Raw genomic sequence first — 52,190 nt, 5'->3', positions numbered from 1 at the left:
TGCCGCCCTCCTGCTCCTTCTTGATCAGGGCCATCTTGTCCTCGGGCGTGGCCTCGGCGAGGAAGTCGTCCACGCCGGCCTCCTCCGCGATCGCCCTGGCGGTCAGCGGGTTGTCGCCCGTGATCATGATGGTCTTGATGCCCATCCGGCGCAGCTCGTCGAACCGCTCGCGCATGCCCTCCTTCACCACGTCCTTCAGGTAGATCACCCCGAGGACGCGAGGAGCCTCGTCCCGGTTCTTCGCGGCCACCACCAGCGGCGTACCGCCGGCGGCGGAGATGCCGTCCACCAGCTGTGCCACGTCCGATCCGACCGAACCGCCGTTCTCGGTCACCCAGTTGGCGACCGAGCCGGCCGCGCCCTTGCGGACCTGGTTACCGTCCACGTCCACGCCCGACATGCGGGTCTGGGCCGTGAACGGGACCCAGGTCGCGTGGGCAAGCTCGCCCTGGGCGCGGGCCCGCAGGCCGTACTCGGTCTTGGCCAGGACCACGATCGAGCGGCCCTCCGGCGTCTCGTCCGCGAGGGATGACAGCTGCGCGGCGTCCGCCAGCTCGCCGATCTCGACGCCTTCGGCGGGCAGGAACTCGGCGGCCTGGCGGTTGCCCAGGGTGATGGTGCCGGTCTTGTCGAGCAGCAGGGTGTTGACGTCGCCGGCGGCCTCGACGGCGCGCCCGGACATCGCGAGCACGTTGCGCTGGACCAGCCGGTCCATGCCCGCGATGCCGATCGCGGACAGCAGCGCGCCGATGGTGGTCGGGATGAGCGCCACGATCAGGGCGACCAGCACGACCATCGACTGCGGGGCACCCGCGAACGTCGCCATCGGCTGCAGGGTCACGACCGCGACCAGGAAGACGATGGTCAGCGAGGCCAGCAGGATGTTCAGCGCGATCTCGTTCGGCGTCTTCTGCCGGGCCGCGCCCTCGACCAGGGCGATCATCCGGTCGATGAACGACTTGCCGGGCTCCGAGGCGATCTTCACCACGATCCGGTCGGACAGCACCTTCGTGCCGCCGGTGACGGCGGAGCGGTCGCCGCCGGACTCGCGGATGACCGGCGCGGACTCACCGGTGATCGCCGACTCGTCGACGCTCGCGACACCCTCGACGACGTCACCGTCGCCCGGGATGGTCTGCCCGGCCTCCACGACGACGTGGTCGCCGAGCTGGAGGGCCGTGCCCGGCACCTCCTCCTCGTCCTGGGTGGCCGGCCAGTTGGTGAGCCGACGGGCGACGCTCTCGGTCTTGGTCTTGCGCAGGGTGTCGGCCTGGGCCTTGCCGCGGCCCTCGGCGACGGCCTCCGCCAGGTTGGCGAAGATCGTCGTCAGCCACAGCCAGACCGTGATCGACCACGCGAAGACACTCGGGTTGGCGATCGCGGAGATCGTGGTGACCACCGAACCGACCTCGACCACGAACATCACCGGGTTCTTGACCATCACCCGGGGGTCGAGCTTCTTCACCGCGTCGGGGAGCGAGGTGACGATGAGCTTGGGGTCGAGAAGGCCGCTCTGGACCCGGTGGGGGGTCGTACTGTGGTCGACCGGTGCGGGGTTGTGGGTGGTGGACATCAGTGGAGACCTTCTGCGAGCGGCCCGAGGGCCAGGGCCGGGAAGTAGGTGAGGCCGACGACGATCAGCACGACACCGGACAGCAGCCCGACGAACAGCGGCTTGTGGGTGGGCAGGGTGCCCGGAGTGGCCGGCACCGGCTGCTGCTGGGCGAGTGAGCCCGCCAGCGCCAGCACGAACACCATCGGCAGGAACCGGCCGAGCACCATGCACAGGCCCAGCGCCGTGTCGTACCAGTCGGTGTTCACCGTGATACCGGCGAACGCCGAACCGTTGTTGTTGCTCGCGGAGGTGAACGCGTACAGCACCTCGGAGAAGCCGTGCGCACCGCTGTTGAGCATCCCGGCCCGCTCGCCCGGCAGGGCCATCGCCACACCCGTGCCGACCAGCACCAGCGCGGGCGTGGTGAGGATGTAGAGGGAGGCGAACTTCATCTCGCGGCCGCCGAGCTTCTTGCCCAGGTACTCGGGGGTACGCCCGACCATCAGACCGGCCACGAACACCGCCACGATCGCCAGGATCAGCATGCCGTACAGACCGGAACCGGTGCCGCCAGGTGCGATCTCACCGAGCATCATGTTGAAGATCGTGATACCGCCGCCGAAGGGCGTGAACGAGTCGTGGAAGGAGTTCACCGCACCGGTCGACGTCAGCGTCGTCGAGGCGGCGAACAGCGAACTGGCCGCGATGCCGAACCGCTGCTCCTTGCCCTCCATCGCGCCGCCGGCCGCCTGCAGAGCGGTGCCGTGGTGCTGCGACTCGGCGAGGGTCAGCAGAGCCACCGAGGCAACCCAGAAGATCGCCATGACGGAGACGATCGCGTAGCCCTGGCGGTTGTCACCGACCATCTTGCCGAAGGTGCGCGGCAGCGCGAACGGGATCACCAGCAGCAGGAAGATCTCCAGCCAGTCGGTGAAGCCGGTCGGGTTCTCGAACGGGTGCGCCGAGTTGGCGTTGAAGAAGCCGCCACCGTTGGTGCCCAGCTCCTTGATGACCTCCTGGGAGGCCACCGGCCCGCCCGGGATCTTCTGCACGTCACCCGCCAGGCCGGTGACCTCGTGGAAGCCGTGGAAGTTCTGCACCACGCCGTTGGCCACCAGGACGATGGCGAGCACGATCGAGAGCGGCAGCAGCAGGCGCAGCGTGATGCGCGTGAGGTCGACCCAGAAGTTGCCGACCCGGTCCGTCCTGTTCCGCATGAACCCGCGGATCAGCGTGGCCATGACGGCGATGCCGACGGCCGCGGAGACGAAGTTCTGCACCGCCAGGCCCGCCATCTGCACCAGGTGGCCCATCGCGGACTCGCCGCTGTAGGACTGCCAGTTGGTGTTGGTGACGAACGAGATCGCGGTGTTCCAGGCCTGGTGGGCCTCCATCTCCGGCACACCCAGGCTGAGCAGCAGGTGCGTCTGGAGGCGGATCAGGCCGTAGAGGAAGAGCACCGAGACGGCCGAGAAGGCCAGCACCGAGCGCAGGTACACCGGCCAGCGCTGGTCGGCGTCACCGTCGACGCCGATCAGCTTGTAGATGCCGCGCTCGACTCTGAGGTGCTTGGCGGTGGTGAGGAGCTTGGCGATGTAGTCGCCGAGGGGGCGGTAGCACAGGGCCAGCGCGCCGACGAGGGCGAGGGCCTGCATCCAGCCCGTGAGAGTGGATCCCATGTCAGAACTTCTCCGGGAAGATCAGCGCGACGACGAGGTAGCCGACGAGCGCGACGGCGACGATGAGACCTGCGAGGTTCTCGGCGCTCACAGCTTCTCCACCCCCTTCGCGACCAGAGCGATGACGGCGAACACGGCAACCGTGAGGCCGACGAACACGAGATCGAGCATGAGTTCCACCAGGTGGGGGATGTGGGGGACACCGCAGGGCACGACCCGGAGGTGTGTGCGGCACCGGCGGACGAACCGGCACAGGGCAGCAAACCAGCCGTACGGAACGCGTCGTCGTTCCCTGACGCGTTCCATACGGGTGGTTCGGAACTTTGACGCGGCTTTGACGGCAGCGTCACGCGGGCGAGACCAACGGTTGGCCGAAACGTTTCCCGCGGGCGGCGCGCCCTGGCCGGAAAGGTCGTGGTCAATCCTCTTCGCGAGGCTCGCGGCGGTGCAGAAACCGGCCATGGGCGGCTTCGGCATGGGTGACGACGTAGACGTCGATGTCGTCACCGGAGCCCTCGATGATGGTCTCGCCGGTGCCACGACCGAAGAGGCCCTTGAGACGGCTGCGGCGGGTGGCGCCGATGACGATCTGGCTGGCGTTGACCTGCCGGGCGAACGCCAGGACCGCCTGCGCCGGGTCACCAGCGGTCACCGTGTGCCAAACCCCGCCGAGACTCTCCACCAGCGCGCGCTGGCGGGCCAGCAGCTGCGGGGGTGCACTGGCCAAGCCGTCGTCGCGTGCGACGTGAACGGCCAGGAACTCGCCCCCGGCACCGCGGGAGGCGGTGCGCTTGGCCCGCCGGATCAGGGTGTCGCCCTCGGGGCCGCCGGACAGCGCGACCAGGACACGTTCCCGCGTGCCCCATGGCTGCTGGATGCCGTGGTCGTGGCGGTAGCGCAGGAGGGCCTCCTCGACACGGTCGGCCGCCCAGAGCAGGGCGAGCTCCCGCAGGGCGGTCAGGTTGCCGGCCCGGAAGAAGTTCGTGAGTGCCGTGTCGATCTTCTCGGGCGGGTAGACGTTGCCGTGCGCCATCCGCCTGCGCAGGGCCTCGGCGGACATGTCGACCAGCTCGATCTGGTCGGCGCGGCGCACCACATCGTCCGGGATCGTCTCGCGCTGCCGGATGCCGGTGATCTGCTCCACCACATCGTTCAGCGACTCCAGGTGCTGGATGTTGACCGTGGAGATGACGTCGATCCCGGCCTCCAGCAGTTCCTCGACGTCCTGCCAGCGCTTCTCGTGCCGGCACCCGGGGACGTTGGTGTGCGCCAGCTCGTCCACCAGGGCGACCTGGGGGTGGCGGGCGAGCACCGCGTCCAGGTCCATCTCGGTGAAGGAACAGCCCCGGTACGACAGGGTCCGGCGGGGTACGGTCTCCAGGCCCTCGGCCATCCGGCGGGTCAGCGGCCGACCGTAGTCCTCCATGAAGGCGATCACCACGTCCGTGCCGCGTGCAGCACGCCGTTGGCCCTCGGAGAGCATGTCGTACGTCTTGCCGACCCCGGGAGCGGCTCCGAGGTAGACCCGCAGCCGGCCGCGAGGCACCACCGCCGTCCTTCCCAGCCGCCCGGCGGAACCCGGTGCGGCTCGACAGCCTTCGCCTCCATGGTCGCCCTCACGCGTGCGGAGGCGCATCGGGATAACCGCCGCGGTACTCGCGCCCGGTGCGCGCCGCGGTGCACCCGGCGACGTGGGGATATGCCCTGACGCTTCCCGCTAATGTCCCGATAAGATGACCACAGGTGTGCCGGGAAGTCTGGTCGGCTCGGGGGACGACTGCGGCGATCGGGCGGCAGTGACCCCGCTCGTCGTGATGAGGTCTTCACCCCGATGCACGTAGTGGGGATCGTTCTCGTCCTGGTGGTTCTGGCCACCACCGTCGCCACCTTCGCCCGGCGCCTGCGCGTTCCCGCGCCCTCGCTGCTGGTCCTGGCGGGCATCGGGGTGGCGCTGATACCTGGCGTCCCCGCGCTGCACGTCCCGCCGCAGATCATCGGCATGGTGGTCCTGCCCCCGCTGCTGTACGCCTCCGCGGAGGAGCTGTCCCTCCGGGACCTGCGCACGGTGTGGCGCCCGGTGACGATCCTCTCCTTCGGGCTGGTCTTCGCCTCCGCCGCCGCCGTGGGCTTCACGGCCGTCGCCGTCGCCGGGCTGCCGCCCGCGATGGCTTTCGTCCTGGGCGCCGTGCTGTCCAGCACCGACCCGGTGGCCGTCACCGCGCTCGGGCGCCGGCTGGCGCTGCCGGGGCGCGTCCAAGTGCTGGTGCAGGCGGAGAGCCTGTTCAACGACGCCACCTCGTTGGTGCTGTTCAAGGTGGCCGTCGGCATCGCCGTGGCAGTCGGCGCCTCGGTGAGCGTGCCGGCGGCCGGCGGGGAGTTCCTGCTGCTCGGCGGCGGCGGAAGCCTGGTCGGCGCCGCCGCCGCAGGCCTGGTCTGGCTGGTGCGCCGCCGCACCACCGACCCGGTGCTGGAGACGGTGATAGCGCTGGTCACCCCGTACGCCGCCTACGTGCTGGCCGAGTCCGTGCACACCTCCGGGGTCACCTCGGTGGTCGTCGCGGGCGTGCTGCTCGGTCGTTCCGGCCACCGGCTCACCGACGCCCATATCCGCCTGCAGCTGGGCGCCGTCTACGCGGTCGTGGTGTTCCTGCTGGAGAGCGTCGTCTTCTCGATCGTCGGCCTGGAACTGCCCACCCTGGTTCGGGACCTGCCCGCCGGTACCGGCCTGTGGCCGCTGCAGGCCCTCGCGCTCGCCGCCGTCCTGATCGCGGTGCGCGTGCTGTCCACGCTGCCGCTGACACGTGCGGTCAAGCCCACTCAGGGGCGACTGTCCTGGCGGGTGGCCGGGGTGGTCACCTGGGCCGGCACCCGGGGCGTCATGCCCCTGGCGGCCGCCCTGTCCATCCCGCTGGTCGCCGACGATGGCACCAAGCTCGCGGGACGGCCCCTGGTCCTGGTGCTGACCACCGCCGTTGTCGTGTTCACCCTGGTCGTCCAGGGCCTCACCCTGGCCGCCGTCGTCAACCGCTCCGGCCTCGCCCTCGAACCCGAGCACACCGCCCGCGAGGAGGACGACGCCCGCGACGCCCTCAACCACGCCGCCCTCGACCACGTCGAGCACCTGGCCACGCTGGAGGTCATGCCCAAGACTGCCGTCGACCGCGTCCGCCGCAGCCTCACCGCCCGTCTCGACCGCACCCCCGAAACCCCCGACGGCACCACCGCCGACGCCGCATACCGGCAACTGCGTCACGAGGTCATCGCCGTCCAGAGCACCGAACTGCACCGCCTCTACGACGAGCACCGCATCAGCGACACCACCCGCCGCCGCCTCCAGCACGACCTCGACCGCGAGGAAGCCGCCCTCGGCACCCCCTGACCTGTCGGCCGTCCGCAGGGAGGCTCAGCGGAGTCGGTGAGCAGGCGCGCACTTGGGGAAGCAGCGTGATCCCGCGGTCAAGCCTCGTCCGGTTGCACCTTGGTGCACCGCTCGCCTGCAACATGCTGCACTCGAACCCTTCCCGCGTGTCGACCTGCGGGCCGGGCAGTCGGAGACCCGGATTCACCTGGGAGCACGTCCAGGTGAGCGACGAGGGCGTCCGGGCCCACGGCGAGGCCTACTGGGAGGACTGACGGACCAACCCCACACTGGCGCTGCTGCGCTGCCGGGCCGTCTGACGGGCGGCTTGACGGACAGCTGCCCCCGAAGACCGGGCCGGGTCTCCCGCGTCAGACCCCCGGACGCGGGCGCCCGGCCCACCGGTCGTACCGGCCCACCGGTACTACCGGGCGCGCCGAACGAGGGAGGCCCTATCACCGAAGTGAGAGGGCCTCCCTCGTCAGGGCGGTGCCCAGTCGGGCGAGGCCCTCGGTGATTCGGTGCGGGGGTTGGGTGGTGAAGGAGAGGCGGAGGGCGGTGGGGTCGGGGTGGTCGACGTAGAAGGGGGAGCCGGGGACGAAGGCCACGCCGTGGTGGACCGCCGCGCGGAGCAGGGTGTGGGCGTCCCAGCCGCCGGGAAGTTTGGCCCAGACGAACATGCCGCCGTCAGGGTCGGTCCATTCGCTGCCGGGCGGGAGGATCTCGGGGAGGGCGGCGAGCATGGTGTCGCGGCGGGGGCGGTAGGCGGCGCGCAGGGCGGCGAGTGCCGATTCCCGGTCGGTGGTGGCCAGGTAGTGGGCGGTGGCGGTCTGGTCGATGGTCGAGGTGTGGACGTCGGAGGTCTGCTTGGCGACGATCACCGCGCCGCGCAGGGCGGCAGGTGCGCGGAGCCAGCCCAGGCGCAGGCCGGGGGCCAGGGTCTTGGACAGGCTGCCGACCAGGGCGGTGCGGTCCTCGGCGCCGGGGTAGCCGGCCAGGGGTGACAACGGGCGTCCGCGGTAGCGGAGTTCGGCGTACGGGTCGTCCTCGATGAGCCAGAGGCCGATGGCGGCCGCGATCCGCGCCACGGCGTGGCGGCGTTCGTCGGTGAGGGTGCGGCCGGTCGGGTTCTGGAAGGTCGGCACCAGGTAGAGGAACTTGGGCCGGTGCCGGCGGGCCAGTTCGTCGAGTGCCGTCGGGTCGATGCCCTCGTCGTCCCCGGGGACCGGGACCACCCGGGCGCCGGCCAGCCGGAAGCACTGGATCGCCGCCAGGTAGCTGGGCTCCTCCACGAGGACGACGTCCCCGGGGTCCACCAGCGCGGCCGCCAGCAGGGCGAGCGCCTGCTGCGAGCCGGTGGTGACCAGGAGTTCGTCGGCGGTGGTCGGCAGGCCGCGGCCGGTCAGCAGCCGGGCCAGTTCGGCGCGCAGGCGGGGGTCGCCCTCGGTCGACGAGTACTGCAGGGCGCGGGCGGGCTCGTGGGTGAGCACCTGCTCGAACGCGGCGCGCAGGCCGGCGTGGTCGAACAGCTCGGCGTCGGGTAGCCCGCCGGCGAAGGAGATCACCTCGGGGCTGGCGGTGAGCGCCAGGATGTCGCGGATCGGGTTGTCGGCGATGCGGGCCAGCCGGGACACCGGGGTGGGAGGCGGCAGATGCACAGGGGACCTCGCGGCAGTAGGAGACCGGACCGGAGTCCGTCGGCGGGCGGTTCGGGGCCGGGTTCCATCCCACTGCGGCCGGCCCGGTGCCGCAATCGTCGGAAGGGCGGAGCGGGCCTCCGGAAGGTGCCTGAGCGCCGGTCGTCCGGAGGTGGCAACTGGCTTACGAATCAACCGAATTGACGATCACGGTTGGGTCGGAATGCCGATGTCCAGGAGCTCGTGCGGCCGCCTACGGTTCATCGGAACCCGGGTGTCAGCACTCGGCTCCCGATGGTCGAACCGGAGGACGGCATGGTTTCGCAGATCGACTTCTCTGACGTCAGAGCGCTCCAGCGCGCCAGCCCGATGAACACGGGGAAGTACCGGCCGTACCGACCGGTCGGGCTGGCCGACCGGAACTGGCCGGATCGGCAGCCGACCCGGGCGCCGCTGTGGTGCAGCGTCGATCTGCGGGACGGCAACCAGGCGTTGATGGAGCCGATGGCCCCGGAGCGGAAGCTGCGGATGTTCCGGCTGCTGGTCGGCCTGGGCTTCAAGGAGATCGAGGTCGGCTACCCGACCGCGTCCGCCGACGACTACGAGTTCATCCGCATGCTCGTGGCCGAGGACGAGATCCCCGAGGACGTGGTCATCCAGGTGATGGCGCCGATCCGGGGCGACTTCATCGAACGGACCGTCAAGGCGCTGCAGGGCGTTCCGCAGGCGTGTGTGCAGATCTTCAACCCGACCTCCACCACCCAGCGCCGCGTGGTGTTCGGCATGGACCAGGCGCAGACGCTCGGCATGGCCGTGCGCGGGGCGGAGGAGCTGCTCCGGCTGCGGGATTCGCTGCCGGGCACCCGGATCCACCTGCAGTACGCGCCGGAGTCCTTCACCCAGACCGAGCCGGATTTCGCGCTCGATGTCTGCAACGCGGTGCTGGAGCGCTGGCTGCCCGCCACCGGCGACCAGCTGCGGATCAACCTGCCGGCCACCGTCGAGGTGTTCCCGCCGCACGAGTTCGCCGACCGGATCGAGTACGTCAGCCGCGGGCTGGCGGGGCGCGAGCAGGGCGGCGGCCGGGTGCTGCTGTCGGTACACCCGCACAACGACCGGGGCAGCGGCGTGGCCGCCGCCGAGCTGGCGGTGCTGGCCGGCGCGGACCGGGTCGAGGGCTGTCTCTTCGGCCAGGGCGAGCGGACCGGGAACGTCTGCCTGGTCACCCTGGCGATGAACCTGTTCTCCCAGGGCGTGGACCCGATGCTCGACCTGCGCGACCTGGACGGCGTGCGCCAGGCGGCCGAGGAGTGCACCCGGATGCCGGTCGGCCCCCGCCACCCGTGGGTGGGCGACTTCGTCTACACCTCGTTCGCCGGCGGCCACCAGGACGCGATCAGCAAGGGGCTGCGGGCGCGCGCGGAGAGCGAGGACCCGTACTGGGACGTGCCGTACCTGCCCATCGATCCGATGGACGTCGGGCGGGACTACCGCGCGCTGATCCGGATCAACTCGCAGTCCGGGAAGGGGGGGATCGCCTACCTGCTGCGGAGCGCGTACGGGCTGGAGCTGCCCCGGCGGTTCCAGATCGAGCTGGCGTCGGTGCTGCAGCGGGAGGCCGAGGAGTCGGGCGGCGAGGTGGGCGCGGAGCGCCTGTGGGAGATCTTCCGGGGCGAGTTCACGGCCGCCGAGTTCACGGCCGCAGAGGACGCGGCCGTCGAGCCCGCCGAGTTCGGTGGGATCCGTTTCGGGACGGACCCGGAGGAGACCGCCCGGCGGGCGCTGGAACTGCTGGCCGTCCCGGCGACGGTCCGTGAGGTCAGCGTGCAGGCCGTCGAGGGCCGCGGCCACGTCGGCTACTGCGAGGTGGTGGTCGGGCGGCGCGGATTCTGGGGCGCCGGCATCGCGGACGAACCCGGCCGTGCGGTCGCGGAGGCGGCCCGGGCCGCGGCCGGCCGGGTGCCGCGGGGACTGCTCGCGCAGGCCGGCCACGGTCGGCAGCTGGACCTCGTCGGCGCGTAGGGCGCCGGCGATGTGACCGAGGGGTCGGCGGCGCCCCGGCGCCGGCCCCTCGCCGCGGCCGAGGACGGCTGCGGCGTTCGTAACCGTTCGACTGACATCCGGAGAGGAACCAAGAGGAACCATGCGGTCATTCACCGTCCACACCGGCACCGCCGTCCCGCTGCGGCGGAGCAACGTGGACACCGATCAGATCATCCCGGGCGAGTTCTGCAAGCGCATCGGCCGGACCGGCTACGCGGACGCGCTGTTCGCCGAATGGCGGGACAGCCCCGACTACATCCTGGCGCAGCCCCAGTACCTCGGCGCGAGCGTGCTGGTGGCCGGCCGGGACTTCGGGATCGGCTCCTCCCGGGAGCATGCGGTCTGGGCGCTGGTGGACCACGGCTTCCGGGCCGTGATCGCGCCCTCGTTCAGCGACATCTTCCGCGGCAACGCGCTCGGCAACGGTCTGCTCGCCGTGCAGGCGGCCCAGGAGACGGTCGAACGGCTGTGGGACCTGGTGGAGAGCGCCCCCGACACCCCGGTCCTGGTCGATCTGGAACGGAACGCGGTGACGGCGGGAGAGATCCGCTTCGGGTTCACGATCGAGGAGCACCTGAGGCAGCGGCTGCTCCTCGGGCTGGACGAGATCGGCAACACGCTGCGCTGGGAGGAGGAGATCGCCTCCTACGAGCAGCGCCGGCCCGGCTGGATGCCCAGGACCGTTCCGGCGCGGACGAGTTGACGACTTCCGTCAGTCGGTGCGGCGCGGCAGGAGGAACGCGACCGGCGCGGCCGCCAGCAGCAGGGCGGCGGCGGTCAGCACGACCGGGCGGGCGGCGAGGACCTCGGCGAGCGAACCGGCCAGCAGGTAACCGGCCGCGCCGCCCAGGGCGTTGGCGGAGGCCATCCAGGTGAACGCCTCGGTGCGCCCGCCGGCCGGGACGCTGCCGCCGAGGAGGGTGGCGCCCACGGTGGCCGCCGGGGCGATGGCCAGGCCGGCGACGAACATCAGCGGCACCAGCCCGGCGAAGCCGGAGGCCAGGGCGACGCCGGCGAACTCGGCGCCGCCGAGCGCCATGAGCAGGCCGTACTGGGTCCGCAGCGACCAGGACCAGGAAGCGGCGCCGTAGCCGAGCCCGCCCACGACGCTGCCGAGGGCCCAGGCGGTCAGCAGCACGCCCGTCCCGGCGGGGTTGTCCAGTTCGACCGCGCGGGCGGCGGCGCCGACCTCGACCATGCCGATGGCGAGCATCTGCAGCAGGGCGGTGGCGCTGATCACCCAGACCGTGCGGTTGGACCGCAGCGAGGCGCGCGGCTCGGCGGCCGCCGGCCGCTGGCCGCGGTCGGCGGCGCACGGGCGGGAGCTGAGGAAGAGGAAGGTGCCGGCCAGGGTGAACACGGCGCCGGCAAGGAGGGCGAACTCCGGCGCGGCCCAGGCGATGGCGGCGCCGACCAGGGCGGGGCCGGCCACGAAGGTGACCTCGGTGCTGATCGCGTCGAGGCTGTAGGCCGCCGCGCGGGTCTCGGCCTGGGCGAAGGTGTCCGACACGAGGGCGCGCAGGGTCGAGGAGATCGGCGGCTGCGCCGCGCCGGCCAGCAGCGCCCCGGCCCACACCCCGGCGGCCTGCCCGTACACGGCGGCGGTCACCAGCAGCACCACTCCCAGCGGCCCCAGCACGGCGCAGACCGTGAGCACCCGGGCTCCGTGCCGGTCGATCAGCCGGCCGAGCGCCGGGCTGGAGACCGCCGAGGCGAGGCCGAAGCCGGACACCACGGCGCCGGCGACGGCGAAGCTCTCCAGCCGCCGCTGGAGCAGGAGCAGCAGCGCCATCGCGTACATGCCCTGGGCCAGCCGGGCCACGAAGGCGCCGATCATCGCCCGGCGGACGCGCGGCTCGGCGAAGACGGCGGTGAAGTGCCGCAGTCCGTGCGACGGCTGGGAGTCGGCCGTGGCGACTTCGGTCGGACGGGACGTCTCGCGGGTGCTGCCGGCGCTCACTTGGCGGCCTCCGGGAATCCGTAGCAGATGAGGCGCACCGGCCGGCGTTCGGCGTCCGGCTCGGAGCCTTCCTCCAGGGCGTGGCGCTCGGTGCGGGCGACGTGCTCGCGGGTGACGTACTCCATCTGCTCACTCCAGCCCCGGAGTTCGGTGCTGGTCATCATGACCCGGCGGCTGGTGATCGTGCAGGCCTGCTGCCACTCGGGCGGCAGCGAGCCCAGGATGTCGGCGAAGGCCAGGGCCTGGTCGTGGTTGCGGCCGATCAGGAGGCGGATGGCCTGGTCCCGGGCCGCGTCGGCGGCCGGGGTGCCCTGCTCCATGCTGGCCTCGGCCCGGGTGTAGGCGAGCTTCCAGGGGCGTTCGCGCCGGTCGCCGCCGCCGGTGCCGGCCTCCTCGATCAGGCCGCTCTCGGCGAGTTGGTTGAGGTGGTACGAGCAGACCTTGGGGCTGAGGCCGAGCTGTTCCGCGCACTGGCTGGCGGTGAGGCTCTTCCGCTCCCGGAGCAGTTCCAGCAGGTCCAGCCGGGTGGGGTGGGCGAGTGCTCGCATGGCCTTGACGTCGGAAACCGTCCGCTTGTCTTCCGTTCCCATGTTCGGAAGAGTATCTCCGGAAGAGTTCTTCCGCAATTCCTCCGGCACCTCTTGCTCCGCTGCCAGCTCCTGCGGCGCGCTCACGCCGGCACCGCCTGGTCCACCGGCACCAGGCCGACCTGCCAGGCCAGCCGGGCGGCCTGGACCCGGGCGGACAGCCCGAGCTTGGCCAGCACCTTGGAGACGTGCGTCTTGACCGTGGTCTCGGAGACCTGCAGCCGGGTGCCGATCTGCCGGTTCGAGCAACCCGAGGCGATCAGCCGCAGCACCTCGACCTCGCGGTCGCTCAGCGGCTCCAGCTGGTGCGGGCGTTCACCGGTCGCCGTGGTCGGCAGCAGCTGGAAGCGGTGGAAGAGGTCCCGGGTCAGGCTCGGCGTCAGGAACGCCTGGTCCGCGGCGACCGTGCGCACGGCGTGGACCAGGTCGGCCGCGCTGCAGCCCGTGTGCAGACAGCCGTGCGCGCCGAGCCGGACGATGTCGGCGAGGACGCGGTCCGCGGAGACCTCGGTGACCACGAACCTGGGCAGCTGCTCGGCGGGGACCTCCTCGACGACCCGCCGCAGCACGTGCTGGCCGCGGCCCTTCCCCATCCGCAGGTCGAGGACCAGGACGTCCGGCTGGGTGTCCCGGACCACTGAGACGGTCGCGGGCCCGTTGGCGGCGTGTCCCACCACGCTCAGCTCCGGTTCCCGGCCGAGGAGTGATCTGGTCCCTTCCCTCGCCAGGTCGTCGTCGCCGGCCAGGACCACCCTGATCGTGCGCTGCGATGCTGCCGTGTCCGGTGCGGCGACCAGGAGCATGGCTTCCCCCTCGTTCATGTGCGGTGTGCGGTCGGTCGGTTGGTTGGTCGGACGTCACTCCCAGCCGGTGGTGTCGCCGGGGGTGGGGGTGGTGGTCGGGGCCGGGGTGGCGGCCGCCGCGACGGCGGAGGCCGGGGTGGCGTGGCCTGCGGCGCCGGCGGTGCCTGCGGCGACGAAGGGCGTCAGGGCGACGACGAGGACGGCGGCGACGGAGGCGATACGTGTACGGATCATGGTGGTGTCTCCCCAGGCGTCGATGGTGCGTGGATGGATCCCGAGGCGGTCCGGCTCTGCACGGTGGTGCGCGAACCCGGTTCGCCCCCTGGGATATTCGGGGCGCCCGCCGCTCTCGGTGTGCCTCCAGTCTTGTCGCTCGGCGTGCCCGTGTCAGCACCGCCCGATGTCCCAATCATGCGGTGGCATAGTCCGTCCACCTCCGCCCCGGGCGGCGAGCAGCCGCTCGAAGAAGGCGTCGACCAAAACGGCCTGACAGTCCATCAGGGCGGCGGCGGTGAGCCCGGCGTGCTCGACCAACACGCGCTCGCCGACCGAGCGGGCGGCGGCCTCGGCCGAAGCGAGCGTGGGGGCGGTGACGAACAGGCCCAGGGTGGCGACGCCCTGCTCCGCGGGATGGAGGGTGACGTGGTCGAGAGTCGCCTCGGCGGACACCGGGCCGAGCAGCCGGCGCCGGAGGCCGGAGGGGAACGCGAAGCCGTCCGGCAGGGCCAGGCGGACATGAATCAAGTACACCTGGCGAGCATTCACCCTCGCCCACCGGCGGCAGGGCGCGGACGGCTGTCCGTTTTATGCAGAGGCCGGAACCGGACACTGCCCCATAAAAGCCGTGAGCCTCCCCGGCGACGGGGATCGAACCGTGCCAACACTTGGCGGGTCCATCACCGTTGCCTACCATGCTGCGGACGAACTTCATGCTGCGGACGAACTAAAAGGGGGCGGAATGCTGAACGCTCTCGGGCTGGACCAGGCGTCCGAGCGGATCTACCGGGCCATGCTGGGCAACCCGCACGAGGACCTGAACGCCCTGCTCGACCGATTAGAGCTCCCCGAGGAGGAGGTCCGGGGCGCGCTCGACCGGCTCAGCGAGCTGGCCCTGGTGCGCCGGCGCCCCGACGACCCCTCGCGCTACCGGGTGGTCGACCCCGAGGTGGGCATCGAGGTCCTGATCGCCAGCCGGCGGGCCCACCTCGCCGAGGAGCAACAGCGCATCGAGCAGGCCAGGTTGGCCGCGATGGAGCTGATCCAGAGTGCCGCCCGGCAGCGCCGCCGCCCCGAGCAGCGGTTCGCGGAGCAACTCGGCCACCTGGACGAGATCCGGGACCGGATCAACATGCTCTGCCGCAACGTCACCCGCGAAGTGATGACCTTCGCCCCCGGCGGCGGGCAGAGCGCCGCCAACATGGAGGCCGCCAAGCCGCAGGACCGCGAACTCCTGGAGCGCGGCGTACGGATGCGGACCCTCTACCTCGACAGCGTCCGCAACAGCCCGGCCACCGTGGCGTACGCGAAGTGGCTCGCCGAACTGGGCGGCGAGGTCCGTACGGTGCCCGCCCTGCCCACCCGGCTGATGATCCTGGACCGCACCACCGCGGTGCTGCCCGTCGACACCGAGAACACCGGCAGCGGCGCGGCCCTGCTGACCGGCCAGGGCACCCTGGTCGCGCTCTGCGCCCTGTTCGACCTGGTCTGGGAACGCGCCGTACCGCTCTACTCGGCCGCCCCGCGGGAGCACGACGAGCACGGGCTCAGCCCGCAGGAGGCCGAGGCGCTGCGGCTGCTCGGGCAGGGGCACACCGACGAGACCATCGCCAAACGGCTGGGGGTCTCGGCCCGTACCGCACGGCGCATCGCCGCCGACCTGATGGAGACGCTGGGCGCCCGGAGCCGCTTCCAGGCCGGTGCCAAGGCCGTCGCCAACGGGTGGCTGACCGGCGAGGAGTGAAAGCGCCCCCCTTCGTGAGGGCGCCCTTCGGGAGAGCGCCCTTCGTACCAAGGGACGAGCACCGGTGCACCGCTCAGCCGATGCGGTTCGGTGACGCACCTTCATAGCCTGATGGAACTGCCGCCCGTAGAAAGGCTTTTCCATGTTGGCCAGTGTGGAGGACCGGAGTTCACCGGCCCTGATCCTCGGTTCCGAGACGCTCAGCGAGATCCTGGACCCCACGGGCCCCGGACGGGCCCTGCCCGGTGCCGCCTATACCTCCGAGCAGGTCTTCGGCTGGGAGCGCGCCCGGCTGTTCCAGCAGGGCTGGGTGGCCGTCGGCCGGGTGTCGGACCTCGCGGCCAAGGGCAGCCAGAGCGCCGTCGCGGTCGGTGGGCAGAACATCCTGCTGGTCGGCACCGGCGAGGGGGTCAACGCCTTCGTCAACGCCTGCCGGCACCGCGGGCACGAGTTGGTGGCGCAGGGCTGCAAGGTGCGCCGGGCCCAGGTGTGGTGCGCCTACCACGCCTGGGTGTACAAGCTCGACGGCGAGCTGCGCAGTGCCCCCCGCTTCGAGGAGCTCGCGGAGTCCGACCCGGTCGGCATGGGGCTGCTGCCGGTCCGGTCGGCGATGTGGAACGGCTGGCTGTTCGTCAACCTGTCCGGGGAGGCCCCGGACCTGGTGGAGACGCTGGGCAACCTCACCGAGGTGCTGGCCGCGTACCGGCTGGACACCCTCCAGGTCGGCGGCCGGGCCGAGTACGCCCTCGACGCCAACTGGAAGCTGCTGGTCGAGAACTACCTGGAGTGCTACCACTGCCCGAGCACGCACCCCGAGCTCAGCCGGGTGCAGCGCACGGTCAACGGTGAGGGCTTCGCCAGTACGGGCCTGTGGCTGGGCGGATCGCTCGACCTCAAGAACTCGGCCACCAGCATGTCGCTGGACGGAACCGGGCCGGACTGGACCTTCCCGCTGCTGGACGAGGACCGCGCCCGGCAGGTCTGCTACTACGCCGTGCTGCCCAACCTGTTCGTCACCGCGACGCACGACTACGTGGTGACCCACCGGATCGAGCCGCTGGCCGCCGGCCGCACCAAGGTGGTCTGCGAGTGGCTCTTCGACCCCGAGCTGCTCGGCCGGGAGGGCTTCGACCCGGGCTACGCGGTGGACTTCTGGCGCACCACCAACGACCAGGACTGGAAGGCCTGTTCGTCCACCCAGCGGGGCGTCTCCAACGACCGCTACATCGCCGGGCCGCTCGCCTCGCACGAGGAGGAACTGCGCACCTTTCTGCGCGCGCTGGCCCTCGCGTACCGCGACGACGCGCCGCTGCGCCCGGTCTGGACCGGAGGCCAGGCATGAGCCCCCGGGTCGAGGACGCCGACGTGGTCGTGGTGGGCGCCGGCCTCGCGGGCCTGGTGACGGCCTCGGGCCTGGCCGAGCGCGGGCACCACGTGCTGGTCCTGGAGGCCGGCGCCCGGGTCGGCGGACGCACCGACAGCCGGCCCGCCCACGGCCTGACGCTCGACCAGGGCGGCACCTACATCGGCCGGCTGCACACCGAGGTCGCCGCGCTGGCGGACCGGCTCGGCCTGCCCCGGGTCCGTACCGCCGCGGCCGGCGCGAGCCTGTTCGACTTCGGCGGCCGGCTGCTGCGCGACGACGGGCCGACGCCGCCCTACAGCGCGCTCGCCCTGGGTCTGGCCCTGGACCGGGTGGAGGAACTCGCCGAGCGGGTGGACCTGGACGAGCCGGGCCGCTCGCCCGACGCCGAGACGCAGGACCGCACCACCGTCCGGGACTGGCTGGCGGAGGAGTTCGACCACCCCGACTCCCGGCTGCTGATCGAGCAGATCGTCCGGGAGATGCTGGCCGCCGAGCCGGACGAGGTGTCGCTGCTCCACTTCCTGTTCTACGTCCGCTCCGGCGGCGGCCTGCCCTTCCTCACCGCCTTCGCCTCCGGCGCGCAGGAGGAGCGGTTCGCGGGCGGCGCCCGCGCCCTCAGCGACGGGCTGGCCGCCGGGCTCGGCGGGGCCGTCCGCCTTTCCACCCCCGTCCGCGGGATCAGCGCCCGGCCGGACGGGACGATCCGGGTCGCGGCGGACGGACTGCTGGTCGACTGCTCCCAGGTGGTCCTGGCCACCGGTCCGGGCCCGGAGGCGGCGATCGCCTTCGACGGCGTCGACGCCACCGGCTCGGCGCCGGTGCCGGTGGCGGGGACGGCGGTCAAGCTGCACCTGGTCTACCCGGAGCCGTTCTGGCAGCGCGAGGGGCTCAGCGGCTGGGTCACCGCCGACCGTGCCCCGCTGCGCTTCCTGGTCGACGACTCGGCCGGGCGGGGCGGCCTCGGCGTGCTGGTGGGCTTCCTCACCGGTGCGGAGGCGCGGCTGTGGCACCGGGGCGAGAGCAGCGCCGAATCCGTGCTGGCCCGGCTGGCCGAGTGGCTCGGACCGCAGGTTCGGGAACCGCTCGGCCTGTACGCCCGGGACTGGCAGCGGGAGCCGCTGGTCCAGGGCTGCTACGCGGCCGTACCGGCCCTCGGCGACTGGGTGCGCCGCGCCCGGGCCGCCGCGCCGGACCGCCGCTGGCCCCGGGTGCACCGGGTCGGCGCCGAGTACTCGCCGCACTTCTTCGGCCACCTGGAGGGCGCGGTGCGCTCCGCCCACGCCGTGGCCGCCGCCATCCACCGGGCCGAGCTGGTGCCCTCGGGATGTGCCCGATGAGCGGGCCGGACGGGCGCCCGCTGCGACACGCACTGCTGCTGCCCAACGCGGGCCACTACGCGGACCCGGCCAGGCTGGTCGAGTACGCCGTCCGAGCGGAGGAGTCCGGCTGGGACGGGCTGTTCCTCTGGGACCACCTGATGCTCCACCGCGAGCTGCGGCTCCCGGTCGCCGACACCTGGACCGCGGTCACCGCCGTCCTCGCCCGTACCCGACGCCTGGTCAGCGGCCCGCTGGTCACCCCGCTGGCCCGCCGACGCCCGTGGAAGGTGGCCCGGGAGAGCGCCACGCTCGACCGGCTCTCCGGGGGCCGGCTGGTGCTCGGGGTCGGGCTCGGCGCGGTCGGGGACCTGGACTTCGCCGCCTTCGGCGAGGAGGGCGGGCTGCGCGAGCGGGCCGCCCGGGTCGACGAGTCCCTGGAGGTCCTCGCCGGACTCTGGCGCGGGACCGAGTTCAGCCACCAGGGCCCGCACTACCGGGTCGACCGGGCCACCTTCCTGCCGACCCCGGTGGCCGACCCGCACGGCAGGGGGCCGCGGGTACCGGTCTGGGGTGCCGCCACCTGGCCGGCCGCCGGATCGGGCGCGCTGCGCCGGGCCGCCGCGCTCGACGGCGTGGTGCCCATGGTGCGCGCCGAGGGCGGCGGACTGCGCGGCCCCGAGGCGGACGAACTCGCGGCGATCCTGCGACGGATGGACGAGGTCGGTTCCCGGCCGGGACCGGCCGGACGCGAGGTCGCCGCAGTCGCCGTGGCCGCGCCCGGCGACCCGGACGCGGCCCGCGCGCAGTCGGCCGCTCTGGCCGCGGCCGGCGCGACCTGGCGCCTGGAGTCCTTCGACCCCTGGCGGCGGACTCCGCGGGACCTGGCCGAGTGGCTGGCCGCCGGTCCGCCCCGGACCGTCTGACTGACCGACTGAGTGACCGGCCGGCTGACGCCGGCGCCATCGCCCCTGCCCGTCGGGCCGTCGCCGGGCGAATGCGCCTTCCTGAACGATCGGACCCCCCTAGGAGTACTGATGCTCGACCTCTTCGCATCCTGGGTCGCCGAGCGGCCCGACGACCTCGCCGTGGACGACGGCGAGTTGCGCCTGACCTTCCGCCAACTCTCCGACGAGGCAGAGCGGTTGGCGACCGAGCTGAGTGGGCTCGGCGTCGGCCCGGAGGACACCGTCGGCGTCCACCTCCCGCGCTGCGCCGGCCTGGTGGCCGCGCTGCTCGGGATCTGGCGGGTCGGCGGTGCCTTCGTCCCGCTCGACCCGGCGCACCCCGACGAGCGACTGGCCGTCATCGCCGCCGACGCCCGGCCCACCGTACTGATCACCCGGGACGCGGCGACCAGCCGCCGGGCCGGACTGTCCTACGGGCACCTGCTCGATCTCTCCGCGCCCCGACCGGCGGGCCGACCCTCGGCCCGGCCCGCCGACGGCGACGCCCGTCCGCCCGCGGAGCGGCTCGCCTACGTGATCTACACCTCCGGCACCACCGGGGTGCCCAAGGGCGTGGAGATCGAGCACGGCAGCCTGCGCAACCTCGTCGAGGCCTTCGGCGCACTCGTCGACGCCGACGGCGCACCGCACGGCACCGTGCTCAACGTGATGGCGCCCGCCTTCGACGGCTGGGTCTGGTCCACCGCGCTGCCGCTCGCGCACGGCCTGGGCGTCGTCCTGCGCGACGGCGCCGCCCTGGCGATCACCCCGGACCCGGTCGCCACCGAGGCCCGGCTGGTCACCTGCACGCCGTCCCTGCTCAGCGCCGCCGGCGAGGCCCTGGAGGCGATCCCGGCCGTGGTGGTGGCCGGCGAGCCGTGCCCGCCCGCCCTGGTCGAGCGCTGGTCCGCCGGCCACCGGCTGGTCAACGCCTACGGTCCGACCGAGACCACCATCTGCGCCACCTGGGCCGACCCGGCCAGGGGGGACGACCCGACCACGATCGGCCGCCCGATCAGCGGTGGCACCGTCCTCGTCCTGGACGAGCGGCTGCGCCCCGTGCCCGACGGCGAGGCCGGTGAGCTCTGCGTGGGCGGTGCCCCGGTCGGCCGCGGCTACCGCAACCGGCCCGGCCAGACCGCCGACCGGTTCCGGCCCGATCCCTCGGGCGGGCCGGGCGCCCGCCTCTACCGCACCGGCGACCTGGTCCGCCGCCGCCCGGACGGGCAGCTGGAGTACCTGGGCCGGGCCGACCAGCAGGTCAAGATCCGCGGCTACCGGATCGAGCTGGGCGAGCTGGAGCAGGTCGCGCACGAGGTCGCCGGGGTCGAGCTGGCCGTCGCCTTCGTGCTGCCGGGCACCGACGGCGTCCCGGGGAGCGACACCCTCGGCCTGGCGGTCCGGGCCGACGGCACCGACGACGGCCGGCTGACCGAGCGGGTCCGCGCCGCCCTGGCCGACCGCCTGCCCGGCTACATGCAGCCCGGCACGGTCGCCCTGGTGCCGCAGGTCCCGCTCACCGCCACCGGCAAGGCGGACCGCGCGGCGCTGGTCCGACTGGTGGCGGACCAGGCCCAGCCGACCGCCCACACCCCGGGCGAGGCCACTTCGGGCCGGGCACCGGGCACCGAGCTGGAACGGCGACTGGTCGAACTGTGGCAGGAGGTCCTGGAGCGGCCGGTCACCGACGTGGACACCGACTTCTTCGAGCTGGGCGGCCACTCGCTGCTCGCCGCCAAGGTGCTGACCGCGGTCGCCAAGGAGACCGGCGTCCGGCTGGCCTACTTCGACTTCCTGATCCTGCCCACCGTGGCCGGGCTCGCCTCGGAGATCTCCGCCCGCGAACCCGTCCCGGCGTGAGCGCCCCGACCGGGTGGCGCTGCGTCCGCCTCCAGCCCCTTCGCAGTCTGGCCGTGCGCCGACTGCTCCACACCGTCCTGCGCTGCGGTGCCGTCCTGCGGCCCGCACCGGGCGAAGAGTACGGGAGAGAACAGCGTTGACGGAGACCCTGATCCAGCGTCCGGCGGTCCATCCGCCCCGTACGGCCGAGCGGGCCGCCCAGCCGTACGGCTACCGCTACCGCGCCCCCGTCGAGCCCGACTGGCGCCGCTTCCCCGGCTGGCGGGAGGTCACCGCGGCCGAGTGGGGCTCCGCGCAGTGGCAGCGGGCGCACTGCGTCAAGTCGGTGCGCCAGCTGCGCGAGGTGACGGGCGAGCTGCTGGACGAAGCCTTCTACGCCGACCTGGAGCGGGACCAGCGGGAGCGGGCCACGATGTCGCTGCTGATCCCGCCGCAAATGCTCAACACCATGGCCCCGCAGGTCGATTCGGCCGGCCCGGGCGGGCTGGCGGAGGCGTTCCGGGCCGATCCGGTGCGCCGCTACATGCTCCCGGTCTACTCCGACCGCCGCACCGACTGGCCCTCCCACCCGTACGCCGCCCGGGACTCTCTGCACGAGCAGGAGATGTGGGTGGTCGAGGGGCTGACCCACCGCTACCCGACCAAGGTCCTCGCCGAGGTGGTCCCGACCTGCCCGCAGTACTGCGGCCACTGCACCCGGATGGATCTGGTCGGCAACTCCACTCCCCAGGTGCAGAAGGCGAAGTTCCTGCTGCGGCCCGCCGACCGGCTGACCGCGATGCTCGACTACCTGCGCGCCACCCCGGGCGTGCGGGACGTGGTCGTCTCGGGCGGTGACGTCGCCAACCTGCCCTGGCCCCGGCTGGAGGCCTTCGTCTCGGCGCTGATCGAGATCCCGTCGATCCGGGACATCCGGCTGGCGTCCAAGGCGCTGATCGGCCTGCCCCAGTACTGGGCCTCGGACGAAGTGCGGGCCGGCGTCGAGCGGCTCGCCTGGCTGGCCCGTACCCACGAGGTCCAGCTCGCCCTGCACACCCACGCCAACGCCGCGCAGCAGATCACCCCGGGCGTCGCCGACGCCGCCCGGGGGCTGCTCGACGCCGGGCTGCGGGACGTGCGCAACCAGGGCGTGCTGATGAGCGGGGTCAACGACTCGGTGGACGCCCTGCTCGACCTCGGGTTCGCCCTGCTCGACGGCGCCGGAATCATGCCCTATTACTTCTACCTCTGCGACATGATTCCGTTCAGCGAGCACTGGCGGACCTCGGTGGCGCAGGCCCGGGAACTCCAGGAGGGAATTCTGGGATATCTTCCCGGATTCGCCACGCCGCGCATCGTCTGCGACGTCCCCTACGTCGGAAAGCGCTGGGTGCACCAGGCCGTCGAGTACGACCGGGCGCGCGGGATCTCGTACTGGACGAAGAACTACCGCACCGTGCTGGACGACGACCAGGCCGACAGCTACGAGTACTACGACCCGATCCACACCCTGCCCGAGGAGGGGCGGGAGTGGTGGCGCACCCATGCGTCCGCCCAGCCGGCGCACGCCTGAACCCGCTTCCGGCGGCCCGCGCTCCTGCTTCCGTCGGATCGGCGTCATCCGTACTTCCGACCGCGGATGCCCCCGGCGGCCGATGATCGACCGACTTCCCGCGGCCTAATGTCTGAACAACGCCCCGCGCCATCACGAGATTCTTCGATAGGGAGAGCGACAATGCGACCCGATGGAATTCCCCTGACACCGGGGCAGCTCCGAATCTGGTTCGCGGAGAATTTCGAGGACGCGGCTCCGGCCTACAACGTCCCGGTCTCCTACCGGCTCACCGGCCCGCTCGACGAGGCGCGGCTGCGCCGGTCCCTGGACGCGGTCGCGGCCCGCCACGACGCGCTGCACGCCCGGTTCGGCCTGGACGACGGCGGCGAGGCCCGGCAGTGGACCGGCCCGGCCGCTCCGTTCAGGCTCGACGTCCGGGACCTGTCGGCCATGGGCCCGGCCGAGGCCTCGGCCGAAGTGGAGCGGGCGGTCGCCGAGTTCGCCTGGGCCCCGTTCGACCTGGAGCGTGGGCCGCTGGCCCGGGGCCTGCTGCTGCGCCTCGCACCGCAGGTGCACGTCCTCGCCCTGAACGTGCACCACATCGTCTTCGACGACTGGTCCACCGGCCTGCTGCTGCGCGACCTCGGCGCCGCCTACCGGGCCGACGGCGGGGACGGGCCGGCCCTCACCCCGGTCGCGCTGCCCTACGGCCGGCTGGTCCGGCAGGAGTGCGAACGCCACGAGGAGCTCGACACCGAGGCCCACCTGGCGTTCTGGCACGGCCGGCTGTCCGGCCTGCGGCCGATGGCACTGCCGACCGACCGCCCGCGCGCCGGACACCGCCGGGGCGCCGGCGCGGCCGTGCACTTCACCATCCCGGCCGCGACTGCGGCCGGTCTGCGCCGGCTCGCCCGGGAGCGGCGCTCCACCCCGTACATGGTGCTGCTCACCGCACTGCACTCGCTGCTGGCCCGCTGGAGCGGCGGCCCGGACGTCGCCGTCGCCTCCCCGGTGGCGACCCGTTCGCTGCCCGGCAGCGAGGACACCGTCTGCTACCTGGTGAACACCCTGGTGCTGCGCGCCCGGGTGGAGCCGACCACCCCGTTCGGGACGCTGCTCGACGAGGTGCGACGCACCGTCCTGCTCTCCCTGTCGCACCAGGACGTGCCCTTCGACGAGGTGGTGCGCACGCTGCGGCCGAACCGGACCCCGGACGGCAACCCGCTCTTCCAGGTCGCGCTCAACTACCAGAACGCGGTGGGCTCCCCGCTCGACCTACCGGGGATCACGACCGTGCCCCACCTGGTGCCGCGCGCCACCGCCAAGTGCGACCTGCTGCTCGACGTCGCCGACGACGGCGAGGCGATGGCCGCCTTCTTCGAGTACGACTCCGGGCTGTTCGACGAGGACACCGTCCGGCCGCTGGCCGCGGCCTTCACCGGCTGGCTGGACCAGGTGGCGGCGGCGCCGGACACCCCGGCCGGCCGGCTCGCCCTGGCGCCCGAGGCCGGCCCGCGCCTGCTCACGCCGCTGGCCCCGCTGCCGGTGGCCACCGGCGAGGACACCCGGCCCTTCCCGCTCACCGCCTCCCAGCGGCTGATGTGGCTCGCCCACCAGCTGCGGCCCGAATCCCCGGAGCACGCCTGCCCGTTCGCGCTGGAGTTCACCGGCCCGCTGGACCGCTCGGCCCTGCTCGCCGCCCTGGGCCGGGTGGTGGCCCGGCACGAGGTGCTGCGGGCCCGGGTGGTCACCGAGCGGGACGGCGAGCCGCGTTGGGTGCTCGGCCGACCGCCCGCGCTCGTCCCGGCCTACGCCGACCTGCGCGCGGCCGACGGGACGGAGCGGGCCCTTCGGGACCTGCTGGCCGCCGAGCTGGCCCGCCCGTTCGACCTCGAGGCCGGCCCGCTGCTGCGGGTACTGCTGGCACGCACCGGTGAGGACCGGCACGTGCTGCTGGTGAACGTGGCCCACGTGGCCTTCGACGGGCAGTCCGCCGAGATCCTCCGGGAGGAGATCCTGCGGCTCTACCAGGCCGCCCTCGGCCTGCCCGTCGAGGAACTGGAGCCGGCCCCGTCCTTCCGCCGGCACGTGCTGGAGCGCCTGCGCGACGAACCCGCCCCCGACGAGGCCCGGCTGACCCACTGGCGCACCTACCTGGCCGACACCACGGCGCCCCGGCTGCCCGCCGACCTGCGGGCCCCCGAAGTCCGCACCGGCGCCGGGTCCGTCCACACCTTCGCCCTCGACGCCGGCACCTCCGCCGCCCTGCGGGCGTTGGCCGCCCGCGCCCGTACCACGCCGTACGTGCTGCTGCTGGCCGCCTTCCAGGCACTGCTGTCCCGCTGGACCGGCGACGCCACCGTCCTGGTCGGGACGCCGGTCGCCGACCGGATGCGGGTCGACGGGGACGCCGTGGTCGGCTTCCACGTGGAGACCCTGGTCCGCCGGGCGGAGTTCGCCGCCGACCCGCGCTTCGACGAGCTGCTCGGCACCGTCCACGCCGACGTGATCGAGGCGCACCGGTACACCCACGGCCGGATGGCCGGCGAACGCCCCGGCCAGGGCTGCTCCTTCGACGCCGTGGTCGCCGAGCTGCAGCGCCGGGGCGAACTGCCCGGCGGCGAGCTCTTCAACGTGCTGTTCGACGTCCGGCACACCGGCCCGGGGGAGACCGAGGCCGGCGGGCTCGCCGTCCGCACCGTCGAGCTGCCCCGGCTCTCCGCCTCGACCGCGCTCACGGTGGACCTCGACATCGACGCCGGGGGCTTGGTCTCGGGCACCGTCGAGTACGCCACCGAGCTGTTCACCCCGCGGGCGGCCGGCCTCTTCGCCGACCGGTTCGCGGCCGTGCTCCGCCAGATCGCCGCCGACCCGTCGGTCCGCGTCGGCGAGCTGGACCTGCTGCTCCCGGGCGAGCCGGGCGGCGCCCGGCCCTGGCCGGCCGAGGGCACCGGGGCCCGGCCCCGCTACGTCCCGGTGCACCGGCAGGTGCTCGACCAGGCCGCCCGCACCCCGCAGGCCGTCGCCCTGGTCTGCGGCGACGACCAGCTCGGCTACGGCGAACTGGCCGAGCGGGTGGAGCGGCTGGCCCACCGGCTGATCGCCCACGGGGTGGCCGCGGAGACGCCGGTCGCCCTGCATCTGCCGCGCGGCTGCGAGATGGTCGTCGCGATGCTCGCCGTCGCCTGCGCGGGCGGGGCGTTCCTGACCGTGGACCCGGCGCTGCCGCTCGACCGCAAGAGCGTGCTGCTCGACGACGTGGACGCCCGGCTCGTCATCACCGCCGGCCCGGCGGCCCGTTCGCTGCCCGAGCGCCCGGGCCTGGTCCTGGTGGATCCGGCCGAGCCGGCCGCCGACGGGGACGCGGCCCTGCGGCTGCCCGAGGCGGACGCCGAGCAACTCGCCTACCTCATCCACACCTCTGGCACCACCGGCCGCCCCAAGGCAGTGATGGGCCTGCACGGGCCGCTCGCCGCACACTGCGAGGCGATGGCCGAGGGGTACGGGATCACCGCGGACGACCGCGTGCTGCAGTTCGCCAACCTCTCCTTCGACGCCGCCCTGGAGCAACTCCTGCCCGGCCTCACCCGGGGCGCCACGGTCGTGCTGCGACCGGACGACCTGTGGCTCCCGGAGGAGTTCGGCGACATCCTGCGCCAGTACGGCGTCACCGTCGCCGAGCTGCCCCCGGCCTACTGGGCCGCCGTGGTGAGCCGGCTGCCGGAGTACGGGGACGGTCCGACCAGCGGCATCCCGCCGCGGCTGCGGCTGCTCATCCTCGGCGGCGACGCCGTCTCCGGTGAGGTGGCCGCCCGCTGGCTGACCGCCGCGCCGGGCACCCGCCTGGTCAATACCTACGGCCCGACCGAGACCACGGTGACCGCGACCGCCCTGGAGGTCACGCCCGCCGAGAGCGGCCCCGGCATGGTGGCCATCGGCGGCCCGCGTGACGGCATCCGGGCGTTGGTCCTCGACCCGTCGATGCGCCCGGTGCCGCCGGACACCGCCGGCGAGCTGTACCTCGGCGGCAACGGGGTGACCCGGGGCTACCTGGAGCGGCCCGGGCTGACCGCCGACCGCTTCGTCCCCGACCCGGTGCTGCCCGGTGAGCGCCTCTACCGCAGCGGCGACCTGGTCCGGCTGCGCGGCGATGGCGTGCTGGAGTTCCTCGGCCGGGCCGACGACCAGGTCAAGATCCGCGGCTTCCGGGTGGAGCTCGGCGAAGTCTCGGCCCGACTGCTGGAGCACCCGCTGATCGAACTGGCCGCCGTCCTGGACCACCCGGTGCCCGGCGGCGACGACCGGCTGCTCGCCGCGTACGTCGTCCCGGTCGGCGGGCAGTCCGTGGACCCGGTGGAACTGCACCGGTTCTGCGCCGAGCTGCTGCCGGAGTACATGGTCCCGGCGCTGTTCGTGCCGATGCCGCAGCTGCCGACCACCAGCGGCGGCAAGGTCGACCGCCGGGCGCTGCCCGACCCGTTCACCGCCGGCGTCCGCGGCACCGTCCACGTCGCCCCCCGGGACGAGCTGGAGGAACTGGTCGCCGAGGTCTTCGGCACCGTCCTCGGCCTCACCGGCGTCGGCGCCTTCGACGACTTCTTCCACCTGGGCGGGCACTCGCTGCGCGCCACCCAGGCCATCACCCGGCTGCGCGAGGCCTTCGAGACGGACCTGACCCTCAGCCAGTTCTACGCCGCCCGGACCGTGGCAGGCGTGGCCGCGGTGCTGCTCGACAGCCTGCTGGACGAGGAGGGCGAGCCGGCCCCGGTCGGTGAGCCGGCCGGCCACGCCAACTGATCCTCCGTCACCATCCCGTTGGCGCTGCGCCGCCGCGGAACCTTCGAGAAAGGCGATTCCCGCCATGACCACGGACACGGTGATCCCCGGAGCGGTGACCGAGTCGGCACCACCGCCCCCGAGCGGGGCCGCCCCCGACCGGCGCGCCCTGGTCCAGGCCCGGCTGGCCCGAGCCGCAGGCCGACTGCGCCGGGCCCCGGCCGAGGACCGGCTGCCGGCCGCGGGCCCCGGACCGGTCCCGCTGGCCGCCGGGCAGGCCCGGCTATGGTTCCTGGACCGGATGTCGCCCGGCACCCCCGAGTACAACGTGCCCCTGGCCGTACGGCTGAGCGGCCCGCTGGACGTGGCAGCGCTGCGCTCGGCCCTCGACTGGGTGCTCGTGCGGCACGAGGCGCTGCGCACCACGGTCGCCACCGGCCCGGACGGCACACCGGTCCAGCAGGTCGCCGAGCCGGCTCCGGTGGACTTCCGGGTACTCGACGTGACCGAGCAGACGCTGCCCGAGGCCCTGCGGACCGAGGCCGAGCTGCCGTTCGACCTGACCGGCGGCCCGCTGCTGCGCGCCCGGCTGCTCCGGCTCGGCCCGTCCGAACAGGTCCTGCTGATCACCGTCCACCACCTGGTCTTCGACGGCTGGTCCTCCGGGCTGCTCTTCCGCGACCTCACCACCGCGTACACCGCGTTCCTCCCCGGAGGCGGCGGCGCCGGCTCGCTCCCCGCCGGAGCGGCCGCGCCGGCCTTCCGCGACTTCGCCGCCCGGCAGGCCGAGCACCTCGCCGGGGACGGCGACGCGGCCGGACTCGCGTACTGGAAGGAGCGGCTGGCCGAGGTGCCCGAGCTGGAGCTGCCGGGCGACTTCCCCCGCCCCGGCCGCCGGGACTGGCACGGCACCACCGTCCACCACCTGCTCGGGGAGCGCTCCGCCGTGGCGGTGCGCCGCCTCGCCCAGGACGCCGGGACCACGCCGTTCACCGTACTGCTGACGGCCTTCGCGGTACTGATGGGCCGCCGCACCGGGCAGCGCGACTTCGCCGTCGGCGTCCCGGTCGCCGGGCGAACCCGCAGTGACCTGGAATCGGTCATCGGCTTCTTCGTCAACACCGTGCCGGTCCGGATGGACCTCACCGGCCGGCCCTCGTTCGCGGAGCTGCTGCGCCGTACGGCGCAGCAGCTCCTCGCCGACCTCGCGCACCAGGACGTCCCCTTCGACCGCCTGGTGGAGGCGCTGCGGCCCGACCGCACCCAGGGCGGACTGCCGCTGTTCCAGGTCATGTTCGCCACCGAGCCGGCCGACGAGCCGCTCACGCTCGGCGCCTGCCGGGGCGAGGAGCTGGCCGTGCCGGTGACCTTCGCCAAGAGCGACCTGGACGCGGGCTTCCAGGAGGTCGGCGAGGACTTCCGGCTCAGCCTCACCGGGCCGGCCGACCTGCTCACCCCGGACAGCACCCGGCGGATGCTCGGGCACTTCGTCCGCCTGGTCGAGGGCCTGGTCGCCGACCCGGCCGCCCCGGTGGACCTGATCGACCTGCTCGACGAGCAGGAGCGGGCCGAGATCCTGGCGCTGGCCGACCGCGGCCCGGTCCCGTACCCCGACCAGGCCTCCCTGGTCGAGCTCTTCGCCGAGCAGGCCGCCCGCACCCCCGACGCGACCGCCGTGCGCCACCCGGGCGAGCTGCCCGGCGGCACCGGACGGACCGAGACCCTGACCTACCGTGAGCTGGACGCGGCGGCGAACCGGCTGGCGCACCTGCTGGCCGAACGCGGCGTCACCCCCGGCGGCCGGGTCGCGGTCTGCCTGCCGCGCGGCGCCCGACTGGTCACCGCCCTGCTCGCGGTGCTCAAGACCGGCGCCTGCTACGTCCCGCTCGACCCGGAGCACCCGGTGGAGCGCCGGCGCGCCATCGCCCGGGACGCCGGGGTGACCCTGATCGCCACCACCACCGAGCTGGCCGCCGAACTGGCCGGACCGGCCGACGACCCGACCCCGCCGGCCCTCCTGCTGGACGGCGCGGACGGCCGGACCGACGAGCACCCCGACACCGCGCCCGCGGTCCTCCTCCCGCCGGACGCGACCGCCTGCGTCTTCTACACCTCGGGCTCCACCGGCACCCCCAAGGGCGTCCTGGTGCCGCACCGCGCCGTGGTCCGGCTGGTGCGCGACAACGGCTACCTGACCTTTCACCCGCAGGACCGGGTCGCCCAGGTCTCCAACGCCGCCTTCGACGCGGCCACCCTGGAGATCTGGGGTGCGCTGCTGGCCGGTGCGGAACTGGTCGGACTGCCCAAGGAGACCGTCCTGTCGGCCGAGGCCCTGGCCGACGCGATCCGCGTCCACGGCCTCACCGTCATGGTGCTCACCACCGCCCTGCTCAACGCCGCCGCCCGCGAACGGCCGGACGCCTTCAGCCCCCTGCGGGTCCTGCTGTTCGGCGGCGAGGCCGCCGACCCCGCCGTCGTCCGGATCCTCCTGGACAACCCGCCCGGACAGCTGCTCAACGTCTACGGGCCCACCGAGACCACCTCGCTCACCACCACCTTCAACGTCACCCCGGCCGCGCTGGACGCTCGCAGGCAGCAGGTGCCGATCGGCCGGCCCATCGACAACAGCAGCGCGTACGTCCTGGACGAGCACCAGCGCCTGGTGCCGTTCGGCACCCCCGGCGAGCTCTACCTGGGCGGTACGGGCCTGGCCGACGGCTACCTCGGCCGGCCCGGGCTGACCGCCGACCGCTTCCTGCCCAACCCCTTCGGCACCGACGGCGAGCGGCTCTACCGCACCGGCGACCGGGTCCGGCTCACCGGCGACGGCGAGCTGGAGTTCCTGGGCCGCACCGACCACCAGGTGAAGATCCGCGGCTTCCGGATCGAACTGGGCGAGGTCGAGACCGCCCTCGCCGCCCACCCGGACGTCTCGGCCGCCGTGGTCACGGTGGACGGCGAAGGGGCCGGGCGCCGACTGCTCGGCTACCTGGTTCCGGCGGGCGAACCGGAGACCGGCTTCGCCGACCGGGTCCGGACCGAGCTGCGCCGCCGTCTGCCCGGCTACATGGTCCCCGCCGCGCTGATCGTCCTGGACGCGCTGCCGATCACCCCCAACGGCAAGGTCGACCGGGCCGCGCTGCCCCGACCCGCCCTGCTCCCGCTCGACGAGTCCGGCCACGTCGCCCCGCGCGACCTGCTGGAGAACACCATCGCCGAACTCTGGGGCCGGCTGCTGCGCCTGGAGCGGGTCGGTGTGCACGACGACTTCTTCGACCTGGGCGGGCACTCCCTGCTCGCCACCCGGGTGATCGCAGGGCTGCACCAGCTGCTGGACGTCGAACTGCCGCTGCGCTCTTTCTTCGCCCTGCCCACCGTGGCCGGCCTGGCGGAGGCGGTCCGCTCCCTCGGCGACAGCGCCGAGCGGGCCGGCGACGGCCTGGTCCCGGTGCCCCGCACCCGCCCGCTACCGCTGTCGCCCGCGCAGGAGCGGCTCTGGCTGCTCAGCCAGATGTCCGCCGTCACCGGCGAGTACAACGTGCCGATGGCGCTGCGGCTGACCGGCCCGCTGGACCGGACCGCGCTGCGCGCCGCGCTCGACCGGCTGGTGGAGCGGCACGAGGTGCTCCGCAGCCGGATCGCGGCCGGCCCCGACGGGATCCCGCACCAGCAGCCCGACCCGGCCGACTGCGGCGCGACCCTCGACGAGCGCATCGCCACACCGGACTTCGACCGGCGGGCCGCCATCGCCGCCGAGGTGAGCCGCGACTTCGACCTCACCGTCGAGCACCCGCTGCGCGCGATCCTGTGGCAGCTCTCCACCGACGAGCACATCCTGCTGCTGGTCGCCCACCACGTCGCCATGGACGGCTGGTCGATGGACCTGCTCCGCCGCGAGTTCGGCGTCTGCTACACGGCGGCGCTCGCCGACAGCCGGCCCGAGCTGCCCGAACTGCGGCTGCAGTACGCGGACTTCGCGGTCTGGCAGCGCGACCGGCTGGACGAGAGCGGCGCCGGCGCCGAGCTGGAGTTCTGGCGCGAGCGGTTGGCCGGCGCCACCGCCACCGAGCTGCCCGGCGACCACCCGCGGCCGCCGGTGCGCTCCGGCCGGGGCGACGCGATCGGCTTCACGCTGCCGGAGGGCTCGGTGCGCCGCCTGCGCGCGCTCGGCCAGGCCAACGGCACCACCCTGTTCGGCGTGCTGCTGGCCGGCATCCAGGCGCTGTTCCACCGCCTGACCGGCGACGAGGACATCGTGCTCGGCACCACGGTGGCCGGCCGCGACAAGCCGCAGCTGGAGAACGTCGTCGGCTGCTTCGTCAACTCGGTCGTGCTGCGCAGCGACCTGGCCGGCTCGCCCACCTTCTCCCAGCTGTTGGAGCGCACCCGGGCCCGTACCCTGGAGGCGTTCGCGCACCAGGACCTGCCGTTCGACCAGCTGGTCAGCGCGCTGCGGCCGGTCCGCGACCCGAGCCGCACCCCGCTGTTCCAGGTCATGTTCAGCTTCCGGGCCAGCGACCAGGGCGAGGAGGAGCTGGCCGGGCTGGCCTCGGAGGAGCTGGACTTCCCGCTGGAGACCACCAAGTTCGACCTGGTGATCAACGTGACCGACCAGGGCGACCGGCTGGAGGGTGTGGTCGAGTACGCCACCGAGCTCTACCAGCCGGAGACCATCCGGCAGTTCGCGAGCTCGCTGGGAGTCCTGCTGGACGCGGTCGCCGCCGAGCCCGGGCAGCGGATCTGCGACCTGCCGATCGTGACCGCCGAGGACCTGGCCACCATGGCCGAGTGGGGCCGCTCCAGCCAGCTGCTGTCCACCGGCCCCCGCACGGTCCACCAGCTGGTGGAGGAACAGACCGACCGGACGCCCGAGGCGGTCGCGGTCCGCCACCGCGACGGCGAACTGACCTTCCTCCAGCTCGACGAGCGGGCCAACCGGCTCGCCCACGCGCTGCTCGAGGGCCGGCTCGGCGCCGCGCCGCTGGTCCCCGAGACGCCGGTCGCGCTGCTCCTCGACCGCGGCCCCGACCTGCTGGTCGCGATGCTGGCCGTGCTCAAGGCCGGCGGCTACTTCATCCCACTGGACCCGGACTACCCGGCGTCCCGGCTGGCCCGGATGATCGGCACTGCGGCGCCCGGCCTCGTCCTCACCCGCGCCGCACTGCTCGGCTCGGTCCCGGCCGCGGACGCGGACCGGCCGATCCCGGCGGTGCCGGTCGACGACCGCGAGCAGGTCCTGGCCGACTGCCCGAACCACCGCCCGAACCGCCCGGCGGACCCGCGCGCCCTGGTGTACGCCATCTTCACCTCGGGCTCCACCGGCACCCCCAAGGGCGTCGCGATCGAGCACCTCGGCGCGGTCCACTACCTGACCTGGGCGGCCGACCACTACCCGCGCGGTGGGGCCCGGGGCACCCTGGTGCACTCCTCGGTCAGCTTCGACCTCACCATGTCGAGCCTGCTCGAACCCCTGATCTCCGGCCGTGGCCTGACCCTGCTGCCGGCCGACGCGAAACTGCCCGAGCTCGCCGAGGCCCTCTCCGGCGACATCGACTACGACTACATCCGGCTCACCCCCTCACACCTGCGCCACCTGGTGGCGCACTGGATGGAGACCGGGAGCCGACCCGCGGCCGCGGGTTGGGTGGTCGGCGGGGAGGTGCTCGACCCGCGCCTGGTCGCCCAGGTGCACGGGCTGCGGCCCGATTCCGTGGTGGTCAACCACTACGGGCCGACCGAGACCGTGATCGGCCGGGTGGTGCACCCGATGGCCGACGGCGACCCGATCGACCAGGAGCAGCCGCTGCCGCTCGGCCGGCCGCTCGGTGAGACCCGGCTCCAGGTCCTGGACAGCCGGCTGCGGCCGGTGCCGATCGGCACGGTCGGCGAGCTCTTCATCGGCGGCGAGGGTGTCGCCCGCGGCTACCTCGCCTCGCCGGCGCTCACCGCCGAGCGCTTCCTGCCCGATCCGACCGGTGCGCCGGCCGACCGGATGTACCGCACCGGAGACCTGGTCCGCTGGCGTTCCGACGGCCGGCTCGACTTCCTCGGCCGGGCCGACCAGCAGGTCAAGCTCCGCGGCTTCCGGATCGAGCCCAGTGAGATCGAGTCCAGGCTGACCGAGCACCCCTCCGTGGGCCGCGCCCTGGTCCTGGTCCAAGGCGAGCAGCTCGTCGCGTACCTCACGCCCGCCCCCGGCGAGCAGGTGGCCAATGTCTCGCTGCTGCGCCGGTTCTGCGCCGAGCAGCTGCCGGAGTTCATGGTGCCCAGCCACTGCGTGGTGCTCGACGCCTTCCCGCTCAGCCCCAACGGCAAGGTCGACCGGGCGAAGCTGCCCGTCCCGACCGCCGACCGGCCCGAGCTGGAGCAGAGCTACCAGGTGCCACGCACCCCCGCCGAGCAGCTGATGGCCCAGCTGTGGAGCGAGGTGCTCGGGGTCGAGCGGATCGGTATCGAGGACAACTTCTTCGATCTGGGCGGCACCTCGGTCGACGTCATCCGGCTCGCCGGCTCCTGCGCCAAGGCCGGGATCAGGCTGCTGGCCAAGGACGTCTTCGAACACCAGACCGTCCGTACCCAGGCCCTGACGGTCGCCCAGCCGGAGCGGCAGTCCGCCGGCGTCCTCGGACTCGACGCGGTCTTCGGCTCGGGCGGGACCGGTACCACCCGTACGGTGGTGGCGCTGCGGACCGAGGGCACCGGCCGACCGCTGTTCTGCGTCCACCCGAGCGGCGGCAGCGTCGGCTGGTACGTTCCGCTCACCCGAGTGCTGTCCGCGGACCACCCGCTCTACGCCTTCCAGCCGCTCGGCATGGACGGGGTGACGCCGCCCTTCGAGACCATGGCCGACATGGCCGCCGGCTACATCGCCGACATGCGGGCGATCCAGCCGCACGGCCCGTACGCGATCCTCGGCTGGTCGCTCGGCGGCACGATCGCCTACGAGATGGGCCGGCAGCTGGAACTGGCGGGCGAGGAGGCCCGACTGGTCCTGCTGGAGCCCACTCTGCCCGGCGTGGCCCGGACCATCGAGCTGCACCGGCCGGCCGTTCGCAGCTACCTTCAGGGCGCCGTGATGATCGAGCGGATCCTCGCCGTCCCGGAGCACGACCCGGCGCGCGAGCGGCTGCGCTCGGAGCTGGTCACCAGCCTTGAAGCGGCCGGCTACTCGCCCGAGGAGATCAGCCTGGGCGACGCCCTGCCCATGCGGGCCTGCGGCCAGATGCTCGCGGCGTTCGCCGAGTACCGACCCGAACCGCTGCGGTCCGAACTGGTGACGACCCGCCTGGTGATCTCCGATGAGTGCCGCGACGCCAGCGAGGAGAAGCCCTCCGGCACCTCGCACTTCTCCTGCGAGACCTACCTGGACGGCTGGCGGGACCTGGTCGCCACCGACCACGGGCGGCCGCAGGAGGCCCTGCGGACCTCCACCGTCGGAGGCCGGCACGCCACCATGCTCGCCGCCGAACAGCTGCCCGCCGTCGTGGAGTTCTGCCTGCGGGCAGTCCAGGACGACGACCCGAACGTCTGATCCGGCCCGAATTTTTCGCCACTTCGTATGTGCCGATTCGCACGCGCCATTTCGTACGCACCACTTCGTACTCGCCACTTCGTACTCGCCAAGGAGTAACCATGTCCGCACAGGCCCACGCGTCCGACGCCTTCAAGGTCGTCGTCAACACCGAGGAGCAGTACTCGATCTGGCCCGCCGACCGGCCGAACCCGCCCGGCTGGCAGGAGGAGGGCACCCAGGGCAGCCGGGAGGCCTGCCTGGCCCACATCGACTCCGTCTGGACCGACCTGCGCCCGCTCAGCCTGCGCCGCCGCATGGCCGCCGCGGCCGTCTGACCCACCGCTGAGGAGAACTGCCGAGATGACACCGACGGCCACCGCCGTCGCCCCCGCCGCCGAACGCCCCCGGGCGTTCGGCGGCCCCGGGGGCCAGGCGGACACCGAGACCATCATGGGCGTTCTGCGTGACCTCGCCCTGAGCACGCCCGACGCGCCGGCCCTGGTCGACCCGGACGGCACCCTCAGCTATGCCGAACTCTGGCTCCTGGTAGACGAGTTTGCCGCCACCATGCGGAACTACCGGATCTCCCGGGGGGACCGGGTCGGCGTGGTGGTCGACCGCTCGCGCCAGACCGTGATCTGCCTGCTCGCGCTGGCCCGGGCGGGTGCGGCCTACGTGCCGCTCGACGGTGCGCAACCGGCCGACCGGCTGGCCCGGATGGTTCGCGCCAGTGGCGTGCGCACCGTGCTCGGGCACTCCCGGTCCTTCGAGTCGTTCCCGGCCGGGCTCGCCGAGTACATCCACATCGACCTGGCCTTGCTCGGTCCGGCCCCGCTGGGGTGCCCGACCCCGCCACGGCCGGACGATCTGGTCTACGTCATCCACACCTCGGGTTCCACCGGGGACCCGAAGGGCGTCATGGTCCCGCACCGGGCGCTGGTCACCGCGGCCAGGTCGCTGATCGGGCTGTGCCGGGTCGGCCCGGGCGACCGGGTGCTCAGCTTCGCCTCGCTGAGCTGGGACACCAGCGGCGAGGAGATCTACTCGGCGCTGCTGTCCGGCGCGACCCTGGTCATCGATCCGGCTGCCACCAGCGGTTCCGTCCCGGCCCTGCTGTCGGCGGTCAAGCGGCACGGGATCACCGTCATCGACCTGCCGACGGGCTTCTGGAACGAGGTCGTCGCCTTCCTCGACGACTGCCTCGACGACGAGGACGGCGGTGGCCCGCCCGCCGGTGATCCGCTGCCGGAGAGCCTGCGGCTCGTGATCATCGGCGGCGAGGAGGTCCGCCCCGCCCAAGTCCGGCGCTGGTCTGAGCTGGTCCCGGACCGGATCCGGCTCCTCAACACCTACGGACAGACCGAGACCGTCCTGGTCACCCACGCCGCCGAGATCGGCGGCGCGGCCGGCCGCGCGCTGCGGGCCGACGACCGGGTGCCGATCGGCCGCCCGCTGCCGCACGTCCGCCAGCTGCTTCTCCCGGTGGCCGACGGCGGCCCCTACGAGCTGCTGGTGGGCGGGCCCACCCTGGCGCTCGGCTACGCGGCCAAGCCGGAGACGACCGCCGAGCGGTTCGTCCTCGGCGCCGACGGACCGGAGCGCTACTACCGCACCGGCGACCTGGTCGAGCGGGACCCGGACGGCAGGCTGGCCTTCCTCGGCCGGACCGACCGCCAGGTGAAGGTCCGCGGTCACCGGGTCGAGCCGGAGGAGGTCGAGCGCGCCCTGCACGGCCATCCGGAGGTCCGCGAGGCCGCCGTCGTACCGGTCACCGGACCGGACGGAGGAGTCCGCCTCCTCGCCGCCGTCGTACCCCACCCGCCGTCGGCCGAGGGCGGGGCGGACGCCGCCCGCATCCTCGACTGGCTCGCCGGCCGGCTGCCCGCCTACCTGCGCCCGAGCCGGATCACCGTACTTCCCTTCCTCCCCCTGCTTCCGAACGGAAAGGTCGACCGACAGATGATCGCCACCGGAACCCCGTCCGCCCCCGCCCGCCCCTCGGTCGAGACGATCACCGCCGCACTCGCCGAGCTGTGCTCCGCGATCCTGAACACCGACTGCGGCGCCGACGACGACTTCTTCGACGCCGGCGGCGACTCGCTGCTCGCGACCCGGTTGATCTCGAAGGTATACCGGCGGTTCGACACCGAGCTCACCTACCTCGACGTCTTCGAGCACCGCACCCCGGCGGAGCTCGCGCAGCTGATCCACCGGAAGACCAGCTGATCCAGCTCACCCGGCTGACCGGGAGACGGTCCGGGGCGGGCCACCTGCCGGGTGCCCGCCCCTCGTCCCGGTCCCTCGTTCCCGGCCCCCCACAAGGAGGCGAAGTGCAGCCCAACCCCGCACCGTTGCGGGTCCTCGTTTCCGGCACCTCGTCGGACGCCCACACCTGGAACCTGATCTTCCTGCAGCTGACGCTGGAGGAAGCCGGCCACCGCGTCGACAACCTGGGCCCGTGCGTGCCCGACCGACTGCTGGTCGACACCTGTCTGGAGCGCCGCCCCGACGTCCTGCTGCTGAGTTCCGTCAACGGCCACGGCCACAGCGACATCGCACGCGCCGTCGCCGCGCTGCGCCGCGAGCCCCGGCTGGCCGCGACGTCCGTGCTGGCCGGCGGCCTGCTCGGCACCGACGGCGGCCCCAACTCCCGCTACGCGCCGACCCTGCTGGCGGCCGGCGTGGACGCCGTGCTCGAACCGGACCAACTGGCCGAACTGCACCGGTGGCTGTCCGAGCGGGCTGCCCGCAGAGCCCTGTACGAGGCGGCGGCGTGACGCCGACCGGAGCCCTCCCCGTCACCGCCTCCTTCGTGGCCCGTCTGCGGGTCGCCCGGACCCGCGGCGAGGTGATGGTGCAACCCCGGATGGGCTTCGCCGACCCCGTACGCATGCGGGAAGGACTGCTGGCCGTCCGGGCCGCCGACGCCCCGACGGTCGGGACGCTCACCTTGGACAGCTACACCCGGACGGGGGACACCGAGGCCGCCGCCCGAGCCCTTCGCGACGGCACGCCGCTCAACGGCTATCCGCTGTGCAACCACCCGCTCGCCACCACCACCGCCGTGCTGGCGGGCCTGTCCGGTCCGTCCGGTCTCCCGGTACAGGTGCGGCACGGCTCGGCCCGCCCGGTCGCGATCGTGGAGCGCCTGCTCGCCCTCGGACTGGATGCCACCGAGGGCGGCCCGGTCTCGTACTGCCTGCCCTACGGCCGGGTGCCGCTGCGGACGGCGGTCGACGAGTGGTCGCGGGCCGCCGACCTGCTCGCCGCGGCCGCGACCCCACAGCGGCCCACCCACGTCGAGAGCTTCGGCGGCTGCCTGCTCGGCCAACTGTGCCCGCCCTCCCTCCTGGTGGCGGTCTCCGTCATGGAGGCGCTCTTCCTGCGGCAGCACGGCGTCCCCAGCGTCTCGCTCAGCTACGCGCAGCAGACCCACCCCGGCCAGGACCTGGAGGCACTGGTCGCCCTGCGGCGGCTGGCCGGCGAACACCTCCCGGACACCGACACCCACCTGGTGCTCTACACCTACATGGGCGTCTTCCCGCGGACACCCGGCGGAGCCGAGGCCCTGCTCGCCGAGAGCGCCCGGCTCGCCGTGCACGGCGGAGCCGACCGGCTGATCGTCAAGACCACCGCGGAGTCCCGGCGCATCCCCACCATCGCCGACAACGTGCACGCCCTGGAGCTGGCGGCAGGCGCCGTACGGGCGGCGCAGGAGGAGCGGGGCCGGGGCGAACGTCCCTGGGAGCGAACGGAGTCGGGCCTCTACGACGAGGCCCGGCTGCTGGTCGAGGCCGTCCGCTCGCTCCACCCGGATGTCGGCCGAGCCCTCCGGGAGGCCTTTCGGCTCGGGCTGCTGGACCTGCCGTACTGCCTCCACCCCGACACCGTCGGTCGCGCCTCCAGTCGCCTCGACGCCGACGGGCGGCTGCAGTGGGCCACCGTCGGCGCCATGCCGCTACCGCGCCCCGCCGCCACGGTGACCCGCCCCACCGCCGCCGAGCTCTCCACGATGCTCAACTACGTCGCGACCCGCTTCGACGGGCGCCACGGCGACCGGGGGTGAACCCCGCGGAGCCCCAGCGTCGACCACGGCTGCGAGGGGTCCGGGGAACCATCCGCCGGGCCGTCGCCGGTGTCCGTCGAGCCGGCTCCCGCAGCCTGGACAAGACCCACCTCGCCACGAAGGCCTGATCGACCCGAATGGGCAACAGGGTCGACAGCCCGGCCGAACGCGGGGAACCCGGGCCACAGACCTCACGACGTCACGGTCGCTCAGTGGACTCGGAATCCTCCGAGCTGCGTGGCTCGACGTGGAAGTCGAATGCGACGGTCCCGGGATCGACGGCCGTGACACCGCCGTCGACGGTGAGCACCGCCCCGTTGACGAAGGACGCGGCGGGTGAGAGCAACCAGGCGATGGCCTCCGCGACCTCGTGCGGCTCGCCGGGGCGGCGCGCGGGAACGAGCCGGGTCGCCGCTTCGTACGCCGCCTCGATGCCGCCTTCCCCCAGGTCCGCCTCGTCGGCGAAGCGCGCCATCCGTCGGTCGGCCATATCGGTACGCACCCAGCTGGGGCACACGGTATTGGCACGCAGCCCGTACTGCCCGTAGTCGACGGCCAGGGAACGGCAGAGCTGGAGCAGGGCGGCCTTGGACGTCGCGTATGCGGCGTTGCCCATTCCGTTGCGCAGCGCGGACACCGAGGCGACGGCGACCACCGAGCCATGTGTCTCCAACAAGTGCGGGAGCGCGGCGCGCTGAAGAAGGAAAGGGCCGGTGAGATTGGTCCGCATCACGGCCTCCCAGTCCTCGATCGACAGGTCGCCGACACCTCCGCTGCGCCCGGTGCCGGCGTTGAGCACAAGCCCGTCCAGCCGGCCGTACGCGGCCAGGGTCGCGTCCACGAGACCGCGAACGGCCCCGGGGTCGCCGATGTCGGCGGGGTGATCGAGGGCTCCGGACTCCTCTGCGAGACGACGCAGCGGCTCGGGCCGACGCCCGGAGACGACCACGTGATGCCCGGCCGCCCGCAGCAGCCGCGCGGTTGCGGCACCGATGCCCGTCCCCCCGCCGGTGACGAGGACAACTCGCTGGTCCGCCATCGCCGTTCAGCCCTCCAGAGTGAAGCCGACAGTCTGAATGATCATGCGTATACGTTCTATCGTCGGACGGTGCTGCCCGCCGAGTCGGACGAGCCGGCGGGCAACTCCGTGCTCGCGCCTGGACGGGGGGAGGTTCCGGGTGCTACTCGCCGGATCCCGCCCCCGCACGTGCAGCGGCTGCCACTCGTGCGGGGCGTCGGGTCATACCGGGAGCGGGTCGGGCCGGCTGTGCCGGCGGGTGAAGTCCTTTACGAGGGGGGAGTGGTAAGCCTTGGCGACCTGGACCAGAAAGGCCGTCTCGGTCGCGAGGTCGTCGCCGCCGAAGACGAAGATGCCGGCGGGCGGCGGCGAGGGCGGTGCGGGGTCGGCGGGTTGGCCGGGTCTGCTCACCCGCAGCACGCAGGCCATGACGGCCGCGTCGACCTGGGACGACGGCGCTCCGGCCCTCGCGACGTGCTCCTCGGCGGCCTGCATCAGCTCCGGGGGAGTGCTGTCGCGCAGCACCAGGATGGCGTCGCGGATCTCGATGACCTTGCGGTAGGCGAGCAGGTTGTAGGAGCCGCGGGGCCGGACGACCTCGCGGATCCGTGCCCGCGGGCCGCTCAGCGCCACGTGTGGGACGGCGGCGATCAGGGCGTGCCACAGGGGCCACAGCTGCCAGACGGTGGCGACGTCGCGCGTCTTGCGGCGCAGCCCGAGGAGGGCGGGCGTGGCGAGTGCAGCGGATCGCAGCACGCCGTGCAGACCCATCAACAGAGGCAGCAGTGCGACGATCCAGGCGGCCCGGGTGGGCAGATAGACCAGGTAACCCAGCCAGAACAATCCCGCACAGGCGGTTCCCCCGCTGAACAGTTGCAGACAGATTCGCAGCGGCCGGTTGTCGCTGCGCTGGCCGTAGCGCCAACACACCACGACACACGCGACGTTGGCCGCCAGCTGCACGCTGATCAGCAGCAGCCAGTACGCGGTGGAGGGAAACGGGCCTCCCAGCGGCGGGATGGTGTGACCGGTGTGGGCCGGGGCGATGGCGTCCAGTCCGAGCAGGACGATGACGATGAGCACGGTCACGCCGTGGAGTAGGACTCTCAGACGCGGATAGCCGGTGGTGAACGTGACGAAGTCCAGTACCGCAGCTGCGGAGATGACGCCGATCAGGTTCCTCGACACGTCGGCGGGTTCGGCCGAGCCGGTGAGCTGGTGCAGGAAGCTGAGCACCGGGGCGAGGTTCAGGGTCATCGCAGCGGCGGCTGTGGCGATCGCGAGCCAAAGGTTGCGTTGCCATCGCGACCGGACTGCGGACGGTGCCCGTAACAGGGTGGTGAACCAAAGGGCGGCGACGCTCGCGTTCTCTAACCAGACTCCATAGCATTTCAGTTCAGCGAGCATGCTGAATACCGACTCCCATTGCGGCTTCCAGCTTGCCCATCGCGCCGAGCGGCTGCTCGGGGGCGGACTCGTCAGCCGTGGTGCGGATCAGACTGGCGAGCATCTCGGCTTCCTGCTCGTGGCGCGTCGTGTAGTTGGTGCGGGCCAGGAGGCGCCGGAGCATGTTGGGGCCCAGATCGCTGAACATCTCGTTCAGGTCGGTGGGTTCGGCCAGGCTGAGGGAGTTGTGGTCGAGGAGCATGTGGCCGATCTCGTGCAGCACGATGTGCTCTTGATGCGGCTGAGAGGTGTTGCGCTCCACGAAGATGAAGTCGCTGGTGCTGGTCGCCAGCCACAGCCCGCACGCTCCGATCGCCCCCGCCTCGGACGGCAGGGGCATGAGATGTAACGGCCGGTTGCGCTGTTCGGCCAGCTGGTGGCAGAGCGCCTCTGCGGAGAATGGTCTGGGAAGGCTGAGCTGGTTCACGACCGACTGGCAGTGACGACGCAGGTTTCGGTACAACATCTGCACTATCTGCAATCCCCCAGGGCAGGTTGTGACGGCGCAGCGTCGAAAGGCGTGCGTCTGGCAGGGCGACATGGGAGCACTCCGTTCACAGTGGGTCTCTCCGTAGACGGACAGCCCGGTTGTGTGTCGGGGAGGTATCAGGCGCGCCTAAGGAAGGTCCCGGCGAGGCGGACGGTCGGTGAGCGATCGGGCCGCGCGGGTGGCTCCAGCCGGATCAGTCGGTCGTGCCGGACCCCTGGGCGCCGGGCTGTCTGTTGGTCGCGGCACCCCCGTCGGCATCCTCGACCGGTGAGAGGCGTTCGAGCTTGCGGGCCTCATTGACCATCACCAGCAGGGCGTCAAGGGTCTGTGCGGACAGCCCGTCGGCTCTCAGCGCGATGCTGCGCACCCGTGCGTCGCGCAGGGCGATGGCCACCTTGAGCTGGGCGTCAACCCGCTCGGCGACCTCCGAACTCAGGAAGTACTCCGGCGGCACCCCGAAGAACTCGGCGAGGACGTCAAGCTGTTCCAACGTCACGTTGCGCTTCTTGCCGGTGGCCAGCTCCCAGAGATAGGTGCCGGAGATGGCGCCGCCGGTCACCTCGCGGATCTCCTTGGCGAGCCTGGTGTAACCGGGCCGCTTCCGCTCATCCGGGTACATGGTCTCGATCAGTCCCTGCAGGCGCTGGTCGAAGCCCTGGACGAGTGGCCGGCCGAGAGGAGCATCCGCACTGGTCATGTGTTGCCTCTCAGCTCTAGGAGTTCCCCCCGGGACGGTCGCGTGCCGGAGTTCCCAACCATACCCCGCCCGGTGGGCACTTATCCGCCATAGTTGATGGGATTTGTCAACTATGGCGTACGTTCGCTCGTTCCGGTTTGCGTCGCTGTCGTGGACGGACGCCTGGGGGCGAGCGGCGCCGGGTGAGTTGCGTCCGGTCGCGGAGCCCATGTGGCGACGGCCGGCGTGACCGTCGCCGACCGCCTGGTCCACGTCACCCGTTCGGGCCGGATGCGCGCCTGCGCCGCTCTCGCCGAGGAGGTCCCGGCTGGAAGTGCCCCCGCCCAAGCGTCCGAGCGTGCCGGGACGCGCGGGCCGATGTCCGCGAAAGTTGACAGGAGCGGTGCGGCACTGTTTGGCGCCCTGTCCGTTTCAGCGGATGCGTTGACAGGTTCTTGTCCGCTGGGTAGCGTCCCAATCGGCCTTTGCGCGAGGTTCCCCGAGGCGGGACGGGTGGCTGGACACGGCTTCGACCGGTAGGGGCCGGCGGCTCGCGCGGGCCTGTCCTGACCACCCGTGGTCCACCTGCCTCGGCGGTTGCACCGCTGAATCGCGGCTCTTCGGTCACGCGCGGTGGGGTTCGTCGTGGATTCGACTGCCCGGTAGTCAGAAATCGATCTCTACAGGCATCACGGGGGGTTCTGGTGCAGTTGACAGAGGATCAGTTAGAGAAGTACGGCCGGGATGGATTTCTCGTCCTCCCGGGAGTCTTGACCGATCACGAGCTCGGTGCGATCCGCTCGGCCTTCGCGGAGGACGCGGCCGCCGACGGGCCGCATCGCATCACCGAGGACGACGGCACCACCATCCGGGCCATCTACGCGTCGCACACCCGTCATCCGCTTTTCCGGGATCTCGTCAGCTCAGAACGGCTGTTGGGCCCGGCGACGCAACTGGTGTCCCAGGACCTGTACGTCTACCAGTTCAAGATCAACGCGAAGCAGCCGTTCGGCGGTGAGGCCTGGGCCTGGCACCAGGACTACCCGGTCTGGCGTGACTTCGACCGGATGCCGGCACCGCAGGCGGTCAATGTCGCGGTCTTCGTCGACGAGGTGACCGAGTTCAACGGACCGGTGGTCTTCCTCCGGGGCTCGCACCGGCTGGGATCCGCGGATCGGGTGCACCGGGGCGACAGCCGGTCGGAGATGCACGTCGATCCGCACGACTACGCGGTGCCCGCCGACGAACTCGCCGGGCTCGCCGAGACGCACGAGATGACCAGCCCGAAGGGGCCGGCCGGCACGGTCGTCTTCTTCCACCCGGAGATCGTGCACGGTTCCGCGCCCAATATCTCGCCCTTCCCCCGCAACCTGCTGATCGCCACATACAACGCGTCGGAGAACGCGCCGCGGCCCGCGGTGGAACCCCGCCCGGAGTACCTGGTCGGCCGGGACACGACGCCGCTGGTACCGCACTCGCGGGAGCTGCACCCCGCCCTGGCCCTGGAGGCCCGCTCATGACCGGACGCCTCGCCGCCGCGGCGGTCCTCGAGGAGTTCGGGAAGCCGGTGGGGCTGCGGCGGCTGCCCGTGCCCGATCCCGGCGAGGGCGAGGTGTTGGTCGATGTCCGGTACGGCGGAATCTGCGGGACCGACCTGCATCTGCAGCAAGGCCATCTGCGGATTCCGACGCCCTTGACGCTCGGACACGAGGGGCTGGGAACCATCCGGTCCCTCGGGTCCCCGCTGCACGACGCGCGCGGCGCGGAGCTGCACCCCGGGGACCGGGTCATGTGGGCGTCGTCGATCGCCTGCGGTCGGTGCGTGCCGTGTCGGCAGCACCGCGAGCCCACGCTGTGCGAGGCCCGTCGCACGTACGGGGTCAACCGCCCGCTGGACGAGGGCTCCGGTCTCTCCGGCGCCTGGGCGGAGTCCATCCTGCTGCGCAAGGACACCGTGATGGTGAAGCTTCCGTGGGGGATGGACGAGCTGGCCGCCATGTCGCTCGCCTGTGCGGGGCCGACCCTGGTCCACGCGCTGTACGAGCGGCGTCCGGTCCGCTTGGGCGAGACGGTCATCGTCCAGGGGAGCGGCCCGGTCGGACTCGCGGCGGCGGCTCTCGCACAGTTGGCCGGCGCAGCGCGGGTGATCCTGCTCGGCGGGCCGAGGCAGCGGCTCGAACTCGCCGCGCGGTGCGGCATCGGCGACCACCATGTCGACATCGTGGACGACGACGATCCGACTCGCGCCCTTGACGAGGCTCGTGGGCTCACGCCGGACGGCGGGGGAGCGGACCTGGTGATCGAGTGCGTCGGAGCCCCGAAGGCGGTGGCCCAGGGCTTGACGCTGGCCCGGCGCGGCGGCTCCTATCTCGTCATCGGGCAGTACACGGACAGCGGCGACACCTCGCTGAACCCGCACCAGATCGTCTACCGGCAGCTGGACATCGTGGGATCGTGGGCGTTCACGGGAGCGCATCTGGTGGAGTACGTCGGGCTGCTGCCCGCGCTCACCCAGCGTTTCGACCTCGCGAGCCTGGTGACCGCCTTCCCGCTGGCCGAGGTGGAGTCCGCCATGGCAGCGGTGGCGGTCGGCGCCGTGACCAAGGCCGTACTCGACACGGCCCACCCCACCCTCCACTGACCCAATTCCCGCCCAGGACGCCATCGGCGATGGATCGAGGGGACGAATGCACGGCACCCTGTTCGGAGACACCGAACTATTCGACGACGCCTACATGCAGGATCCGTACAGTGTCTACGCACGGTTGCGGAAGGTCGGCCCGGTACACCGGGCGAAGACGCCCAACGGGCTGCCGGTCTGGGTCGTCACCGACTACGACGAGGTACGCGCGGCCCTCGGTGACGAACGTCTGGCGAAGGACGCCGACCGGATGCGGGCGGTGGTCGATCGCAAGTCGACCGCGGTCAACGGCCGTTCGTCGGCCCCGGAGACGCTGGCGGCCAACATGCTGAACAGCGACGGGCTTGACCACGCCCGACTCCGCAAGCTCGTCGTCAAGGCGTTTACGGCGCGACGCGTCGAACAACTGCGACCTCGGATCGAGCAGGTCACCGAGGAGCTCCTGGACGAAATCGACGGAAAGTCAGGGGATGATCGCGCGGTCGATCTGATCGGCGACTTCGCCTTCCCCGTCCCCATCGTCGTCATCTGTGAGCTGCTCGGGATCCCGCTGGCCGACCGGGACACCTTCCGTGAGTGGTCCAGGGCGCTGGTGGGCGCCGGCCCGCGCGAGGGGGTGCGGCATGCCTCGATGGCGATGGGCGGCTACCTGATGCAGGTCGTGGCGGCCAAGCGCGCCCAGCCGGCCGACGACCTGCTCTCCGACCTGATCCAGGTCAGCGACGACGGCGATCGGTTGGACCGGTTGGAGCTGGTCTCGATGGCGATGCTGCTGCTCGTCGCCGGACACGAGACCACGGTCAACCTGATCGGCAACGGGCTGCTGGCCCTGCTGCGGCATCCCGAGCAGCTCGCCGCCCTGCGTGCGGACCAGGAGCTGATCCGCGGCGCGGTGGAGGAGCTCCTGCGGTTCGACGGGCCGGCCCCGATGGCCACCATGCGCTTCACGGCCGAGGACGTGCGGATCGGCGACGTGGACATCCCCGCCGGTGAGGTGGTCTTCCTCGGCCTCGCCTCGGCCAACCGCGACGGCCGGCGGTTCGACGACCCCGATGAGCTCGACCTCACCCGCCCTCTGGGCGGACACCTCGGCTTCGGCCATGGCATCCACCATTGCGTCGGAGCCCCTTTGGCGCGGCTGGAGGCACAGGTGACCCTGAGCCGATTCCTGCGACGGTTCCCTGCGGCCCGGCTCGCCGCCGACCCCGCCGAGCTGCGGTGGCGCTCCAGCGTGATCATGCGCGGGCTCGAGAGCCTTCCCGTACTGCTCGGTTGATCCGGCCGGGCGACGTTCATATCCCACAACAGACTGTAGAGCGAGGAATGCCCCATGACCGTGGACACCGCTGACCCGAACCTGATCCATGTCAAGAAGATCGTCTGCGACCGGCTCGAACTCGACGAGGACGAGGTCACGTTGACGAGTCTTTTCCGTGAGGATCACGACGCCGACTCGCTGCAGAGCATCGAGATTCTCGCCGCCCTGGAGGCCGAGTTCGAGGTCGAGATCGAGCAGACCCAGCTCACGCGAATGATCAACCTGCAGGGCGTCTACCAGGTCGTGGCCGAGGCCCTGGGCTGGCACTGAACCCGAACGGGTGATCTCGAGGCCGCTCGCCTGACGAGGGCGGGCGGAGGAACCGGGGGAGCGCTGCCGCGTTGCGGGTCGGCGAGCGGTCCGTGGGGCGGTGGCGGCGCCGGTGTCGAGAGCGGGGCGAGGCCGGGCTCGCTCCTGTCGAGGGGGTCGCCGGGCCGGCCGAAGCTCAGCGCAGCGCGGATCGCACGGCTGGAGCGGGAGTTGGAGCGCGGACCGCTGATCCACGGCTGGGCCGACCGGCGGTGGACCCTCGCGCGGATCAAGACGCCGATCGGCCGCCTGTTCCATGTGGGCTACACCGTGGAGGAACCTGGCAGCCGCTGAAGCGGCACGGTTGGTCCGGCAGCGGCCCGCCCAACGGGCGATCGACCGAGGACCAGTGGTCGGGATGGGGAAGAAGGAGACCTGGCCGCTGGTCAAAGCACCTGCCGGTCAGGGCACACATCCAGCTCGGCGGGTCGATCGCGCGCGTCCGGAACCACCTGCGCATGCACCTGGCCGAACCGCTGCGAGAGGTCGGCACCGACCACGCCGACCGGCTCGGCATCTTCCAACTGCCGAGCTGACCACCGGACTTGAGTCCTCAGGAAGGAATCGGGTCCGCTGGTGAAGCGCGACATCGGCAACCTCGCCGCGGCCGGCCTCGGTCAGATCACCCGGACCGTCGAACGCCAGCTCAAGCAGATCCAGGGCTGCCCCGCGTCATCGACGGCTGCCTGGCCGGTGCCGGCCTGATCACGACCGACCGACCGACATCACGAATTCGAGTCCAGTAACAACCGACCGTATCCACCGAGTACTTGAGGGAGGCTTGATGTCCACGGTCGCAACCGGGGCCGGGCCCGGAAAAGCAGCGCGACGAGTCGTGCTGACCGGCCTGGGCGTGGTGTCCAGTATCGGCATAGGCGCCGTCGAGTTCGCCGAGTCGCTACGGGCCGGCCGCAGCGGAGCCGGCCCGATCACCCAGTTCGACACGGAGGGCTTCGCGTACGCCAACGGCTGCGAGATCAAGGGGTTCGACCCCGAGCCCTGGATCTCCAACCTGGACCGGGAACAGCTGGGACGGGCGACCCAGTTCTCGGTGGCGGCGGCACGGATGGCCGTCGAGGACGCCGGGCTGACCCCCGACGCGCTCGCGCGGAAGCGCGGCCTGCTCTCCATCGGCACCACCGACGGCGAGTCGCACGACCTCGACCATCTGGTGGGCATGGAGCTGCGGGACGGTCCGGAGCACATGTCCCGGACCATCGCGGGACGCGTCGGGCCCATGCGGCTGTCCACGGCGATCGCCCAGGAGCTCGGCCTGGCGGACGTCGAGGCCACGACCATCGCGACCGCCTGCGCGGCGGGCAACTACGCGATAGGCAACGGATTCGATGCCGTCCGCTCGGGGGAAGCGGAGTTCGCCCTGTGCGGCGGTGCGGACGCCATCTGCCGCAAGACCTTCACCGGCTTCTACCGGCTGGGCACCATCGCGCCCGACTGCTGCCGGCCCTTCGACATCGACCGCAAGGGCATCCTCACCGGGGAGGGCGCCGGAATCCTGGTGCTGGAACCGCTGGAATCGGCGCTCGCCCGGGGTGCCCGGATCTACGCCGAGGTGCTGGGATACGGCCTCAACTGCGACGCCTACCACCAGGTGGCACCGAACCGCGAGAGCGTCACCCGCTGCATGGACCTGGCTCTCAAGGACGCCGGTGTCTCCCCGCGGGACGTCGATCTGATCTCCGCGCACGGAACCGGCACCAAGGCCAACGATGTCACCGAGACGAAGGCCATCCGCGATCTCTACGGTGAGGCTCCGCCGCGTACCGTCTCGCTGAAGTCGATGCTCGGGCACACCATGGGCGCCGCCAGCGCGCTGGCGGCCATCGGATGCGCGCTGGCGATCACCCATCGCTTCATCCCGCCCACCATCAACCACGTCACCACCGATCCGGAATGCCAGATCGACTGCGTTCCCAACCAGGCCGTCGAGGCCGATCTGCGCATCGTGCAGAACAACGGCATGGCGTTCGGTGGCAACAACGCCGTGGTGATTCTCGGCAGGTACCAGGACGAGGAGATCGCACGATGACAGCCGCACTTCCCGCAACCGGCAACCCGGTCATCTCCGGATGGTCGGCGGTCTCCCCCTTCGGCCTGGGCCGGGAAGTCTTCCGGGAGGGCCTTCGCGCCGGCTGGAAGACCGCGACCGACCTCGATGCCGGCCAGTGGGCCACGCCGGACGCGCAGGCCTGCCTGGTGCCGGACTTCTCGGTCCGGGAGCTGCTGGGCAGGAAGGGCACCCGGGACATGGACCGGGTGACCGGGCTGGCGGTCATCGCGGTCGGACGGCTGCTGGGTGGCGACGAGGGCTACCCGGCCGTCCCGACCGGGGAGGACACCGCCCTGGTCCTCGGCACGACGACCGGCAGTGCCGAGAGCATGATGGGCTACACCCGCACGTCGATGCAGAAGTCCAAGCCGTTCCTCGTCGACCCCGCGCTGATGCCGAACGCCGTGATGAACTGTGCGGCCGGGCAGTGCGCGATCCGGCACGGGCTCAAGGGGCCCAACACCACCATCGCCGGCGGGCAGTCGGCCGGGTTGTTCGCACTCAACTACGCGCGGAGGCTGCTGGCCTCGGGGCGCGCGGGCAAGGTCCTGTGCGGCGCTGCGGAGGAGTTCTCCCAGGCGCGCTCCTGGCTCGAGCATCACCGTCGTGGCCCTGAGCACGTCGGCACCGTCCTCGGCGAGGGCAGCGCGATGTTCCTTCTGGAGGACGGCCGCGCGGTCGCGCCCGACCGCCCGCCGCTCGCCGAGGTGCTCGGCGTGCACTCCCGGGTCCATCTGCGCGGGGACATCCGCTCGGCACTCGTGGCGTGTGTGTCGGGGGCCCTGGAGGTCACGGGTGTACAGCCCGAGGAGGTGTGGGCCGTCGTGCCGTCCGGGGCCCAGCGGCAGGCCGCGGAACAGGAGCGGGCGGCGCTGGATCAGCTCTTCCCGGACTCCGCGACCAGGCGGATCGAGGTGGCAGATCTGCTCGGCGACACCGGTGCGGCCGGTGCGGCCTTTCAGATCTCCGCAGCGCTGAGCACCGCTCAGGACCACCCGGACGCCGCGGGCAGGGTGGCCGTCATCACCTCCACGGACGTGGACGGCAGCGTCGCGTGCGCACTGATCCGGCTCCTCGGCGACCGATGACCGGCGGTCGGACAACGCGTGGCGAAGGAGAGCTCATGACAGCGGAGAAGCGCCGAATCGCTTTGGTGAGCGGCGGATCGCGTGGCATCGGCCGCGCCGTCGCGCTGAGGCTCGCGCAGGACGGGTTCGACATCAGTTTCTGTTTCCGGTCGAACTCCGGTGCGGCACAGGAAGTGACGGAGGAACTCGCCCGACTCGACGTCCGGACGATCGCCGAGCAGCTCGACGTGTCCGACGGAGAAGCCGTGCGGGCCTGGGTCTCGCGGACCGAGCGCGAGCTGGGACCCATCGACGTGGCCGTGGTCTCCGCCGGCATCACCCGTGACAAGCCGCTGATGATGATGGCCGACGAGGACTGGCGGCAGGTCCTGGACGTCAATCTCGACGGCACCTTTCAGGTCAATCGGGCCGTCGTGGTGCCGATGCTCAAGCGGAAGTCGGGGGCGGTCATCAACCTCTCCTCGGTATCCGGAATGTACGGAAACCCAACGCAGACGAACTATTCGGCCTCGAAGGCCGGCATCATCGGCTTCTCCAAAGCGCTGGCCAAGGAGGTCGGGCGCTTCGGCGTACGAGTCAATGTGGTGGCCCCGGGGCTGATCGAGACCGACATGACCGAGGTGCTGGACGACAAGGCCCGGCAGAAGCTTCTGCAAGCCATTCCGCTCAAGCGATTCGGCCGCGCGGACGAGGTCGCCGACCTGGTCGCATATCTCGCTTCCGACACTGCGGCCTACATCACCGGAAGCGTCTTGGAAATCCACGGCGGCATCACCATCTGACAGCGCAGGCAGCGCTGACCATCGACTCGTAGAGATCTCAGGACGGGAGCGGCACGTTGTCCAGCGGCCACCGCGAAATCATCCTTCCGTTGTCCTCGGCGCAGCAGGAGGTCTGGTTCGCGCAACAACTGGATCTCGACAACCCGATCTATAACGTCGGCGGCTGCCTCGAGATCCTCGGCCCGATCGACCCCGCGCTTTTCGAGGCGGCGCTGCGTCGCACCGTCGCGGAGGCCGAGACCCTCCGGGTGAGGTTCGTCGAACGCGACGGTGTGCCGGGCCAGATCATCGGGGCGGCGGCGCCGCGGTGGCAGCTGCACCGGGTCGATGTCAGTGGCACGCCGGACCCGCGAGCCGCCGCGGAGGAGTGGATGCGCAAGGACCTCGCCCGGCCCTTCGATCTCACCAGCGCCCCGCTCTTCACCCAGGCGCTCTTCACCGCCGGACCCGACCGTTTCCTCTGGTACCAGGGTGCCCACCACCTCGTCCTCGACGCATTGAGCGTCTCGCTCGTCATCCGTCGGGTGGCCGAGGTGTACACGGCTCTCGAAAGCGGACTGCCGGTTCCGCCCGGCCGCTTCGGCTCCCTGGCATCCGTGTTGGACGACGAGTCCGCGTTCCGTGAGTCGCGTCAGTTCGCGCGCAGTCGTGCGTACTGGCGGGAGCGTCTCGCCGAGGCGCCGGACCCCGCCAGGCTCTCCGCGCCGCCGGCGACCATGCCCTCTGCTTTCCTGCGCCGCACCGCGTATCTCCCCCCCGAGCTCTCGCAGCGCGTGCGCCAGGTCGCCGGAAGCCTGGGCAGCACGCTCTCCGGCGTCATGACCGCAGCGGCCGCCGGCTACCTTCACCGCATGACCGGTGCCCAGGACATCGTGCTCGGTCTTGCCGTCACCGGCCGCGACAGCAGCCGACTGCGGCGCAGCCCCGGCATGCTTGCGCATGCCGTGCCGCTCCGACTGCGGGTGGGCGCCGGAACGACCATGACCGAGCTGGTCCGGCAGACCGGTCAGGAGACCTTCCAGGCCCTGCGGCACCAGCGGTACGGAAGTGAGGAGATCCGCCGCGACCTGCCGGTGGCGCATGGACGGCAGGGCCTCTTCGGCATGCTGCTGAACCACATGTCGTTCGACTACGACCTCCGGATGGGCTCGCATCGCACCCTGTTCCACAACATCTCCAACGGCCCCGTCGAAGACCTCGCCATGGCGGTCTACGACACCAAGGACGGACAGGGCATCCGGCTCGACTTCGACGCGAACCCGGAGCTCTACGACGAGGCCGGGAACGCGGCGCACCAGCAGCGGTTCGTGCGGTTGTTGGGGGCGGTGGTGGCCGATCCGGGGGTTCGGGTCGGTGGGGTCGAGTTGTTGTCGGTGGGTGAGCGTGCGCGGGTG

Annotated in this window: 40 protein-coding genes; 25 read left to right on the top strand and 15 right to left on the bottom strand. The window is 72.4% G+C overall.

The genetic code is table 11. The features are described 5' to 3' along the window. The 4 genes from kdpB to ACH4E7_RS39085 all read right to left on the bottom strand — a co-directional run. On the bottom strand, nt 1-1,573 hold a 1,573-nt coding region (kdpB, locus tag ACH4E7_RS39100; protein ID WP_396253961.1), incomplete at its 3' end, for a potassium-transporting ATPase subunit KdpB. Beyond that, nucleotides 1,573-3,234, bottom strand: a complete 1,662-nt coding sequence (gene kdpA / locus ACH4E7_RS39095; protein WP_396253960.1) for a potassium-transporting ATPase subunit KdpA — start codon at nt 3,232-3,234, stop codon at nt 1,573-1,575. The genes kdpB and kdpA, both read right to left, overlap by 1 nt. Nucleotide 3,235: 1 nt before the next feature. Then, nucleotides 3,236-3,325, bottom strand: coding sequence for a K(+)-transporting ATPase subunit F (kdpF, locus tag ACH4E7_RS39090; RefSeq protein ID WP_037830997.1), 90 nt, complete (start codon nt 3,323-3,325; stop codon nt 3,236-3,238). Nucleotides 3,326-3,652: 327 nt separating this feature from the next. Next, the gene (locus tag ACH4E7_RS39085; protein ID WP_396253959.1) at nt 3,653-4,780 is read right to left on the bottom strand and encodes a universal stress protein; all 1,128 of its coding nucleotides are present in this window, start codon (nt 4,778-4,780) and stop codon (nt 3,653-3,655) included. 285 nt (nt 4,781-5,065) lie between these two features. Here ACH4E7_RS39085 and ACH4E7_RS39080 point away from each other — a divergent pair, with 285 nt between their 5' ends. Continuing rightward, the gene (locus ACH4E7_RS39080; protein WP_396253958.1) at nt 5,066-6,613 is read left to right on the top strand and encodes a Na+/H+ antiporter; all 1,548 of its coding nucleotides are present in this window, start codon (nt 5,066-5,068) and stop codon (nt 6,611-6,613) included. Nucleotides 6,614-7,047: 434 nt separating this feature from the next. On the opposite strand, the gene ACH4E7_RS39075 is transcribed toward ACH4E7_RS39080, so the two are convergent. After that, complete coding sequence (locus ACH4E7_RS39075; RefSeq protein ID WP_396253957.1) at nt 7,048-8,250, bottom strand: PLP-dependent aminotransferase family protein; 1,203 nt, start codon at nt 8,248-8,250, stop codon at nt 7,048-7,050. A 294-nt stretch (nt 8,251-8,544) separates the two neighbouring features. On the opposite strand from ACH4E7_RS39075, the gene ACH4E7_RS39070 reads away from it, so the two are divergent. After that, entirely contained in the window at nt 8,545-10,251 is a 1,707-nt protein-coding gene (locus tag ACH4E7_RS39070; RefSeq protein ID WP_396253956.1) for a 2-isopropylmalate synthase, read from the top strand. A gap of 121 nt (nt 10,252-10,372) precedes the next feature. Beyond that, nucleotides 10,373-10,975 (top strand): 3-isopropylmalate dehydratase small subunit, encoded by a 603-nt coding sequence (gene leuD, locus ACH4E7_RS39065; protein ID WP_396253955.1) that lies wholly within the window; start codon nt 10,373-10,375, stop codon nt 10,973-10,975. Nucleotides 10,976-10,984: 9 nt separating this feature from the next. Here the strand turns inward: leuD and ACH4E7_RS39060 are convergent, their stop codons facing one another. From ACH4E7_RS39060 to ACH4E7_RS39040, 5 genes are all read right to left on the bottom strand, one after another. After that, on the bottom strand, nt 10,985-12,232 hold the full coding sequence (locus tag ACH4E7_RS39060) for an MFS transporter (protein ID WP_396253954.1): 1,248 nt from the start codon (nt 12,230-12,232) through the stop codon (nt 10,985-10,987). Beyond that, entirely contained in the window at nt 12,229-12,822 is a 594-nt protein-coding gene (locus ACH4E7_RS39055; RefSeq protein WP_396253953.1) for a helix-turn-helix domain-containing protein, read from the bottom strand. Before ACH4E7_RS39055 ends, ACH4E7_RS39060 begins: the two co-directional genes overlap by 4 nt. An 80-nt stretch (nt 12,823-12,902) precedes the next feature. After that, on the bottom strand, nt 12,903-13,640 hold the full coding sequence (locus ACH4E7_RS39050) for a LuxR C-terminal-related transcriptional regulator (protein ID WP_396253952.1): 738 nt from the start codon (nt 13,638-13,640) through the stop codon (nt 12,903-12,905). A 36-nt stretch (nt 13,641-13,676) separates the two neighbouring features. Next, nucleotides 13,677-13,856: a hypothetical protein gene (locus ACH4E7_RS39045; RefSeq protein WP_396253951.1), complete on the bottom strand. Its 180-nt coding sequence runs from the start codon at nt 13,854-13,856 to the stop codon at nt 13,677-13,679. A 153-nt stretch (nt 13,857-14,009) separates the two neighbouring features. Next, complete coding sequence (locus ACH4E7_RS39040; RefSeq protein ID WP_396253950.1) at nt 14,010-14,372, bottom strand: hypothetical protein; 363 nt, start codon at nt 14,370-14,372, stop codon at nt 14,010-14,012. 208 nt (nt 14,373-14,580) lie between these two features. On the opposite strand from ACH4E7_RS39040, the gene ACH4E7_RS39035 reads away from it, so the two are divergent. The 12 genes from ACH4E7_RS39035 (at nt 14,581) to ACH4E7_RS38980 (ending at nt 38,960) form a co-directional block, all read left to right on the top strand. Continuing rightward, complete coding sequence (locus ACH4E7_RS39035; protein ID WP_396253949.1) at nt 14,581-15,582, top strand: helix-turn-helix domain-containing protein; 1,002 nt, start codon at nt 14,581-14,583, stop codon at nt 15,580-15,582. Nucleotides 15,583-15,724: 142 nt separating this feature from the next. Then, a complete protein-coding gene (locus ACH4E7_RS39030) occupies nt 15,725-16,924 on the top strand; it encodes an aromatic ring-hydroxylating dioxygenase subunit alpha (RefSeq protein WP_396253948.1) in 1,200 nt (399 codons plus the stop codon). Next, entirely contained in the window at nt 16,921-18,285 is a 1,365-nt protein-coding gene (locus ACH4E7_RS39025) for a flavin monoamine oxidase family protein (RefSeq protein WP_396253947.1), read from the top strand. Before ACH4E7_RS39030 ends, ACH4E7_RS39025 begins: the two co-directional genes overlap by 4 nt. After that, nucleotides 18,282-19,190, top strand: a complete 909-nt coding sequence (locus tag ACH4E7_RS39020; RefSeq protein WP_396253946.1) for an LLM class flavin-dependent oxidoreductase — start codon at nt 18,282-18,284, stop codon at nt 19,188-19,190. Before ACH4E7_RS39025 ends, ACH4E7_RS39020 begins: the two co-directional genes overlap by 4 nt. A 111-nt stretch (nt 19,191-19,301) precedes the next feature. Further along, entirely contained in the window at nt 19,302-21,071 is a 1,770-nt protein-coding gene (locus ACH4E7_RS39015) for an amino acid adenylation domain-containing protein (protein ID WP_396253944.1), read from the top strand. Nucleotides 21,072-21,207: 136 nt separating this feature from the next. After that, complete coding sequence (locus ACH4E7_RS39010) at nt 21,208-22,623, top strand: KamA family radical SAM protein (protein WP_396253943.1); 1,416 nt, start codon at nt 21,208-21,210, stop codon at nt 22,621-22,623. A gap of 162 nt (nt 22,624-22,785) precedes the next feature. Continuing rightward, nucleotides 22,786-27,402, top strand: a complete 4,617-nt coding sequence (locus tag ACH4E7_RS39005; protein WP_396253942.1) for an amino acid adenylation domain-containing protein — start codon at nt 22,786-22,788, stop codon at nt 27,400-27,402. Between the two features lie 64 nt (nt 27,403-27,466). Further along, nucleotides 27,467-34,912, top strand: coding sequence for an amino acid adenylation domain-containing protein (locus ACH4E7_RS39000; protein WP_396253941.1), 7,446 nt, complete (start codon nt 27,467-27,469; stop codon nt 34,910-34,912). Nucleotides 34,913-35,013: 101 nt separating this feature from the next. After that, complete coding sequence (locus ACH4E7_RS38995; RefSeq protein ID WP_396253940.1) at nt 35,014-35,229, top strand: MbtH family protein; 216 nt, start codon at nt 35,014-35,016, stop codon at nt 35,227-35,229. Between the two features lie 25 nt (nt 35,230-35,254). After that, nucleotides 35,255-37,120, top strand: a complete 1,866-nt coding sequence (locus tag ACH4E7_RS38990) for an amino acid adenylation domain-containing protein (RefSeq protein WP_396253939.1) — start codon at nt 35,255-35,257, stop codon at nt 37,118-37,120. Between the two features lie 104 nt (nt 37,121-37,224). Next, the gene (locus ACH4E7_RS38985; RefSeq protein ID WP_396253938.1) at nt 37,225-37,671 is read left to right on the top strand and encodes a cobalamin B12-binding domain-containing protein; all 447 of its coding nucleotides are present in this window, start codon (nt 37,225-37,227) and stop codon (nt 37,669-37,671) included. Further along, entirely contained in the window at nt 37,668-38,960 is a 1,293-nt protein-coding gene (locus tag ACH4E7_RS38980; RefSeq protein ID WP_396253937.1) for a methylaspartate mutase, read from the top strand. The genes ACH4E7_RS38985 and ACH4E7_RS38980 overlap by 4 nt, the downstream gene beginning before the upstream one ends. Nucleotides 38,961-39,159: 199 nt before the next feature. Here the strand turns inward: ACH4E7_RS38980 and ACH4E7_RS38975 are convergent, their stop codons facing one another. From ACH4E7_RS38975 to ACH4E7_RS38960, 4 genes are all read right to left on the bottom strand, one after another. Next, on the bottom strand, nt 39,160-39,999 hold the full coding sequence (locus tag ACH4E7_RS38975) for an SDR family NAD(P)-dependent oxidoreductase (protein WP_396253936.1): 840 nt from the start codon (nt 39,997-39,999) through the stop codon (nt 39,160-39,162). Between the two features lie 201 nt (nt 40,000-40,200). After that, on the bottom strand, nt 40,201-41,385 hold the full coding sequence (locus ACH4E7_RS38970; protein WP_396253935.1) for an MAB_1171c family putative transporter: 1,185 nt from the start codon (nt 41,383-41,385) through the stop codon (nt 40,201-40,203). Then, a complete protein-coding gene (locus tag ACH4E7_RS38965; protein ID WP_396253934.1) occupies nt 41,375-41,851 on the bottom strand; it encodes a hypothetical protein in 477 nt (158 codons plus the stop codon). Before ACH4E7_RS38965 ends, ACH4E7_RS38970 begins: the two co-directional genes overlap by 11 nt. Nucleotides 41,852-42,107: 256 nt before the next feature. Continuing rightward, nucleotides 42,108-42,611: a hypothetical protein gene (locus tag ACH4E7_RS38960; RefSeq protein ID WP_396253933.1), complete on the bottom strand. Its 504-nt coding sequence runs from the start codon at nt 42,609-42,611 to the stop codon at nt 42,108-42,110. A 683-nt stretch (nt 42,612-43,294) separates the two neighbouring features. On the opposite strand from ACH4E7_RS38960, the gene ACH4E7_RS38955 reads away from it, so the two are divergent. From ACH4E7_RS38955 to ACH4E7_RS38935, 5 genes are all read left to right on the top strand, one after another. Further along, the gene (locus ACH4E7_RS38955) at nt 43,295-44,110 is read left to right on the top strand and encodes a phytanoyl-CoA dioxygenase family protein (protein WP_396253962.1); all 816 of its coding nucleotides are present in this window, start codon (nt 43,295-43,297) and stop codon (nt 44,108-44,110) included. Next, nucleotides 44,107-45,231 carry an alcohol dehydrogenase catalytic domain-containing protein gene (locus ACH4E7_RS38950; protein ID WP_396253932.1) on the top strand — a complete coding sequence of 375 codons (1,125 nt, stop codon included), beginning with the start codon at nt 44,107-44,109 and terminating at the stop codon, nt 45,229-45,231. Before ACH4E7_RS38955 ends, ACH4E7_RS38950 begins: the two co-directional genes overlap by 4 nt. 46 nt (nt 45,232-45,277) lie before the next feature. Beyond that, on the top strand, nt 45,278-46,507 hold the full coding sequence (locus ACH4E7_RS38945; protein WP_396253931.1) for a cytochrome P450: 1,230 nt from the start codon (nt 45,278-45,280) through the stop codon (nt 46,505-46,507). A gap of 54 nt (nt 46,508-46,561) precedes the next feature. Then, nucleotides 46,562-46,819, top strand: coding sequence for an acyl carrier protein (locus tag ACH4E7_RS38940; RefSeq protein ID WP_396253930.1), 258 nt, complete (start codon nt 46,562-46,564; stop codon nt 46,817-46,819). A gap of 210 nt (nt 46,820-47,029) precedes the next feature. Further along, the gene (locus ACH4E7_RS38935; RefSeq protein WP_396253929.1) at nt 47,030-47,152 is read left to right on the top strand and encodes a hypothetical protein; all 123 of its coding nucleotides are present in this window, start codon (nt 47,030-47,032) and stop codon (nt 47,150-47,152) included. 92 nt (nt 47,153-47,244) lie between these two features. Here ACH4E7_RS38935 and ACH4E7_RS38930 read toward each other — a convergent pair whose 3' ends face one another. Next, nucleotides 47,245-47,382 (bottom strand): hypothetical protein, encoded by a 138-nt coding sequence (locus tag ACH4E7_RS38930; protein WP_396253928.1) that lies wholly within the window; start codon nt 47,380-47,382, stop codon nt 47,245-47,247. Nucleotides 47,383-47,434: 52 nt separating this feature from the next. Here ACH4E7_RS38930 and ACH4E7_RS38925 point away from each other — a divergent pair, with 52 nt between their 5' ends. The 5 genes from ACH4E7_RS38925 to ACH4E7_RS38905 form a co-directional block, all read left to right on the top strand. Continuing rightward, nucleotides 47,435-47,563: a hypothetical protein gene (locus ACH4E7_RS38925; RefSeq protein ID WP_396253927.1), complete on the top strand. Its 129-nt coding sequence runs from the start codon at nt 47,435-47,437 to the stop codon at nt 47,561-47,563. A gap of 79 nt (nt 47,564-47,642) precedes the next feature. Beyond that, entirely contained in the window at nt 47,643-48,905 is a 1,263-nt protein-coding gene (locus tag ACH4E7_RS38920) for a beta-ketoacyl-[acyl-carrier-protein] synthase family protein (protein ID WP_396253926.1), read from the top strand. Next, a complete protein-coding gene (locus ACH4E7_RS38915) occupies nt 48,902-50,014 on the top strand; it encodes a beta-ketoacyl synthase N-terminal-like domain-containing protein (protein ID WP_396253925.1) in 1,113 nt (370 codons plus the stop codon). Before ACH4E7_RS38920 ends, ACH4E7_RS38915 begins: the two co-directional genes overlap by 4 nt. 35 nt (nt 50,015-50,049) lie before the next feature. Continuing rightward, nucleotides 50,050-50,796 carry a 3-oxoacyl-[acyl-carrier-protein] reductase gene (gene fabG, locus ACH4E7_RS38910; protein WP_396253924.1) on the top strand — a complete coding sequence of 249 codons (747 nt, stop codon included), beginning with the start codon at nt 50,050-50,052 and terminating at the stop codon, nt 50,794-50,796. Between the two features lie 56 nt (nt 50,797-50,852). Then, nucleotides 50,853-52,190 (top strand): condensation domain-containing protein (locus ACH4E7_RS38905; RefSeq protein WP_396253923.1); only part of this gene is annotated, 1,338 nt, incomplete at its 3' end.

It is taken from the genome of Kitasatospora sp. NPDC018058, assembly GCF_044327205.1.
In the GTDB taxonomy this organism is placed as follows: domain Bacteria; phylum Actinomycetota; class Actinomycetes; order Streptomycetales; family Streptomycetaceae; genus Kitasatospora.
This window is presented reverse-complemented; position numbering and strand designations above follow the sequence as displayed.

Bases quoted from the DNA above. Each gene is read 5' to 3' on its own strand.
- kdpA (WP_396253960.1), bottom strand. From the start codon at position 3,234: ATGGGATCCACTCTCACGGGCTGGATGCAGGCCCTCGCCCTCGTCGGC.
- ACH4E7_RS39080 (WP_396253958.1), top strand. From the start codon at position 5,066: ATGCACGTAGTGGGGATCGTTCTCGTCCTGGTGGTTCTGGCCACCACC.
- ACH4E7_RS39070 (WP_396253956.1), top strand. From the start codon at position 8,545: ATGGTTTCGCAGATCGACTTCTCTGACGTCAGAGCGCTCCAGCGCGCC.
- leuD (WP_396253955.1), top strand. From the start codon at position 10,373: ATGCGGTCATTCACCGTCCACACCGGCACCGCCGTCCCGCTGCGGCGG.
- ACH4E7_RS39055 (WP_396253953.1), bottom strand. From the start codon at position 12,822: ATGGGAACGGAAGACAAGCGGACGGTTTCCGACGTCAAGGCCATGCGA.
- ACH4E7_RS39050 (WP_396253952.1), bottom strand. From the start codon at position 13,640: ATGAACGAGGGGGAAGCCATGCTCCTGGTCGCCGCACCGGACACGGCA.
- ACH4E7_RS39045 (WP_396253951.1), bottom strand. From the start codon at position 13,856: ATGATCCGTACACGTATCGCCTCCGTCGCCGCCGTCCTCGTCGTCGCC.
- ACH4E7_RS39035 (WP_396253949.1), top strand. From the start codon at position 14,581: ATGCTGAACGCTCTCGGGCTGGACCAGGCGTCCGAGCGGATCTACCGG.
- ACH4E7_RS39030 (WP_396253948.1), top strand. From the start codon at position 15,725: ATGTTGGCCAGTGTGGAGGACCGGAGTTCACCGGCCCTGATCCTCGGT.
- ACH4E7_RS39025 (WP_396253947.1), top strand. From the start codon at position 16,921: ATGAGCCCCCGGGTCGAGGACGCCGACGTGGTCGTGGTGGGCGCCGGC.
- ACH4E7_RS39020 (WP_396253946.1), top strand. From the start codon at position 18,282: ATGAGCGGGCCGGACGGGCGCCCGCTGCGACACGCACTGCTGCTGCCC.
- ACH4E7_RS39015 (WP_396253944.1), top strand. From the start codon at position 19,302: ATGCTCGACCTCTTCGCATCCTGGGTCGCCGAGCGGCCCGACGACCTC.
- ACH4E7_RS39005 (WP_396253942.1), top strand. From the start codon at position 22,786: ATGCGACCCGATGGAATTCCCCTGACACCGGGGCAGCTCCGAATCTGG.
- ACH4E7_RS39000 (WP_396253941.1), top strand. From the start codon at position 27,467: ATGACCACGGACACGGTGATCCCCGGAGCGGTGACCGAGTCGGCACCA.
- ACH4E7_RS38995 (WP_396253940.1), top strand. From the start codon at position 35,014: ATGTCCGCACAGGCCCACGCGTCCGACGCCTTCAAGGTCGTCGTCAAC.
- ACH4E7_RS38990 (WP_396253939.1), top strand. From the start codon at position 35,255: ATGACACCGACGGCCACCGCCGTCGCCCCCGCCGCCGAACGCCCCCGG.
- ACH4E7_RS38975 (WP_396253936.1), bottom strand. From the start codon at position 39,999: ATGGCGGACCAGCGAGTTGTCCTCGTCACCGGCGGGGGGACGGGCATC.
- ACH4E7_RS38970 (WP_396253935.1), bottom strand. From the start codon at position 41,385: ATGCTCGCTGAACTGAAATGCTATGGAGTCTGGTTAGAGAACGCGAGC.
- ACH4E7_RS38960 (WP_396253933.1), bottom strand. From the start codon at position 42,611: ATGACCAGTGCGGATGCTCCTCTCGGCCGGCCACTCGTCCAGGGCTTC.
- ACH4E7_RS38950 (WP_396253932.1), top strand. From the start codon at position 44,107: ATGACCGGACGCCTCGCCGCCGCGGCGGTCCTCGAGGAGTTCGGGAAG.
- ACH4E7_RS38945 (WP_396253931.1), top strand. From the start codon at position 45,278: ATGCACGGCACCCTGTTCGGAGACACCGAACTATTCGACGACGCCTAC.
- ACH4E7_RS38940 (WP_396253930.1), top strand. From the start codon at position 46,562: ATGACCGTGGACACCGCTGACCCGAACCTGATCCATGTCAAGAAGATC.
- ACH4E7_RS38920 (WP_396253926.1), top strand. From the start codon at position 47,643: ATGTCCACGGTCGCAACCGGGGCCGGGCCCGGAAAAGCAGCGCGACGA.
- ACH4E7_RS38915 (WP_396253925.1), top strand. From the start codon at position 48,902: ATGACAGCCGCACTTCCCGCAACCGGCAACCCGGTCATCTCCGGATGG.
- fabG (WP_396253924.1), top strand. From the start codon at position 50,050: ATGACAGCGGAGAAGCGCCGAATCGCTTTGGTGAGCGGCGGATCGCGT.